At 72.4% G+C, this 56,681-nt stretch carries 54 protein-coding genes, 1 tRNA gene and 1 riboswitch (2 of these 56 cut by a window edge); of the genes, 32 read left to right on the top strand and 23 right to left on the bottom strand.

Annotation, left to right across the window (positions count from 1 at the left end; all coding sequences use genetic code 11):
• The 4 genes from DEJ22_RS14270 to DEJ22_RS14255 form a co-directional block, all read right to left on the bottom strand.
• A protein-coding gene (locus tag DEJ22_RS14270) for an oxygenase MpaB family protein (protein WP_181430972.1) crosses the window boundary here: on the bottom strand, positions 1 to 777 show its 5' portion. 30 nt of this gene lie to the left of the window's left edge; the window shows 777 of its 807 coding nt (coding positions 1-777); it begins with the start codon at positions 775 to 777; the stop codon falls past the left edge of the window.
• Positions 778 to 866: 89 nt separating this feature from the next.
• Positions 867 to 1,229 carry a hypothetical protein gene (locus DEJ22_RS14265; RefSeq protein ID WP_181430973.1) on the bottom strand — a complete coding sequence of 121 codons (363 nt, stop codon included), beginning with the start codon at positions 1,227 to 1,229 and terminating at the stop codon, positions 867 to 869.
• A 50-nt stretch (positions 1,230 to 1,279) separates the two neighbouring features.
• Positions 1,280 to 1,573: a hypothetical protein gene (locus tag DEJ22_RS14260; RefSeq protein WP_069712858.1), complete on the bottom strand. Its 294-nt coding sequence runs from the start codon at positions 1,571 to 1,573 to the stop codon at positions 1,280 to 1,282.
• A gap of 262 nt (positions 1,574 to 1,835) precedes the next feature.
• Positions 1,836 to 3,467: a RecQ family ATP-dependent DNA helicase gene (locus DEJ22_RS14255; RefSeq protein ID WP_111228204.1), complete on the bottom strand. Its 1,632-nt coding sequence runs from the start codon at positions 3,465 to 3,467 to the stop codon at positions 1,836 to 1,838.
• A gap of 260 nt (positions 3,468 to 3,727) precedes the next feature.
• Between DEJ22_RS14255 and sucC the strand changes: the two genes are divergently transcribed.
• From sucC to DEJ22_RS14215, 8 genes are all read left to right on the top strand, one after another.
• Positions 3,728 to 4,897 (top strand): ADP-forming succinate--CoA ligase subunit beta, encoded by a 1,170-nt coding sequence (gene sucC / locus DEJ22_RS14250; protein ID WP_111228205.1) that lies wholly within the window; start codon positions 3,728 to 3,730, stop codon positions 4,895 to 4,897.
• A 14-nt stretch (positions 4,898 to 4,911) separates the two neighbouring features.
• Positions 4,912 to 5,805, top strand: a complete 894-nt coding sequence (sucD, locus tag DEJ22_RS14245; RefSeq protein ID WP_111228206.1) for a succinate--CoA ligase subunit alpha — start codon at positions 4,912 to 4,914, stop codon at positions 5,803 to 5,805.
• 140 nt (positions 5,806 to 5,945) lie between these two features.
• On the top strand, positions 5,946 to 8,009 hold the full coding sequence (locus tag DEJ22_RS14240; protein ID WP_146241813.1) for a cell division protein PerM: 2,064 nt from the start codon (positions 5,946 to 5,948) through the stop codon (positions 8,007 to 8,009).
• 31 nt (positions 8,010 to 8,040) lie between these two features.
• Positions 8,041 to 8,634 carry a phosphoribosylglycinamide formyltransferase gene (gene purN / locus DEJ22_RS14235; RefSeq protein WP_111228208.1) on the top strand — a complete coding sequence of 198 codons (594 nt, stop codon included), beginning with the start codon at positions 8,041 to 8,043 and terminating at the stop codon, positions 8,632 to 8,634.
• Entirely contained in the window at positions 8,631 to 10,289 is a 1,659-nt protein-coding gene (purH, locus tag DEJ22_RS14230; protein ID WP_111228209.1) for a bifunctional phosphoribosylaminoimidazolecarboxamide formyltransferase/IMP cyclohydrolase, read from the top strand. Before purN ends, purH begins: the two co-directional genes overlap by 4 nt.
• Positions 10,290 to 10,852: 563 nt before the next feature.
• Positions 10,853 to 12,676 (top strand): ABC transporter ATP-binding protein, encoded by a 1,824-nt coding sequence (locus DEJ22_RS14225; RefSeq protein WP_111228210.1) that lies wholly within the window; start codon positions 10,853 to 10,855, stop codon positions 12,674 to 12,676.
• On the top strand, positions 12,673 to 14,595 hold the full coding sequence (locus DEJ22_RS14220; protein ID WP_258379724.1) for an ABC transporter ATP-binding protein: 1,923 nt from the start codon (positions 12,673 to 12,675) through the stop codon (positions 14,593 to 14,595). The genes DEJ22_RS14225 and DEJ22_RS14220 overlap by 4 nt, the downstream gene beginning before the upstream one ends.
• 32 nt (positions 14,596 to 14,627) lie before the next feature.
• Positions 14,628 to 15,050 carry a DUF805 domain-containing protein gene (locus DEJ22_RS14215; RefSeq protein ID WP_111228211.1) on the top strand — a complete coding sequence of 141 codons (423 nt, stop codon included), beginning with the start codon at positions 14,628 to 14,630 and terminating at the stop codon, positions 15,048 to 15,050.
• A 40-nt stretch (positions 15,051 to 15,090) separates the two neighbouring features.
• On the opposite strand, the gene DEJ22_RS14210 is transcribed toward DEJ22_RS14215, so the two are convergent.
• Together DEJ22_RS14210 and DEJ22_RS14205 are read right to left on the bottom strand one after the other, a co-directional pair.
• Positions 15,091 to 15,417: an MGMT family protein gene (locus tag DEJ22_RS14210; protein WP_111228212.1), complete on the bottom strand. Its 327-nt coding sequence runs from the start codon at positions 15,415 to 15,417 to the stop codon at positions 15,091 to 15,093.
• 8 nt (positions 15,418 to 15,425) lie between these two features.
• Positions 15,426 to 15,881 carry a GNAT family N-acetyltransferase gene (locus DEJ22_RS14205; protein ID WP_111228213.1) on the bottom strand — a complete coding sequence of 152 codons (456 nt, stop codon included), beginning with the start codon at positions 15,879 to 15,881 and terminating at the stop codon, positions 15,426 to 15,428.
• Between the two features lie 133 nt (positions 15,882 to 16,014).
• Between DEJ22_RS14205 and DEJ22_RS14200 the strand changes: the two genes are divergently transcribed.
• Entirely contained in the window at positions 16,015 to 17,265 is a 1,251-nt protein-coding gene (locus tag DEJ22_RS14200; RefSeq protein WP_111228214.1) for an ROK family transcriptional regulator, read from the top strand.
• A gap of 10 nt (positions 17,266 to 17,275) precedes the next feature.
• Here the strand turns inward: DEJ22_RS14200 and DEJ22_RS14195 are convergent, their stop codons facing one another.
• Positions 17,276 to 17,704: a hypothetical protein gene (locus DEJ22_RS14195; protein ID WP_111228215.1), complete on the bottom strand. Its 429-nt coding sequence runs from the start codon at positions 17,702 to 17,704 to the stop codon at positions 17,276 to 17,278.
• A 247-nt stretch (positions 17,705 to 17,951) separates the two neighbouring features.
• Between DEJ22_RS14195 and DEJ22_RS14190 the strand changes: the two genes are divergently transcribed.
• From DEJ22_RS14190 to DEJ22_RS14150, 9 genes are all read left to right on the top strand, one after another.
• Positions 17,952 to 20,396 carry a lamin tail domain-containing protein gene (locus tag DEJ22_RS14190; protein ID WP_111228216.1) on the top strand — a complete coding sequence of 815 codons (2,445 nt, stop codon included), beginning with the start codon at positions 17,952 to 17,954 and terminating at the stop codon, positions 20,394 to 20,396.
• A 77-nt stretch (positions 20,397 to 20,473) separates the two neighbouring features.
• Positions 20,474 to 21,316, top strand: coding sequence for a PhzF family phenazine biosynthesis protein (locus DEJ22_RS14185; RefSeq protein ID WP_111228217.1), 843 nt, complete (start codon positions 20,474 to 20,476; stop codon positions 21,314 to 21,316).
• Between the two features lie 589 nt (positions 21,317 to 21,905).
• Positions 21,906 to 23,267, top strand: a complete 1,362-nt coding sequence (locus tag DEJ22_RS14180) for an extracellular solute-binding protein (protein WP_111228218.1) — start codon at positions 21,906 to 21,908, stop codon at positions 23,265 to 23,267.
• Between the two features lie 174 nt (positions 23,268 to 23,441).
• Positions 23,442 to 24,392, top strand: coding sequence for a carbohydrate ABC transporter permease (locus DEJ22_RS14175; RefSeq protein ID WP_111228219.1), 951 nt, complete (start codon positions 23,442 to 23,444; stop codon positions 24,390 to 24,392).
• Between the two features lie 2 nt (positions 24,393 to 24,394).
• Entirely contained in the window at positions 24,395 to 25,294 is a 900-nt protein-coding gene (locus tag DEJ22_RS14170) for a carbohydrate ABC transporter permease (RefSeq protein WP_502861920.1), read from the top strand.
• Positions 25,295 to 25,355: 61 nt separating this feature from the next.
• Positions 25,356 to 28,478: an alpha-mannosidase gene (locus tag DEJ22_RS14165; RefSeq protein WP_111228220.1), complete on the top strand. Its 3,123-nt coding sequence runs from the start codon at positions 25,356 to 25,358 to the stop codon at positions 28,476 to 28,478.
• A gap of 567 nt (positions 28,479 to 29,045) precedes the next feature.
• Positions 29,046 to 29,801 (top strand): hypothetical protein, encoded by a 756-nt coding sequence (locus DEJ22_RS14160; RefSeq protein ID WP_181430974.1) that lies wholly within the window; start codon positions 29,046 to 29,048, stop codon positions 29,799 to 29,801.
• Positions 29,802 to 29,870: 69 nt separating this feature from the next.
• Positions 29,871 to 30,611: a histidine phosphatase family protein gene (locus DEJ22_RS14155; RefSeq protein ID WP_111228222.1), complete on the top strand. Its 741-nt coding sequence runs from the start codon at positions 29,871 to 29,873 to the stop codon at positions 30,609 to 30,611.
• On the top strand, positions 30,601 to 31,464 hold the full coding sequence (locus DEJ22_RS14150; protein WP_111228223.1) for an NAD(P)H-hydrate dehydratase: 864 nt from the start codon (positions 30,601 to 30,603) through the stop codon (positions 31,462 to 31,464). Before DEJ22_RS14155 ends, DEJ22_RS14150 begins: the two co-directional genes overlap by 11 nt.
• A 148-nt stretch (positions 31,465 to 31,612) precedes the next feature.
• On the opposite strand, the gene DEJ22_RS14145 is transcribed toward DEJ22_RS14150, so the two are convergent.
• Entirely contained in the window at positions 31,613 to 32,167 is a 555-nt protein-coding gene (locus tag DEJ22_RS14145) for a YdeI/OmpD-associated family protein (RefSeq protein ID WP_258379725.1), read from the bottom strand.
• Positions 32,168 to 32,323: 156 nt separating this feature from the next.
• On the opposite strand from DEJ22_RS14145, the gene DEJ22_RS14140 reads away from it, so the two are divergent.
• The 4 genes from DEJ22_RS14140 to DEJ22_RS14125 are packed head-to-tail and all read left to right on the top strand — an operon-like array spanning position 32,324 to position 36,403.
• The gene (locus tag DEJ22_RS14140; protein WP_111228293.1) at positions 32,324 to 33,463 is read left to right on the top strand and encodes an ABC transporter substrate-binding protein; all 1,140 of its coding nucleotides are present in this window, start codon (positions 32,324 to 32,326) and stop codon (positions 33,461 to 33,463) included.
• Positions 33,464 to 33,468: 5 nt separating this feature from the next.
• Entirely contained in the window at positions 33,469 to 34,464 is a 996-nt protein-coding gene (locus DEJ22_RS14135) for an ABC transporter permease (protein WP_111228294.1), read from the top strand.
• Between the two features lie 23 nt (positions 34,465 to 34,487).
• Complete coding sequence (locus DEJ22_RS14130) at positions 34,488 to 35,336, top strand: ABC transporter permease (protein ID WP_111228295.1); 849 nt, start codon at positions 34,488 to 34,490, stop codon at positions 35,334 to 35,336.
• Positions 35,333 to 36,403, top strand: coding sequence for an ABC transporter ATP-binding protein (locus DEJ22_RS14125; protein WP_111228224.1), 1,071 nt, complete (start codon positions 35,333 to 35,335; stop codon positions 36,401 to 36,403). Before DEJ22_RS14130 ends, DEJ22_RS14125 begins: the two co-directional genes overlap by 4 nt.
• Before the next feature lie 160 nt (positions 36,404 to 36,563).
• Here DEJ22_RS14125 and DEJ22_RS14120 read toward each other — a convergent pair whose 3' ends face one another.
• Complete coding sequence (locus DEJ22_RS14120) at positions 36,564 to 37,043, bottom strand: NUDIX hydrolase (protein WP_111228225.1); 480 nt, start codon at positions 37,041 to 37,043, stop codon at positions 36,564 to 36,566.
• Between the two features lie 58 nt (positions 37,044 to 37,101).
• Here DEJ22_RS14120 and nagB point away from each other — a divergent pair, with 58 nt between their 5' ends.
• Positions 37,102 to 37,887, top strand: a complete 786-nt coding sequence (gene nagB / locus DEJ22_RS14115) for a glucosamine-6-phosphate deaminase (RefSeq protein WP_111228226.1) — start codon at positions 37,102 to 37,104, stop codon at positions 37,885 to 37,887.
• Between the two features lie 13 nt (positions 37,888 to 37,900).
• Here nagB and DEJ22_RS14110 read toward each other — a convergent pair whose 3' ends face one another.
• The 7 genes from DEJ22_RS14110 to DEJ22_RS14080 form a co-directional block, all read right to left on the bottom strand.
• The gene (locus DEJ22_RS14110) at positions 37,901 to 39,070 is read right to left on the bottom strand and encodes a MalY/PatB family protein (protein WP_111228227.1); all 1,170 of its coding nucleotides are present in this window, start codon (positions 39,068 to 39,070) and stop codon (positions 37,901 to 37,903) included.
• An 89-nt stretch (positions 39,071 to 39,159) separates the two neighbouring features.
• Positions 39,160 to 40,320, bottom strand: coding sequence for an N-acetylglucosamine-6-phosphate deacetylase (gene nagA, locus DEJ22_RS14105; RefSeq protein ID WP_258379726.1), 1,161 nt, complete (start codon positions 40,318 to 40,320; stop codon positions 39,160 to 39,162).
• Positions 40,317 to 40,724, bottom strand: coding sequence for a YrdB family protein (locus tag DEJ22_RS14100; RefSeq protein ID WP_111228228.1), 408 nt, complete (start codon positions 40,722 to 40,724; stop codon positions 40,317 to 40,319). The genes nagA and DEJ22_RS14100 overlap by 4 nt, the downstream gene beginning before the upstream one ends.
• Positions 40,725 to 40,732: 8 nt before the next feature.
• Positions 40,733 to 41,593, bottom strand: coding sequence for a formyltetrahydrofolate deformylase (purU, locus tag DEJ22_RS14095; RefSeq protein WP_111228229.1), 861 nt, complete (start codon positions 41,591 to 41,593; stop codon positions 40,733 to 40,735).
• 101 nt (positions 41,594 to 41,694) lie between these two features.
• On the bottom strand, positions 41,695 to 43,023 hold the full coding sequence (locus DEJ22_RS14090; RefSeq protein ID WP_220033808.1) for an MFS transporter: 1,329 nt from the start codon (positions 43,021 to 43,023) through the stop codon (positions 41,695 to 41,697).
• Between the two features lie 107 nt (positions 43,024 to 43,130).
• Positions 43,131 to 43,550, bottom strand: coding sequence for a MarR family winged helix-turn-helix transcriptional regulator (locus tag DEJ22_RS14085; RefSeq protein ID WP_111228230.1), 420 nt, complete (start codon positions 43,548 to 43,550; stop codon positions 43,131 to 43,133).
• A 48-nt stretch (positions 43,551 to 43,598) separates the two neighbouring features.
• Complete coding sequence (locus DEJ22_RS14080; RefSeq protein WP_111228298.1) at positions 43,599 to 44,057, bottom strand: MarR family winged helix-turn-helix transcriptional regulator; 459 nt, start codon at positions 44,055 to 44,057, stop codon at positions 43,599 to 43,601.
• 61 nt (positions 44,058 to 44,118) lie between these two features.
• Between DEJ22_RS14080 and DEJ22_RS14075 the strand changes: the two genes are divergently transcribed.
• On the top strand, positions 44,119 to 44,997 hold the full coding sequence (locus DEJ22_RS14075; RefSeq protein WP_181430976.1) for an NmrA family NAD(P)-binding protein: 879 nt from the start codon (positions 44,119 to 44,121) through the stop codon (positions 44,995 to 44,997).
• Between the two features lie 35 nt (positions 44,998 to 45,032).
• Here the strand turns inward: DEJ22_RS14075 and DEJ22_RS14070 are convergent, their stop codons facing one another.
• A complete protein-coding gene (locus DEJ22_RS14070; protein ID WP_111228232.1) occupies positions 45,033 to 45,509 on the bottom strand; it encodes a DUF2017 family protein in 477 nt (158 codons plus the stop codon).
• Positions 45,506 to 45,805 carry an ATP-dependent Clp protease adapter ClpS gene (gene clpS / locus DEJ22_RS14065; protein ID WP_111228233.1) on the bottom strand — a complete coding sequence of 100 codons (300 nt, stop codon included), beginning with the start codon at positions 45,803 to 45,805 and terminating at the stop codon, positions 45,506 to 45,508. The genes DEJ22_RS14070 and clpS overlap by 4 nt, the downstream gene beginning before the upstream one ends.
• A gap of 63 nt (positions 45,806 to 45,868) precedes the next feature.
• Positions 45,869 to 45,954, top strand: a riboswitch (ZMP/ZTP riboswitch).
• A 56-nt stretch (positions 45,955 to 46,010) separates the two neighbouring features.
• On the opposite strand from clpS, the gene glyA reads away from it, so the two are divergent.
• The 3 genes from glyA to DEJ22_RS14050 all read left to right on the top strand — a co-directional run bounded on the left by glyA (position 46,011) and on the right by DEJ22_RS14050 (position 48,846).
• Positions 46,011 to 47,294, top strand: a complete 1,284-nt coding sequence (gene glyA, locus DEJ22_RS14060; protein ID WP_284174819.1) for a serine hydroxymethyltransferase — start codon at positions 46,011 to 46,013, stop codon at positions 47,292 to 47,294.
• Positions 47,291 to 48,214, top strand: coding sequence for a tetrahydrofolate dehydrogenase/cyclohydrolase catalytic domain-containing protein (locus DEJ22_RS14055; RefSeq protein WP_111228234.1), 924 nt, complete (start codon positions 47,291 to 47,293; stop codon positions 48,212 to 48,214). Before glyA ends, DEJ22_RS14055 begins: the two co-directional genes overlap by 4 nt.
• Before the next feature lie 182 nt (positions 48,215 to 48,396).
• The gene (locus tag DEJ22_RS14050; protein WP_111228235.1) at positions 48,397 to 48,846 is read left to right on the top strand and encodes a hypothetical protein; all 450 of its coding nucleotides are present in this window, start codon (positions 48,397 to 48,399) and stop codon (positions 48,844 to 48,846) included.
• A 126-nt stretch (positions 48,847 to 48,972) separates the two neighbouring features.
• Here DEJ22_RS14050 and galK read toward each other — a convergent pair whose 3' ends face one another.
• Both galK and galT read right to left on the bottom strand, forming a co-directional pair.
• Positions 48,973 to 50,109, bottom strand: a complete 1,137-nt coding sequence (galK, locus tag DEJ22_RS14045) for a galactokinase (RefSeq protein ID WP_111228236.1) — start codon at positions 50,107 to 50,109, stop codon at positions 48,973 to 48,975.
• Complete coding sequence (gene galT, locus DEJ22_RS14040) at positions 50,106 to 51,203, bottom strand: galactose-1-phosphate uridylyltransferase (RefSeq protein ID WP_111228237.1); 1,098 nt, start codon at positions 51,201 to 51,203, stop codon at positions 50,106 to 50,108. The genes galK and galT overlap by 4 nt, the downstream gene beginning before the upstream one ends.
• Before the next feature lie 64 nt (positions 51,204 to 51,267).
• Between galT and DEJ22_RS14035 the strand changes: the two genes are divergently transcribed.
• Positions 51,268 to 52,110, top strand: a complete 843-nt coding sequence (locus tag DEJ22_RS14035; protein WP_111228238.1) for a DeoR/GlpR family DNA-binding transcription regulator — start codon at positions 51,268 to 51,270, stop codon at positions 52,108 to 52,110.
• 5 nt (positions 52,111 to 52,115) lie between these two features.
• Positions 52,116 to 53,051: an aldose 1-epimerase family protein gene (locus DEJ22_RS14030; protein ID WP_111228239.1), complete on the top strand. Its 936-nt coding sequence runs from the start codon at positions 52,116 to 52,118 to the stop codon at positions 53,049 to 53,051.
• A gap of 104 nt (positions 53,052 to 53,155) precedes the next feature.
• Here DEJ22_RS14030 and DEJ22_RS14025 read toward each other — a convergent pair whose 3' ends face one another.
• The 3 genes from DEJ22_RS14025 to DEJ22_RS14015 form a co-directional block, all read right to left on the bottom strand.
• Positions 53,156 to 53,476, bottom strand: coding sequence for a hypothetical protein (locus DEJ22_RS14025; protein ID WP_111228240.1), 321 nt, complete (start codon positions 53,474 to 53,476; stop codon positions 53,156 to 53,158).
• A 236-nt stretch (positions 53,477 to 53,712) separates the two neighbouring features.
• Positions 53,713 to 53,788, bottom strand: a tRNA-Lys gene (locus DEJ22_RS14020).
• A gap of 53 nt (positions 53,789 to 53,841) precedes the next feature.
• Positions 53,842 to 54,003, bottom strand: a complete 162-nt coding sequence (locus DEJ22_RS14015; RefSeq protein ID WP_146240285.1) for a DUF2207 domain-containing protein — start codon at positions 54,001 to 54,003, stop codon at positions 53,842 to 53,844.
• A gap of 126 nt (positions 54,004 to 54,129) precedes the next feature.
• Between DEJ22_RS14015 and DEJ22_RS14010 the strand changes: the two genes are divergently transcribed.
• From DEJ22_RS14010 to DEJ22_RS14000, 3 genes are all read left to right on the top strand, one after another.
• Positions 54,130 to 54,759 (top strand): DNA-directed RNA polymerase subunit beta, encoded by a 630-nt coding sequence (locus tag DEJ22_RS14010; RefSeq protein WP_111228300.1) that lies wholly within the window; start codon positions 54,130 to 54,132, stop codon positions 54,757 to 54,759.
• Between the two features lie 628 nt (positions 54,760 to 55,387).
• Positions 55,388 to 55,987 (top strand): ECF RNA polymerase sigma factor SigK, encoded by a 600-nt coding sequence (gene sigK, locus DEJ22_RS14005; RefSeq protein WP_111228241.1) that lies wholly within the window; start codon positions 55,388 to 55,390, stop codon positions 55,985 to 55,987.
• On the top strand, positions 55,984 to 56,681 hold the 5' portion of the coding sequence (locus DEJ22_RS14000; protein ID WP_111228242.1) for an anti-sigma factor. 196 nt of this gene lie beyond the right edge of the window; 698 of the gene's 894 nt are visible here — the first part of the coding sequence; it begins with the start codon at positions 55,984 to 55,986; its stop codon lies beyond the right edge, outside the window. The genes sigK and DEJ22_RS14000 overlap by 4 nt, the downstream gene beginning before the upstream one ends.

The following is a 56,681-nucleotide window of genomic DNA, read 5'->3' as shown; positions in this document are numbered from 1 at the left end:
CATCGCCCGGAGCAACAGCGGTCCCGGCAGTCGGAGCGCCCACCCCGGTACGAGGCCGCGCACCCGCCGGACGAGCGCGACGGTGCGCCGGGAGCGCCGCTGCTCGCGCGGCCCCCAGGGGAAGCCGTACGCGGCCCGCAGCGCGTCCGGGAGCATGCCGACCGTGACGATCCTGACGAGCGGCATCGCGGCACGGACCCACAGGGGTGCGAAGCGCGGGTGCAGGAGGTCCCGCACGATGCTCCGCGCGTCGTCGGTGACGTGCAGGGTGGGCAGGGTCGCGTCCCAGTACGCGTCGAACGCGGCCACCGACTCGAACCAGCCGTCGGCCGGCACACGCAGCGAGGTCGCGATCGGTGCGTACGCCGCCAGGACCCGTCCGGCGTCGTCGTCGGAGAGCGGGTCGCCGAACAGCTCGTGCGCCTGCCGCGCGGAGTCGAACAGCGTCGCGGCCACCCACCGCTGCCGGTCGACCTCGTCGGCGCCGGCGACGGGTCGGTGTGACCGGTTGACGAACGCGGTCGCGACGGCGGCGTCGGCCTCGGTCCCGATCACCACGGCGTAGACGAACATCAGGGTGTGGGCCAGCCGCTGCTGCGGTCGGCGGGCGAAGTCCGAGTACCGCCGGACCCCGGCCGCGACGACCGGATCCGCGATCTGCAGCAGGATGGCGCGGCCGCCGGCCGCGACGGGCGTGCTGTCGGCGAGCCATCGGCGCAGGTCGCGCTCGCCGACGTGGCCACGCGACGGTCGGGAGGCACGCGGTCGGTCCGGCACGCGGCTCCCGTCCGCCGTCCGGGCACCGCGGCCGACGGGGCGGGGACGTCCCGCGCCTCCCGGCCGACCGGCCCGGCTTGTCTCGCCCTTCACGGCTGCGGTCCGGATCGTCGTGCGCGCCGGAGTGCTGCGGTGTCGAGGAGCAGGGCGGCCGCCAGTGCCACCGCACCGCCGACCAGCGCGCCGACCAGCCACCCGCCGCCCACGACCGTGCCGCTCGCGGCCGCCAGCAGCGTCACGACCAGCCAGATCGCCGGCAGGGGCCAGCGGTGCGCCGTCGCGCCGGTGACCAGGGCGAGCACGACACCGGCGACGAGCAGCGGGAGCCAGGCGATCCCGCCGGTCCGGGCGCCCGAGTGCGCTGCCGCAGCGACGAGCAGCAGGGACGCCAGCGAGAGGAGCCGGGCCAGCGCGGGCGTCGCACGGACACGGTCGCGGACGCCACGGAGCACGGCCCGATCGTACTGGGCCGTGCTCCGTGAGGGGCGTGCGGGGGAGGTGCTCAGAGCGGCTTCGTACCGAGGTCGCCGCCGAGGTCCGGACGGTCGGTGTCGTCGTCGTGCTCCCACAGGTCCGGCGAGCCCTCGCGGGGCGCACCACCCGTGGGGCCGTCGTCCGAACCGTCGCCCGGCTGGGGCTCGACGGTCTCGCCGGCGACCGCGTCGTTGGTCACCGTCTCGAGGGACTCCTCGGACTCGTCGACCTCGTAGGGGCCGACGTGCTCGCGGTCCACGTCGTCGTTGCGGCGCTCCTGGGCGTCGAAGTCGTCGACGGGGCTGATGCCGGGGTCGCTCATGCTGCAGTCCTTCCGTGGGAGGGTCGGGCTCCGGGCCGGTACCGGTCGCCGGAGCCGTCGGGCCTTCCTGTGTACGCCGCCCGCCTGACCGGTCGTCCGGTCGGCGCACCCCGCGCCCGGTTTCGCGTCCCGTTCACCTCGGCGTCACCTGCGGTCCACGATCGCGGGGCACACTCGCCGTGCTCGGGGGAGTGGAGCGCGGTCGCCGACGGGTGGTCGAGCGACCGCGCCTTCCCCGCTCCGAGTCCAGGACGCCGGCAGGTCAGACGCGCTCGAGCAGGTGCCGCTCCTCGACGTCGGCGAGGGCCAAGGTCTTGTAGCCGGCGGACTCGAAGAACACCGTCAGCCGGTCGTCCTCCGTGCTCATCACGGTGCCGCGGCCCCACTGGGCGTGCTCGACGGGTGACTCCGGCGGCCAGGCGTCGTCGTTCGCGCCGTCGGCACCGTGGGTCTCGTCGTCGTAGGCGGTGCCCGCGGTGCAGGTGTCGCAGTTGCCGCACGGTTCGGCGAGCTCGTCGCCGAAGTAGCCGAGCAGGAACTGCCGGCGGCACCCCGAGGTCTCGGCGAAGCGTCGCATCATCGCGATGCGGGACTCCTCGATCTCCTCGCGCTCCTTCGCCTGCGCCTTGGCGAGGTCGGCAGCGGCCTGCGCGTCGGTCGGTCCGCCGGCACGACGCCGGAGGCCGTCCTCGCCGTCGTCGAGCGCGCCGGCGTCGACCAGGGCGTTGGCGGCGCGGCCCGCGGTGCGCGCGGCGAGTCCCGATCGCTCGGCGAGCTCGGAACGCGCCACCGCCCCCTCGGCCGGGACGGCGTCGAACACGGCCCGGAGGGTCGCCGGTCGCGGCGACCCGGACGCGAAGAAGCGCCGGAGCCCGAGGTCCTCCGCGCGGTAGTGCATGGTGGCGAGCCCGACGTCGCCGTCCCGCCCGGCACGGCCGACCTCCTGGTAGTAGGCGTCGACCGACTCGGGGACGTCGGCGTGCACGACGAACCTGACGTCGGGCTTGTCGATGCCCATGCCGAACGCGCTCGTGGCGACGACGACGTCGAGGTCGCCCTCGAGGAACTCGTGGTGGACCTGCTCGCGGTCCCGGACCCGGAGACCCGCGTGGTACGCCTTCGCCCGGCGGCCGCGCTCGACGAGTTCGTCCGCGTACACCAGGGTCTCGGCACGGGTGGCGACGTAGACGATGCCGACCCCCTCGAGCCCGACGACCTGCTCCACGACGGCCTCGCGCTTCGACTCGTCGTCGGCGTGCCGGACGACCTCGAAGCGCAGGTTCGGGCGGTCGAAGCCGGTGGCGACGACGAACGGGTCGCGCATGCCGAGCCGCTCGACGATCTCCGCGCGGACCGGGGTCGACCCCGTGGCGGTCATCGCGAGCACCGGCGGGCGCCCGAGGCGCTCGATGACCTCACCGAGCACCAGGTAGTCCGGACGGAAGTCGTGGCCCCAGCTGGAGACGCAGTGCGCCTCGTCGACGGTGACCAGGGCGACGCCGGCCTCGCGGAGACGCTCGACGACCTCGTCCTTCGCGAGCTGCTCCGGTGCCAGGAACACGTACCGGGCCTCGCCGGAGGCCACCGCGTCCCAGGCGTCCTCGAGCTGTCGCGAACCGCGGGTGGCGTTGATCGTGACCGCCCGCGGGGCGTCCGGGTGGTCCTCGATGCCGACGACCTGGTCCTCCTGCAGGGCGACGAGCGGGGAGACGACGACGACCGGCCCCTCCAGGGCGAGCGCGGCGACCTGGTAGATCGCGGACTTCCCCGAACCGGTGGGCATCAGCGCGAGGGCGTCGCGACCGTCGAGGACGGCGTCGACGACCTGTTCCTGCTCGGGGTGGAGGTCCCAGCCGAAGACGTCGGCGGCGCGGGTACGGAGTTCCTTCTGCACCCGTCGACCGTGCCCCGAGCCGCCTGGCCGGCCACCCGGCGACTGCGTCCCCCGGCCACCCGGGGACGCGAGGGACGCGACCGGGGCGGGGCGTGCCTCCCAGGCGGCCGCCGGCGGTGCGGGGACCGGCGTGCCCCGCGTCCACCTCGCGGCGCTAGGGTGGTCGCGGCCGTTGTCTCGACATCGAGCGACCCTCGACGTTGAGTGCGCGACCCGATGACCGATGCCGATCGCACGAACCGTGCGGGAAGAAGAACAGCGTGGATCTTTTCGAGTACCAGGCCAGGGACCTCTTCGAGTCCTACGGCGTCCCTGTGCTGCAGGGCATCACCGCCGACACCCCGGAAGAGGCGAGGGCGGCCGCCGAGCGGATCGGCGGCGTGGTCGTCGTCAAGGCGCAGGTGAAGGTCGGCGGTCGCGGCAAGGCCGGCGGTGTCAAGGTCGCGAAGACCCCGGACGAGGCGTACGAGCACGCGAAGGCGATCCTCGGCCTCGACATCAAGGGCCACTCCGTCCAGCGCGTGATGGTCGCCCAGGGTGCCGACATCGCCGAGGAGTTCTACTTCTCCGTGCTGCTCGACCGGGCGAACCGCTCGTACCTGTCGCTCGTCAGCGTCGAGGGCGGCATGGAGATCGAGCAGCTCGCGGTCGAGAAGCCCGAGGCGCTCGCGCGCGTCGAGGTGAACCCGCTCACGGGCATCAACAAGGAGGCCGCGCTCGACATCGCGCGCCAGGCGGGCTTCCCGTCCGAGCTCCAGGACCAGGTCGCGGACGTCTTCGTGAAGCTCTACGACGTGTTCGCCGGCGAGGACGCCACCCTCGTCGAGGTGAACCCGCTCGTGCGCACCGGCGACGGGCAGATCCTGGCCCTCGACGGCAAGGTCTCGCTCGACGACAACGCGGACTTCCGCCACGAGGGCCACGCGCAGCTCGAGGACACCGCGAGCGAGGACCCGCTCGAGGCCAAGGCGAAGCAGCACGGCCTCAACTACGTGAAGCTCGACGGCGAGGTCGGCGTCATCGGCAACGGCGCGGGGCTCGTCATGTCGACGCTCGACGTCGTCGCCTACGCCGGTGAGCGCCACGGCGGCGTGAAGCCCGCGAACTTCCTCGACATCGGCGGCGGCGCCTCGGCCGAGGTCATGGCGAACGGCCTCGACGTCATCCTGGGCGACCCGCAGGTGAAGAGCGTCTTCGTGAACGTCTTCGGCGGCATCACCGCCTGCGACGCGGTCGCGAACGGCATCGTCGCCGCACTCGGCATCCTCGGCGACGCGGCCACCAAGCCGCTCGTCGTCCGCCTCGACGGCAACAACGTCGACGAGGGTCGGCGGATCCTGGCGGAAGCGGCACACCCGCTCGTCACCGTCGCCGAGACCATGGACGATGCGGCCGAGCAGGCCGCCGAGCTCGCCGCGGCCGCGGCGTAAGGAGCACCAGAGCAATGTCGATCTTCCTCAACAAGGACTCGAAGGTCATCGTCCAGGGCATCACCGGCGGCGAGGGCACCAAGCACACCGCACTCATGCTCAAGGCGGGCACGAACGTCGTCGGCGGCGTGAACGCCCGCAAGGCCGGCACGACCGTCACGCACGGCGACGTCGAACTCCCGGTGTTCGGCTCGGTGCGCGAGGCCATCGACACCACGGGTGCCGACGTCTCGATCGTCTTCGTGCCGCCGGCGTTCGCGAAGGACGCGGTCATGGAGGCCATCGACGCCGAGATCCCCCTCGTCGTCGTCATCACCGAGGGCATCCCGGTGCAGGACTCCGCCGCGTTCTGGGCGCACGCGAAGGCGCTCGGCGGGAAGACCCGGATCATCGGCCCGAACTGCCCCGGCATCATCACCCCCGGGGAGTCGCTCGTCGGCATCACCCCGGCGACGATCACCGGCAAGGGCCCGATCGGCCTGGTGTCGAAGTCGGGCACCCTGACCTACCAGATGATGTACGAGCTGCGTGACCTGGGCTTCTCGACCGCCATCGGCATCGGCGGCGACCCGGTCATCGGTACGACGCACATCGACGCGCTCGCCGCGTTCGAGGCCGACCCGGAGACCGAGGCGATCGTCATGATCGGCGAGATCGGTGGCGACGCCGAGGAACGTGCCGCCGACTACATCAAGGCGCACGTCACGAAGCCGGTCGTCGGCTACGTCGCGGGCTTCACCGCCCCCGAGGGCAAGACGATGGGCCACGCCGGCGCGATCGTGTCCGGCTCCGCCGGCACGGCCGAGGCGAAGAAGCAGGCGCTCGAGGCTGCGGGCGTCAAGGTCGGCAAGACGCCGTCCGAGACCGCCGCGCTGCTGCGCGAGGTGGTCGCCGCCGCGACGGCGTAGCGCCCCGGTCACCCTGACGGACGGGAGGCGCGGTGCCGGCTGGTACCGCGCCTCCCGTCCGTCTGTGGACGTCCGGTCAGTCTCCACAGGTGCCGCGCGGCTCGCTCGGCGACCGCGACGCGGCACGTACCCTGACCACGATGAACCGCCTGGGAACCGCACTGCTGGCCGCCGTCGAGGCGATCGTGACGGTCGGCGTCGGCGTCGGGATCGCCCTCGTGCCGCTCACGCTGCTCTGGGGGTTCGAGTACGGGCTGCAGATCGACTGGGACGTCTTCTGGAAGGCCGCGGGGAGCGTGTGGCTCGTCGGGCACGGCGTCGACGTCACGTTCCGGCTCGGTGCCGACGTGGCCGCGTCCTCCGGGGTCGACGGTGCGGGAGACCCGATCCACGTGACGCTCGCGGCCCTCGGGTTCGCGGTCGTGACGGCGTGGCTCGGTGGCCGTGCCGGCCGTCGCTTCGCCGAGACCGAGCACCGCACCACCGGTCTGCTGGTCGGTACCGCCGCGGTGGCACTCCTCGGACTCGCGATCGCACTCTCCTCGACCTCCGCTGCCACCGACCCCGTCGTCTGGCAGGCCGTGGTGCTGCCCGCGCTGTGGTTCGCGGTCCCAGCACTCGTCACGAGCGAGGTCTGCCGCCGGCGGCGCGGGCTGCCGGCCGACCCCCTGGCGCAGCGGGTGCTCGGTCAGGTCGACCGGATCCCCGCACCGTGGCGCACGGTGGCGGGCTTCGCGCTCCGCGCCGGGACGGCCGTCACCGCCGTGGTGGTGGCGGCTGCAGGCGTCGTCGTCGCCCTCTTGCTCTTCACGTCCTTCGCCGAGGTCATCGCGCTCTACGAGCGGTCGCACGCCGGGGTCGTCGGTGGCATCGCGCTCACCGTGGGACAGCTCGCCTTCCTGCCCGACTTCGTCGGCTGGGCGGTCGCATGGCTCGTCGGACCGGGCTTCGCCATCGGCACCGGGTCGAGCGTCTCGCCGATCGGCACCGCGCTCGGGCCGATCCCCGGCGTCCCGGTGTTCGGTGCGCTGCCCGCCTCCGGGCACACCTTCGGGCTGCTCGGCGTGCTCGTGCCGGTCGTCGCCGGGTTCGTGGTCGGCGGGCTCGTGCGGCCCGCGCTCGTCCGAGCGCTCGGGGACGACGACTCCCCGCTCCGCCGCGCGCTCGCCGGGGTCGCGTCCGGTGTCGTGGCCGGGGTGCTGACCGGGGTCGCCACGGGACTCACCTCGGGGTCGCTCGGACCGGGGCGGCTCGCCGACGCCGGGCCGAACGGGCTGGTCGTCGGGCTCCTGGCCGCACTCGAGGTCGGCCTGCCCGCGGCGATCGCGCTCGCGCTGGGCAGCGACCTCGTGCGACTGCCGGAGCGGTCGTGGGGCCGTGAGCGCTGGATCGACGCCGAGGACGACCCCGCTGCCCGGGCGGCTGCCGAGGACGCCCGCGCAGGCTCGCTCGTCGCCGCCCTGGACGAGGCCGGAGCCGGGCGTGCGAGCGGGACGCACCGGTTCACGGTCCACGAGGCGCAGGACTCCGTGACCCACGCGAACACGCCGTCGACGACCGCGTCGCACGCCGGGGACGACCAGCCGACGGAGTCGATCGTCGACGACGAGCCCGCCGCCGCGTCCCGGCCCGACCGCGCACCCTCGGCGGACCGCCGGGTCCTGCCGGAGGACCAGACCGCGCCGGAGCACGACCCCGCACCGGAGCGTGCGCACACAGCGCCGCCCGCCGCGCCGGCCCGCGCGCTCGTCGAGGAACCGGACGACGTCGCCCTGCCGGACTGGGCACGGACGGACGCCGTCGCCGCCGAACGGGTCGTGCCGACCACGACGGCACCGCCGGCCCGTGGCGGCATCAGCGGGCTGCGCGACCGGCTCCGCGGTGCCGCCGGCGACGTCCGGGCCCGTGCCGGGGACCTGCGTGACCGGGTCGGTGGCGCCGTGCACCACGGCGGGCAGCTGCCCGAGCGCGACGAGACGCTGCCGCACGCCCCCGGGACCGAACAGCAGCCGGCCTTCCCGTGGAGCACCGAGGAGTTCGTGGCCGGCCGCGACGACGTCGACGAGACCGCGGGCGACGGGGAGACGACCCCGAGCACGGGCCGGTCGACCGCCGCAGCGCAGGACGCGCCGCGGTGGGACCAGACCGACCAGATCGCGGAGGACGAGCTGCCCTGGTGGCGTCGTCCGAAGCACGACGCGTAGCGCTCGCCCTGCCGCCGCTAGGCTGGTCCCCGTGCTCGAACTGGTCGTCCTGATCTCCGGTACCGGCTCGAACCTCCGAGCCCTGCTCGAGGCGACGACCGACGCCGAGTACCCCGCCCGCGTGGTCGCGATCGGGGCCGACCGTGACGCCGAGGGCCTGGCGCTGGGCGAGGAGTTCTCGATCCCGACCTTCACGGTGCCGTTCTCCCGCTTCGCCACGCGCGAGGAGTGGGGCGCCGAACTCGCCGCGCAGATCCGCCCGTGGTCGCCCGACCTGCTCGTGCTCTCCGGCCTCATGCGCCTGCTGCCGCACGCCGTGGTCTCCGAGTTCGCCCCCGCGATCATCAACACGCACCCGGCGTACCTGCCGGAGTTCCCCGGGGCGCACGGCGTCCGTGACGCCCTGGCCGCCGGCGTCGAGCAGACCGGCGCGAGCGTCATCCAGGTCGACGACGGCGTGGACACCGGCCCGATCCTGGCGCAGGAGCGCGTCCCGGTGCTGCCGGGTGACACCGAGTCGACGTTGCACGACCGCATCAAGCCGGTCGAGCGCCGCCTGCTCATCCAGACCATCCTCGACATCGCCAACGGCACCACCGACCTGAAGGGCACCCCGAGCGCATGAGCGTGCACGCCGCCGACCCCAGCCTCTACCGCCACCGCGACGTCGTCCCCGTGCGGCGCGCGCTCATCTCGGTGAGTGACAAGTCCGGCCTGCTCGAGCTCGCCGGCGCCCTCGCCGACGCCGGCGTCGAGTTGGTGTCGACGGGCAGCACGGCGCAGACGATCCGCGTCGCCGGGTACGCCGTCACCGACGTGTCGAGCGTCACCGGGTTCCCCGAGTCGCTCGACGGCCGCGTGAAGACGCTGCACCCGGCGGTGCACGCGGGGCTCCTCGCCGACCTGCGGCTGGAGTCGCACGAGCAGCAGCTCGCCGACCTCGGCATCGCGCCGTTCGAGCTCGTCGTCGTGAACCTGTACCCGTTCGTCGAGACCGTCGCCTCGGGTGCTGATACCGCGACCGTGGTCGAGAACGTCGACATCGGTGGACCCGCCATGGTCCGCGCGTCGGCGAAGAACCACCCGAACGTGGCGATCGTCGTGTCGCCGTCCTCGTACGCCGAGGTCGTCGAGGCCGTCCGCGCCGGGGGCACCACGCTCGAGCTCCGGAAGCGCCTCGCCGCACAGGCCTTCGCGCACACCGCGTCCTACGACGCCGCCGTCGCGTCGTACTTCGCGACCGACGTCGTCGCGCCGGACACGGCCTCCGTCGCCGAGCAGGCCGCCGCACCGACCGTCGCCGGCGACCTCGAGACGCCGGGCGCCTTCGACGAGACGCTCCGCGTCGAGGCCGACCTGACGGCGACGCTCCGCTACGGCGAGAACGCGCACCAGGCCGCCGCGCTCTACACGACCGCCGGTGGGGCGGGCATCGCGCAGGCGACGCAGCTGCACGGCAAGGAGATGTCGTACAACAACTACGTCGACGCCGACGCCGCCGTCCGGGCCGCGTACGACTTCGACACCCCGGCCGTCGCGATCATCAAGCACGCCAACCCGTGCGGCATCGCCATCGCCCCGGCCGACGCGGTCGACCCGATCGCCTCGGCGCACGCCGCCGCGCACGCCTGCGACCCGTTGTCGGCCTTCGGCGGGGTCATCGCGGCGAACCGTCCGGTCACGAAGCAGATGGCCGAGACCGTCCGCGACATCTTCACCGAGGTCGTCGTGGCCCCGGCCTTCGACCCCGAAGCGCTCGAGATCCTCTCGCAGAAGAAGAACATCCGGCTCCTCACGCTGCCGGCGGACTTCGCGCTCGCGACGCGGGAGGTCAAGCAGGTCTCCGGCGGTTTCCTGGTGCAGGACGCGGACCGCTTCACCGCCTTCGACCAGTCCACCTGGACCCTGGTGTCCGGCGAGCCGGCGGACGACGCGACCCTCACCGACCTCGCGTTCGCGTGGAAGGCCAGCCGTGCCGTGAAGTCGAACGGCATCCTGCTCGCCGACCAGGGCGCGAGCGTCGGCGTCGGGATGGGTCAGGTCAACCGGGTGGACTCCTGCCACCTGGCGGTGGACCGCGCCGGGGAGCGGGCCGCAGGAGCCGTCGCAGCGAGTGACGCGTTCTTCCCGTTCGCCGACGGTCTGCAGGTCCTGCTCGACGCCGGGGTCCGTGCCGTCGCACAACCGGGCGGCAGCGTCCGCGACGACGAGGTCGTCGCCGCGGCGCAGGCGGCCGGCGTGACCATGTACTTCACGGGCGAGCGGCACTTCTTCCACTGAGACCTGCTCAGATCGACGGCGTCCAACAACGTCCGGGGCATTGCGCCGCTCCAGCGAGCGTGAATAGTCTGTAAGGCTCCGCACGGGTACGGACGACCACGACCGGACCGGCCGTGCCCGCGGACACAACGGTGACGAAGACGACGACTGGAGTGACGATGGACGCGACGACCGGAACAGTGGCGACGGCTGCCCGGACGGGTCTCGTGTCCCTCGTGGGGACCACTCCCGCTCCGCGGTCCCGGACCCGGACGGCACTGCCGCTCCGGTACCCGGGCGCGGCCGCCGTCTAGCCAGGCCCCTCCCACGGCCCCGCGTCCGACGACACCGTCGGCGAGCGCGGACCACCTGCTGAGAACCCGGGGACCCGTGTCCCCGGTGCCCTCCGGCCCGGTCGACGTCACGCGAGTGACGGCGACGGCGCGCGACCACGCGCCCGGCCGACGACCACCGCACTGCCACACCGCGCCTCCCGGCCGGACCGCCACCCGACGACGTGACCCGTCGACGGGACCGGCGACCCGACCGGGTGGATGCGGCACGACGCACGAGGACGCAACCGCATGTCCACACCGCCCGACCAGGCGCTCCCGTCCACCGACCGACCCTCGACCCTGCGCGCCATCGGCCGCATCTGGCCCTACGTCAAGCCGTACCGCTGGCGGCTGCTCGGCGGCATGGCCGCGGCGATGGGCGCCTCGCTCGTCGCCCTGGCGATCCCCTACGTGCTGCAGTGGCTCGTCGACGGCCCGCTGTCGTCGCGCGACGCAGCACTCATCTGGCCCGCGGGCCTCGGCGTGCTCGCACTCGGCGCCCTCGAGGCCTTCTTCATCGCGTCCCGCCGACGGCTCGTGATGCGCCCGTCGACGCGCATCGAGACGAGCATGCGCAACGCGCTGTACGCCAAGCTGCAGGACCTGCCCGTCGCGTTCCACGACCGTTGGGAGTCCGGGCAGCTGCTCTCCCGTTCGGTCTCCGACCTGTCGCTGATCCGCCGCTGGCTGGCGTTCGGCGTCGTGCTGCTGGTCGTGAACATCGTCACGATCGCCGTCGGCTTCGTCGTGCTCTTCACCTTCGGCTGGCTGCTCGGTCTGATCTTCCTGGTGGCGTCGATCCCGCTGTGGATCAACGGCTTGCTGTTCGAGCGGAAGTACTCCGTCGTCGCGCGCCGCAGCCAGGACCAGGTCGGTGACCTCGCCACGAGCGTCGAGCAGTCGGTGCACGGCATCCGCGTGCTCAAGGCGTTCGGCCGCGGCCGCTACAAGCTCGACGAGTTCAGCGAGCAGGCCGAGGCGCTCCGCGGCACCGAGATCGAGAAGGCGAAGGCCATCGCGAGCATCTGGCTGTGGCTGCTGCTCGTGCCGGACGTCGCGTTCGCGCTGTGCCTGCTCGCCGGCATCTGGCTGGCGTCGCAGGGCGAGCTGACGGTCGGCCAGCTGTTCGCGTTCTTCGCGACGGCGACCGTGCTGCGGTTCCCGATCGAGTCGATCGGGTTCTTCCTGTCGATGACGTTCGACACCCGCACCGCGGTCGACCGGTTCTTCGAGGTCATGGACTCCGAGAACACGATCCAGGACCCTGCCTCGCCGGGGACCATCGCCGAGCCGCACGGCGCGCTGTCCTTCAACGCCGTGCACTTCCGGTACCAGGACGCGACGGACGAGTACCCCGACCTGGTCGACGGCGTGGAGCTGGAGCTGCACCCGGGCGAGACCATGGCGCTCGTCGGCCTGACCGGCAGCGGCAAGACCACGCTGCTGTCGCTCGTGCCGCGGCTCTACGACGTCACCGGCGGGTCGATCACGATCGACGGTGTCGACGTCCGCGACCTGACGCGCGCGGAGCTCCGTCGGCACGTCGGCGTCGCGTTCGAGGACGCGACGCTGTTCTCGACCAGCGTCCGGGAGAACGTGCTGCTCGGCCGACCCGACCTCGAGGGCGCCGAGGCCGAGCGGATCATGCGCGAGGCGCTCGACATCGCACAGGCCTCGTTCGTCGACGACCTGCCCGAGGGCGTCGACACCCGCGTCGGCGAGGAAGGGCTGTCGCTCTCCGGTGGCCAGCGGCAGCGTCTGGCGCTCGCCCGCGCGATCGCCGCACGGCCGTCGGTCCTGGTGCTCGACGACCCGCTGTCGGCGCTCGACGTCGACACCGAGGCTCGGGTCGAGGCCGGGCTGCGCCGCGTCCTGGCGGACACCACGTCGCTCATCGTCGCCCACCGGCCCTCGACCGTGACGCTCGCCGACCGCGTGGCGCTCATGGAGGGCGGCCGGATCACCGCCGTCGGCACCCACTCGGAGCTGATGGCCACCAACGAGCACTACCGCTATGTCATCTCCTCGCTCGACGAGGACGACGCACCCGCCCGAGAGGAGGCGATGGCATGAGCCAGCAGGAGCAGGTACCGCCCGTCGACACGGCAGCCGGGCCGGGAGGCCCTGATCCCGTCCTCGGCGAGGCTGCGGAGACGAAGGTGGCCGGCCCGGCCACCGCCGCGGTCACCACCCTCGGTGTCCGCGGCGAGGAGCGCGAGGACTTCAGCAAGGCGGAGAGCAAGCGCCTGCGGCGCCGCTCCCTCGCCCTGCTCGGGTCGCTCGCGGCCCCGCTGAAGGCACGCCTGGTGCTGCTCGGCGTCGTCGTGGTGGTCTCCACCGCGGGCACCGTCGCCGGTCCGGCGCTCATCGCGTGGGGCATCGACAACGCCCTGCCCCGGGTGATGGACGAGAACGACTGGGTGCCGGCCTTCGGCGTCGTGGCGACGTACATCGTCGTCGCGGTGCTCGGCGCCGTGCTCACCGCCTGGTACACCGTCCTCGCGGCACGGATCAGCCAGGCGATCCTGTTCGACCTGCGGAAGCGCGTGTTCCTGCACACGCAGCGGCTGTCGCTCGAGTTCCACGAGACGTACACGTCCGGCCGGATCATCTCCCGCCAGACGAGCGACCTCGACTCGATCCGCGAGTTGCTCGACTCCGGGCTGAACCAGCTCATCCAGGGCGTGCTGTACATGGTGTTCACGGGCATCGCGCTCGTGGTGCTCGACCCGACGTCCGGCCTCGTGCTCGCGGTGTCGCTCGTGCCGCTGTGGTTCCTCATCCGCTGGTTCCAGACGAACTCGCAGACGCTGTTCCGGGCCACCCGCGTCACGTCGGCCCGGGTGATCGTGCACTTCGTCGAGACGATGACCGGCATCCGGGCGGTGCAGGCGTTCCGGAAGGAGTCCCGCAACCGCGACGAGTACGGCCGCTACGTCGAGGACTACCGGGTGGCGAACACGAAGGTGTTCAACCTGTTCGGGACCTTCGACCCGGTGCTCGTGCTCATCGGCAACGCCACGCTCGCGGCGGTCGTGATCGTCGGCGGCTTCCGGATCGTCGGGGGATCGCTCGAGGTCGGCGCGCTGCTCGCGGTCGCGCTCTACGCCAAGCGGTTCTTCGACCCGGCGCAGGAGCTCGCGATGTTCTACAACGGGTACCAGTCGGCCTCGGCGGCGATGGAGAAGATCTCCGGCGTCCTCGAGGAGCGCCCGTCGGTGCCGGACCCCGCGAAGCCCGTGCGGCTGCCCGAGGCCACCGGTGCGATGGACTTCGACGACGTCGAGTTCGCGTACAACGCCGACAAGGTCGTGCTCCCCGAGTTCGACCTGCACATCCCGGCGGGGCAGACGATCGCGCTCGTCGGGTCCACCGGTGCCGGCAAGTCGACGCTGGCGAAGCTCATGGCGCGGTTCTACGACCCGACCAAGGGCTCCGTCCGGCTCGACGGCGTGGACCTGCGGGACGTCGACCCCAAGGACATGCGCCGGGCGATCGTCATGGTCACGCAGGAGGCGTACCTGTTCTCCGGCTCGGTCGCGGACAACATCGCGCTCGGCAAGCCGGGAGCGACGCGCGACGAGATCGTCCGGGCGGCGAAGGCCGTCGGCGCGCACGCGTTCATCGAGGCCCTGCCCGACGGGTACGACACCGACGTGAACAAGCGCGGTGGCCGGGTGTCCGCGGGACAGCGGCAGCTGCTGTCCTTCGCCCGGGCGTTCATCGCCGACCCGAAGGTGCTCATCCTCGACGAGGCGACGGCGTCGCTCGACATCCCGTCCGAGCGGCTCGTGCAGGAGGGCCTCGAGACCCTCCTCGCGGACCGCACGGCCGTGATCATCGCGCACCGGCTGTCGACCGTCGCGATCGCCCACCGGGTGCTCGTGATGGAGTACGGCCGGATCGTCGAGGACGGCACCCCGGACGACCTGATCGCCGGTACCGGCCGCTTCGCCCAGCTCCACGCGGCCTGGCGGGACTCGCTCGTCTGACGCACCGGGCTGCACGTGGTTGGCTTGCTCCCATGAGCAACGACAGCGTGCAGCCCGGCGGCGTCGCCCTGCGCGACCCCTTCTACGGGGCACCCTTCGCCGAGGCGGTCCGACGGTTCTGGCGGAAGTACACCGTGTTCACCGGCCGGGCCTCGCGCTCCGAGTTCTGGTGGTGGTGGATCACGTCCTTCGTGATCGGGCTCGCACTGCAGCTCGTGCCGCAGGTGTTCACGCCGGACACCCCGGTGCTCGAGAACCCCGTCGGCTCGTACCTGTTCGTCCTGTGGGGACTCGTGACGCTCGTCGGCTCGCTCGCCCTCGGCGCGCGGCGGTTGCACGACGCGGACAGGTCCGGCTTCTGGCAGTTCCTGCACGTGCTCCCCGTGGTCGGCTCGCTCGTGCTCCTGGTGATGTTCCTGCTGCCGTCGAACCCGAAGGGCGCGCGCTTCGACTGAGCGCGCACGCGGGGCGCGACCAACCGGTCGTCGCGCCCGGTCAGAACGGGTCGTCGGCGTCCGTGGCGGGCGACCAGCGCGCACGACGCATGTCGACCCTCCAGGTCGAGGTGCCCTGTACGAGCGGCGTCCCCTCGACGCGGTAGTGCTCGAGTGCCCGGGCCTCGTGCCGGACGGGCGGCAGCCCGCCGGACCGGACCACGCGCCACCACGGCAGGGCGCGGCCCTCGTGGGCCATCACCTTGCCGACCGCGCGGGACGCCCGCGACCCGAGCGCCGCGGCGACGTCGCCGTACGTCATGACGTGACCCGGCGGGATGAGTCGGACCACCTCGGCGACGGCTGCGCCGAAGTCGGCTTCGTCCACCCGTCCGGCTACAGGGCGAGCACGGCGAAGTGGTCGCCGTACTGGGTCTCGCGGACCACCTCGAACCCGAGCGCGCGGAAGAACGCCTCGGGGCTGCCGTCACCACCGGGCTCGTAGACGACGGTCAGACGTTCGAAGCCGCGGCTCCGCGCCTCGTCCGCCAGGCCGTGCACCGCGAAGCGACCGACACCGCGGCCCTGCGCGTCGGCGGCGACGTTGACGCGCCAGATCGCGCTCCGGAGCTCTTCCTCGTTGTTGTCCTCGTCGAAGGTGCCGATGATCATCCCGACCACGCGGTCGCCGTCGAGCACCACGCGGGTCCACGCCGAGCTCGGCTTCACGTCGGACTCGGCGACACCGTACGTCGTCGGCTGCACGAACTGCTCCTGCCCGGGCTTGAGCGTCAGCGAGTTGGCCGCGGCGGCGGTCGACGCGGAGAGGGCTTCGAGGCGGAGGTCCGTCATGCCGCTCAGGCTAGCGGTGCTCCCCGTCCGGGTGCCAGGACGGCGGGCAGACCGTTGCCGCACCGTTGTGGACCGCGTGGCCCGGACATCCGCGCCGCGGTGCGGGGCCCGGTGACCGCGGTAGGGTCGCGACATGGCGGAGCATCGGCGCGGCGCGAACCTGCCGTCGATCGGCGGCTTCAACCGCACCGTCGTGCTCGACGCCGTCCGCCGTTCGCCCGACGGCCTGAGCCGCGTCGAGCTCGCCGCCCGCACCGGGCTGAGCGCGCAGACCGTCTCGAACGTGACCCGGTTCCTCATCGAGGCCGGCATGATCGCCGAGTCCGGCACCGTCGTCGCCGGCCGCGGCAAGCCCCGGACGATCCTGCGGCTCGAGGCCACCAGCCGCTACGCGGTCGGTGTGCACGTCGACCCCGCGGTGGTGACCTACGTGCTCCTCGACCTCGCGGGCACCGTGGTCGCCGAGACCACCACCTCGACCCCGTCGGCCGACGACCCGTCCGAGGTCGTGCGGACGATCGCGACCGCCGTCGACGGGCTCGTCGCCGACGCCGGGGTCGCCGTGGACAGCGTGCTCGGCGTCGGCATCGCCAGCCCCGGCCCCATCGACGTCGACGCGGGCGTGGTGCTCGACCCGCCGTTCCTGCCGCGGTGGCGTGACGTGCCGCTGCGGGACGCACTCGCCGAGGCCACGGGGTTCCCGGTGCTGCTCGAGAAGGACGTCACGGCGGCGGTCGTCGGCGAGATGTTCCTGGCGGGGGAGTCCTCCGCGCGGAACTTCGCCTTCGTCTACTTCGGCACGGGCTTCGGCGTCGGGCTCGTCGTCGACCACGAGCCGGTGCGCGGTGTCGGCTCGAACGCCGGCGACGCCGGGCACATCATGGTCGACCAGGGAGCGCTGGCCGGCACACCGGACGGCTCGGGTACGCGCGGCGAGGTCGGGGCCGCCGTGGCGCCGGCCCGGCTCGTGCAGGTCGCCCGATCGCGTGGGCTCCGGCTCGCCGAGGACGCCCCGGCCGACGACGTCACCGCCGTGCAGCGCGCATGGGAGGCCCTCGGCGCGGCGATCGACGACGGTGACGAGGTCGCGGTCGGACTCGCGGCCGAGGCCGGCGCCGTGATGGGGCAGGCGGTGGTCGTCATCGTCAACCTGCTCGACATCGACCGCGTCGTGTTCGGCGGTCCCTTCTGGTCGCGGATCGCGTCGGCGGCGCTGCCCGCGGCCAGGGGCGCCGTCGTCGACTCCCCGCTGCTCGTACCGAAGCACCCGATCGCGGTGGTCGACAGCGGTCGCGGTGCGGACGTCGCCGCGGTCGGTGCGGCGTGTCTCGTCCTCGACGCAGCACTGTCACCGCGGGCGAGCGCGCTGCTCATCCGGCGCTGACCGGCGAGGGTCAGCGGTCGCCGAGCACCTTCCGCCAGGTGGCCGTCAGCGTGGCGTACTCGTCGTCCGTGAGCAGGTCGCGCACGCCGGTCGCGAGGACCGCGGAGCGGACGGCCTCCTCGGCCCCGGCGCGGTCGCGGAGGTGCGCGTCGGAGTGCTTCACCGCGCGTCCGGCCTCCTGCGCGGCCTCGATCTCGTCGACGCGACCGGCCTCGCCGGCGGCGTCGAGCGCGTGCTGCCACGCGGCGAGCAGGTCGGCGTTCGTCACCATCCGGCCGTCGGCGCCGCCCTGGACCGCGAGCGACGCGCTCGAGACCGGCACCACGATCTGCTCGTCCGCCTTCCAGGCGACGTCGAGGGCCTCGGCCTCCTCGGCGGTGAGCCGCCCGGCACGCTCGATCATCGACTGCAGTGCGGTGTTCCTGGTGTCGTCCGTCACGGTTCCCTCTCCGACCCAACGCGCTCGCGTGGTCCCTCCCATCCTGTCGGCGTCCCCTGTGAGGAGTCGCGAGTCTCCGTCTGCGATCGGCGCCGTCGGCGGACGGGAGGCGCGGGACCGGCCGACACCGCGCCTCCCGTCCGCCGCCTGCTCACGACACCCGTCGTTCACCTGGCCGCCACCGGCCGGACGCCGGGATGCTGAACAGTCGTGCAGGTCTCCCTGACCTCCCCGAGAAGGACCCTGCATGCGCACCCCTGCCCTGCGGCTCGGCGCCGGCCTCGCGACGGGCATCGCCCTCGCCGCCGGTGTGCTGACCGCGACCCCCGCCGTCGCCGCGGTCGGTGACGACGACCCGACCGTCGGCGCCCGCATCACGACCGGCCCCGCCGCCGGACTCGCGATCAACGAGGTCGAGTCCAACGCCGACGACACCGACTGGGTCGAGCTGGTGAACACCTCGTCCGCCGCGATCGACCTGAGCGGATGGCGCTTCCTCGACTCCGACCCGTCGCACACCGCGTACACGCTGCCGCAGGGGACGACGATCGCCGCGGGCGGGTACCTCGTCGTCGACCAGGAGACCACCACCCGTCCGGGCTTCGACTTCGGGCTCGGCGGTGCCGACTCGGTCCGGCTGTACGACCCGTCCGGCGCACTGGCCCTGCGGTACGCGTGGAGCACGCATGCGGCCGTCACGTACGGCAGCTGCCCCGACGGCTCCGGTGTCCTGGTCGACACCACCGCGTCGACGAAGGGCGCGGCGAACGACTGCTCCTCGCCGGTGCGCATCAACGAGGTCGAGTCGCAGGGCGGCACCCCCGGTGACTGGGTCGAGCTGACGAACGTCGGGACGACCACGGTCGACCTCGGCGGGTCCGTGCTGCGGGACAGCGAGGACGACCACGCGTGGACGATCCCCGCCGGCACCACCGTCGCCCCGGGCGGCTTCACGGTGCTCGACGAAGCGCAGGCGGGTTCGGGCACGGGCTTCGGCTTCGGGCTCGGGAAGGCCGACAGCGTGCGGCTGTACGACCCCCGCGGGCTCCTGGTCGACGAGTACTCGTGGACCGCGCACGCGGCGACCACGTACGGGCGGAACCCCGACGGCACCGGCGACTTCGCCGAGACCGCGGAGCCGACGAAGGGTGCGGTGAACCGGTTCGCCGGCGTCGTCACCGCCGAGGCGTGGCCCGGCGGACCGGACGAGACCGTGCTGGACGCCGAGGACACCTTCAGCGGCGACCTGAGCGGCCTCGACTGGGCGCCGTCCGCCTCCTCGCGCGACGGGCAGCTCTGGGCCGTGCAGAACGGGGACGGGCTGCTGTACCACCTGGCCTCCGACGGCCGGGGCGGGTGGGCCCCGACGAACGAGGCGGGCGTCGACCTGCGGTACGCCGACGGCACCGGGACGCCCGACGCCGAGGGCGTCACCGTCACGGCGGACGACCCCGGCGCGGTCTACGTGTCGACCGAGCGCGACAACGACGTGTCGAAGGTCAGCCGCCCGTCGGTGCTGCGCATCGCCACCACCGACGGCTCCGAGGCGGTCCTGCGCGCCACGGACGAGTGGAACCTCGCCGCGGACTTCCCGGGCCTCGGTGCGAACGCCGGGCTCGAGGGCGTGACCTGGGTGCCGGACGCGTGGCTGACCTCGCACGGGTTCGTCGACCAGCACACCGGCGCGGCCTACGCGCCGGCCACGTACCCGGGACACGGCGACGGACTCTTCCTCGTCGGGGTCGAGGGCACCGCGAGCGTGTACGCCTACGCGCTGATGGACGACGGCTCCTCCCAGCGCGTCGCCACGATCGCGACGCCGTTCTCCCTCGTCGCCGAGGTGCAGTTCGACCCGACGCTCGACGCGCTCTGGGTCGTCTGCGACGAGGCGTGCTCCGGCCGCACGGCGCTGTTCGACGTGCGGGACGGGGCGTTCACGCTCGCGACGCTGTACGAGGCGCCGGCGAACGCCGACCGGACGCTCGCGAACGAGGGCTTCGCGATCTCGGGGCGCTGCGTGGACGGTGCTCGAGCGACCTTCACCGCCGACGACAACGACACGAACGGGTCCTCGCTGCGGACCGGCACGTACCCGTGCGACGCGACGGCGGAGCCGGGTGACGGGGAGACGCCCGCTCCGGGTGACGGCGAGACGCCCGCTCCGGGCGGGGACGGTGGCAGCACGCCGGCCCCGGCTCCGGGCACGGGTGGTGGCGCTGGCGGTGGTGGCACCCCGACCCCGACCCCGACGACCCCGAGCGCGACGGCGCCGGTCGTGCCCGACGCCTCGGCCCTCGTCGACGGGAACCGTGGTGTGGTGTCCGCGCCGTCGAGTGTCCGAGCGGGCAGCTCGGTGACGATCAACGTCGGGACGCAGTACGCCGGACAGCGCGTGGCGGTCTGGCTGTTCTCCGGTGCGCGACTCCTCGGGACGCCGGTCGTCGCCGCGGACGGCACCGTGACGGTCGTCGTCCCCGCCGACGTGTCGGTCGGTCAGCACCGTCTCGCCGTCACCGCACTCGACGGCACCGTGCTCGGGTGGACGGGCATCCGGGTCGACCCCGCGACCGGCGAGCTCGCCTTCACGGGTGCCGAGCTGACGGGCGGGATCGCAGCGGCGCTCCTGCTCGTGGCCGCCGGCGCCGGTGTCCTCGTCGCGCGTCGCCGTCGGTCGGCAGACTCGCGGGCCTGAACCCCGGGACGACCTCGCCGACGCCCCGTCGTCCCTCCGGACGGCGGGGCGTCGGCGTACCGCGGTAGCGTCGGAGGATGCGCACCGAGGTCCTCCGCTACACCGCGTTCGCCGCCGAGCCGGGTGGCGGTAACCCTGCGGGCATCGTGCTCGACGCCGAGGGGATGACCGACGCCGAGATGCTCGCCGTCGCCCAGCAGGTCGCGTACCCGGAGACCGCGTTCGTGGTCGGGCGGACCGACGGCGGCGCGTGGCTGCGGTACTTCTCGCCAGCAGCCGAGGTCCCCTTCTGCGGGCATGCCACCGTCGCGACCGCCGTCGTGCTCGCCGAGCGTGAGGGGACCGGCGCCCGGGTGTTCTCGACCGCCGCCGGGGACATCGCGGTGGACACCAGGACCGCGCCGGACGGCAGCGTGCAGGTCGCGATGACGAGCGTCGAGCCCGACACCCGTCCGATCGCCCCCGAGCGGTGGGAGCGGCTCGCCGCCGTGCTCGGGCTCGTCGACGGTGACGTCGCCGACGGCTTCCCGGTGCTCGAGTCCTTCGCGGGCAACTGGCACCCGGTGGTCGTGCTCGCGGACCCCGAGCTCTTCCACCAGTTCCGCTTCGACCCCGCCGCGCTCGCCGCCCTGAAGCGGGAGTACGGGTGGGCGGGCACCGTCACGGTCCTGCACCGGACGGCGCCGCTCGAGTTCGAGGCGCGCAACCTGTTCCCTGCCGGGCGCATCACCGAGGACCCGGCGACGGGGTCGGCCGCGGCGTCGACCGGTGCGTACCTGCGGGCGGTGGGTGCGGTGTCCGCCGGTGACCGCGTGGTGATCCGGCAGGGCCGACACGTCGGTCGTCCGAGCGTGCTGCTCGTCGACGTCCCCGGGTCCGGCGGCATCACGGTGACCGGCGGCGCGACGCCCATCGCCTGACCGGCGGCGCCCCCATCGTCCGATCGGCTGCGCGACCCCGCTGGCCCGACCCGCGACACGGCCCCGCTGGCCCGACCCGGGCGGCGCCACCTTGCTGGCCCGACCCGGGCGGCGCCACCCCGGTCGCGTGACCCGGGCGGGGCTGCCCGCACCCGACCGCCAGGTGCCCGTTCCTTCCCAGAACGCCCGCGATGGCTGGCGCTTCCGGGCGTACCTGGTCGTTCCGGCAGGCCAGGTACGCCCGTTCCCGCCTGGTACGCCCGATCTCGCCCGGCGCACGGGGTTGCTTCGTCGTGCCGCGTCTCCAGGTGACCGTTCCTTCCCAGAACGCCCGCGATGGCTGGCGCTTCCGGGCGTACCTGGTCGTTCCGGCAGGCCAGGTACGCCCGTTCCCGCCTGGTACGCCCGGGATCGTCAAGTGCGGGCGCCGTGCCTCGGGGGACCGCAGGCACCGACCCCCCGTCCCCCGCGCCCTCGGGACCGTTGCCGACCCGTGACGAAAAGTGCTTGACACGAATAAGTCCACACGCTGTACTAATCCTGCGCGCGGGTGACGGAGCCCGCGGACATCCCGTGCAAAGGAGCACCGATGAAACGCCGCACCCGAATCATCGCCGGTCTCGCATCCGTGGCAGTCGCCGCGGTCGGGCTGGCGGGTTGTTCCAGCTCGGGCTCTGCCTCGAGCGACACGATCAAGATCGCCTACCAGAAGTTCGGCGCCTTCCAGCAGCTCGACGCTCAGATGAAGGAAGTGAAGACCGAGTACGAGAAGGCCAACCCGGGCAAGAAGGTCGAGCTCGTGCCGATCCAGGCGCAGGAGGACGACTACGCCACCAAGCTCGCCCTCATGAACCGCGCGCCCGCGACCGCTCCGGACGTCATCTACGAGGACACCTTCCGCATCAAGGCGGACGCCGACGCCGGGTACCTGCTGCCGATCGACCAGTACACGGAGAAGTGGGACGAGTGGGACCAGTTCTACGACAACGCCAAGCAGGCCGGCGAGGGCGAGGACGGCAAGATCTACGGCGTCCCGATGGGCACCGACACCCGGGCGCTCTGGTACAACAAGGACATCTTCGAGAAGGTCGGCCTGCCGGTGCCGTGGAAGCCGAAGACCTGGGACGACGTGCTCGCCGCGGCGAAGACCATCAAGGAGCAGGACCCGGACGTCATCCCGTTCAACATCTACTCCGGGAAGGCACAGGGCGAGGCCTCGACCATGCAGGGCTTCGAGATGCTGCTCTACGGCGCGGACGGTGACGGCAACACGCTGTACCAGGACGGCAAGTGGGTCGTCGGGTCGAAGCAGTTCGAGGACTCGCTGCAGTTCATCGAGGACGTCTACCAGGGCGACCTCGGCCCGACCCCGCAGCAGGCGCTCGACACGAACATCGGCACGACGATCACGCAGACGTGGCTCCCGGAGGGAAAGCTCGCCATCGACCTGGACGGCTCGTGGCAGTCGGGCACGTGGCTCGAGACCGGTACCGCTCCGTGGAAGGAGTGGAACGACGTGATGGGCCAGGCACCGTTCCCGACCCAGAACGGCCAGGAGCCCGGGTACAACTCGATGTCCGGTGGATGGACGCTGTCGGTCGGTGCGAAGTCGAAGGACCCGCAGGCCGCCTTCGACTTCATCACGATGTTCCTCGACAAGGACGGCTCCATCAAGTACGACTCCGAGAACAGCCAGATCGCCGTCCGGAAGGACGTCGCCGAGGACCCGGAGTACACCGGCGCCAACCCCACCTTCGAGTTCTTCTCCGGCCTGGTGGAGCACACCAACTTCCGTCCGGCGACGAGCGAGTACGCGCAGGTGTCGAACGCCATCCAGGTCGCGATGGAGTCCGTCATGACCGGTCAGCAGTCGCCGTCCGAGGCCGCAGCCGTCTACGACAAGGCCGTCGAGGGCGTCGTCGGCAAGGAAAACACCGTCTCCGCCGGTTAGCGGCGTGACCGTCTGACGGACAGGAGGCGCGGGTCACCCCGTGCACCGCGCCTCTCCCAACCGCACGGCCGACGCGCCGCTCCGCAAGCTCCGCGGCGCGTCGGAACCGGCGGTCGGGGCCCAGTCCGTCCCCCACCCACCTTCGGAACCCCTCCGCACCCGGAAGGCATCCACGTGTCCAGCACCCCTCTCGCGCCGACGCTGTCGGCGCCCGGCGCGCCGAAGCGCACCGATCCACCCGTGCCGCGCAAGCGGCGCCCCCTGCGGAACGCGACGCGGGTCGTCCCGCTCCTGCCCGCCGTGGTCCTGCTCGTCATCTTCCTGCTCGGCCCGGTCATCTCGTCGTTCTACGGGTCCTTCACCAACGCCGCCCTGACCGGCGTCGACGCGGCGAACCAGCAGTTCGTCGGGTTCCAGAACTACGTCGAGCTCTTCCAGGACCCGGACTTCCCGAAGTCCGTCGTCCTGACGATCGTGTTCCTCATCGCCTCGGCGGTGGTCGGGCAGAACGTGCTCGGTCTCGGGCTCGCGCTCCTCATGCGCAGTGCGAACAAGGCCGTCCGCGCGGTCGTCGGCACGTTCGTGGTCGCCGCGTGGGTCCTGCCGGAGATCGTCGCCTCGTTCGCCGCGTACGCCTTCTTCCACGACGAGGGCACGCTCAACTCGTTCCTCGCCTCCATCGGGATCAGCGGGCCGAACTGGCTCTACACGTACCCGATGATCGCGGTCGTCTTGGCGAATGTCTGGCGCGGCACCGCGTTCTCGATGCTCGTGTACTCGGCGGCCGTGCAGGAGGTTCCCGAGGAGATCACCGAGTCCGCCGAGGTGGACGGTGCGACCGGCTGGCAGCGGCTCGTCTACATCACGCTGCCGGTCATCCGCCGGTCGATCTCGACGAACCTCATGCTCACGACGCTGCAGACGCTGTCGGTCTTCACCCTCATCTTCGTGATGACGGGCGGCGGGCCGGGCACGAACTCGTCGACCCTGCCGATCCTGGCGTACCAGGAGGCGTTCAAGTTCTCGCAGCTCGGCTTCGGGACCGCGATCGCGACGATCCTCCTGGTCGTCGGCGCGGTGTTCTCGATCATCTACATCCGGGCGCTCAAGCCGGAGGTGGACTGACCATGGCCCTCACCGCTGACCGTCCCGTGTCGAACGCGACCCGTTCCGTGACGGCTCCGGGTGCGATGCACATGACCTCGCCGCGTGGCCGCACCATGCGCTGGGTGTCGAACGTCGTCCTGCTCGTCATCGCCGTGTGCTTCGCGGTGCCGCTGCTCTGGCTCGTGCTCGCCTCGGTGGACACGCAGGCGTCACTGTCCGTGAAGATCCCGTCGCAGTTCACGCTCGACAACTTCACGCAGGTGCTCACCCCGGAGCTGTCGTTCATCCCGCTCGCGAACAGCCTGCTGCTCTCCGGCGGCACCGCCGTCGTCACGGTGGTGTTCGCCCTGCTCGCCGCGTACCCGCTGTCCCGGTACAAGATGCGGGTCAACAAGCCGTTCCTGTACAGCATCCTGTTCGGCACCGGCCTGCCCATCACCGCGATGATGGTGCCCGTCTACGCGCTGTTCGTGTCGCTCAACCTCATCGACAACGTGTGGGGCTGCGTGTTCTTCCTCGCCGCGACCAGCCTGCCGATGGCGATCTGGATGGCGAAGAACTTCATGGACTCGGTGCCGATCTCCCTCGAGGAAGCGGCCTGGACCGACGGCGCGTCGATGTTCACCACGCTGACGCGCATCGTCGTGCCGCTCATGCGCCCGGGGATCGCCGTCGTGTTCATCTTCGTGTTCATCCAGGCGTGGGGGAACTTCTTCGTGCCCTTCGTCCTGCTGCTCTCGCCCGACAAGGTGCCCGCCGCGGTGAGCATCTTCAACTTCTTCGGGCAGAACGGGGCCGTCGCCTACGGGCAGCTCGCCGCGTTCTCGATCGTGTACTCCGTGCCGGTCATCGCCCTCTACGTGCTCGTGTCCCGCGGCCTCGGTGGGGGCAACGCCCTCGCCGGCGGCATCAAGGGCTGACCGCCCCTCGTGCTCTCCGGGCACCGCGCCCGACCGCCCCTGCTGGAAAGGAACCACCTCCATGCACCACGACGAACCCCTCGTCGAAGCCCGGATCGCCCGTCTCGTCCGGGACCGCATCGACCCCGCCGTGCACCGTCGCTCGGCCCCGGTCACCGTCGACGCCTGGCAGGTGCCGGACGAACCGGTGCCGTTCACCGAGGCAGCCGCCGCCGAGTACACGCCCTTCCGTGTCGGTGACGCCTGGGGCGGTCGGCCCTGGGGGACCACCTGGTTCCGGGTGCGCGGCACCGTGCCGGACGACTTCGGGGTCGACCCGGGCACCACCGTCGAGCTCCGGGTCGACCTCGGGTTCTCGAAGCGGCAGCCCGGGTTCCAGGCCGAGGGGCTCGCCTGGCGCACCGACGGCTCGACGATCAAGGGCATCGAGCCGCGGAACGACACCGTGCCCGTCGAGGTCGGCCCCGGCGGCTCCTTCGAGGTCTACGTCGAGGCCGCCGCGAACCCGGACATCGGCGGCGACGACTTCCAGGGGGCCACTCCGCTCGGCTCGAAGGCCACCGCCGGCACCGAGCCGATCTACCGCCTCCGTACGCTCGAGCTGGTCGAGCGGGACGACACCGTGTGGGAGCTCCAGCAGGACGTCTGGGTGCTCCGCGGGCTCATGGCCGAGCTGCCCACCGACGGCACCCGCGGCGCGGACCTGCTGCGCGTGCTCGAGCGGGCCGCCGACGCCCTCGACCCCGACGACGTCGCCGGCACCGCGGCCGAGGCCCGCGCCGTGCTCGCCCCGGCGCTCGCCGTGCCCGCCAGCGCCGCCGCGCACCGGGCCGTCGCCGTCGGGCACGCCCACATCGACTCCGCCTGGCTCTGGCCGGTCCGCGAGACGATCCGGAAGTGCGCGCGCACGTTCTCGAACGTGCTCGACCTGATGGACCAGGACCCGGACTTCACGTTCGCGTGCTCCTCCGCGCAGCAGTACGCGTGGATCCGTGACGGCTACCCGTCGATCTGGGCGCGGATCAAGCAGCGCGTCGCCGAGGGCCGGTGGATCCCGGTCGGCGGCATGTGGGTCGAGTCCGACACGAACCTGCCCGGGGGTGAGGCGCTGGCGCGGCAGTTCGTCGCCGGCAAGCGGCTCTTCCTCGAGGAGTTCGGCGTCGACACCCCCGAGGCCTGGCTGCCCGACTCGTTCGGCTACACCGGAGCCCTGCCGCAGATCGTCCGCGCCGCCGGGTCGAAGTGGTTCGTCACGCAGAAGCCCTCGTGGAACGAGACGAACGTCATCCCGCACACGTCCTTCCACTGGGAGGGCATCGACGGTTCGCGCGTCCTGACGCACCTGCCCCCGGCCGACACGTACAACTCGGACGTCTCGGCGGCCGACCTGCACCGCGGCGAGCGCGGGAACAAGGAGCGCGGCGTCGCGAACACCTCGATGCTCCTGTACGGCTTCGGTGACGGCGGTGGCGGACCCACCCGCGAGATGGTCGCGGCCGCCCGGCGCCAGCACGACCTCGACGGCTCACCGCGGGTCGACCTCGGCACCCCGGCCGACGTCTTCGAGGAGCTCGAGCGGGTCCTGCCGGAGCCCGCGGTGTGGTCGGGGGAGATGTACCTCGAGTTCCACCGCGGCACGTACACGTCGCAGATCCGGACGAAGCAGGGCAACCGGCGCTCCGAGCACCTGCTCCGCGAGGCCGAGCTCTGGGCGGCCACCGCGGCCGTCCGACTCGGCACCGAGTACCCGTACGACGAGCTCGAGTCCGTCTGGCACACCGTGCTCCTGCAGCAGTTCCACGACATCCTGCCGGGGTCGTCGATCGCGTGGGTGTACGAGAACGCCGAGGCCGAGTACGCCCGGGTGGCGGAGGTCCTCGAGGGGCTCATCGGCGCCTCGACGTCCGCGCTCGCGAGCGGTGGGGCGCCGGTGCTCGCCGGGGTCGGGGCGTCCGCGACCGCGTTCGTCGGGGACGGTGGGGCCGTGCTCGATGCTCCCCGGGATCCCGGCACCGTCGGGACCGGCGGCAGCGCCGAGGTCGGGACGGTGGTGCGCTTCAACGCCTCGCCCGTGGCGGCGGGCGGGGTGACCGCCCTGGGCGGTTCCGCGGCGTCGGCGGAGGAGGCCGTGCCTCCCGTCCGGAGCGGTGACCGCTTCGTCTTCGACACCGGTGTCGTCACCGCGACCGTCGACGCGGAGGGCCACGTCGTGTCGTTCGTCGACCACGCGACCGGACGCGACGCGATCGCGCCCGGGGCTGCTGCCGCGCAGTACACGGTGTTCCGCGACACCCCGAACCAGTGGGAGGCGTGGGACATCGACCGCGCCTACCAGCGGAGCGGCACCGTGCTGTCGGCTGCGTCGGTCGACGTGGACGGCGACGCACTCGTCGTGATGCGGCCGTTCGGCACGTCGTCGGTGACCACCCGGTACACAGCCGTCGCGGGGCAGCCCGAGCTGCACGTCGAGACCGAGGTCGAGTGGCACGAGAAGCAGAAGCTCCTCAAGCTCGCGTTCCCGCTCGACGTCCGGGCGTCCGTCGCGTCGAGCGAGATCCAGTTCGGGCACATCGACCGGCCGACGCACCAGAACACCTCGTGGGACATGGCGCGCTTCGAGACCTCCGCGCACCGGTGGGTGCACGTCGCGGAGCCCGGGTTCGGGGTCGCGGTCGCGAACGACTCGACGTACGGACACGACATCACCCGGTCGACCCGGCCCGACGGTGGGACGACGACCCTGGTGCGGGAGTCGCTGCTGCGCGCGCCGACGTTCCCGGACCCGCACGCCGACCAGGGGCACCACGTGTTCCGGACGGTGCTGCGGACGGGAGCCTCGGTGCTCGACGCGGCGGACTCCGGGTACCGGCTCAACCTGCCGGTGCGCTCGGTGCCGGGCTCAGCCACGGTCGACCCGCTCGTCACCGTGTCCTCGCCCCAGGTGCTCGTCGAGGCCGTGAAGCTCGCCGAGGATCGCTCCGGGGACGTCGTCGTGCGGCTCTACGAGGCGTCGGGCGGTCGGGCGTCGGACGTCGGGATGTCGTTCGGGTTCGAGGTCGACGCTGTCGAGGCGGTGGACCTGCTGGAGCGGCCGCTCGGGTCGGGGTCGTGGGCGGCCGGGGAACCGGTCGTGCTCACGCTGCGCCCGTTCGAGATCGTCACGTTGCGGGTTCGGCGGGCCTGAGACACCGCCGACCCCGGGGCAGCGGGGTCGGCGGGGAACTGCGGCGCCGGGGGAGCACGGGTGCGTTCTCCCGGCGCCGCGTCGCGCGCGGCGGTGGTGGCTGGGCGGGGCCGGGGGCCGGGCCGGGTCGGGGCGGTCGGCGAGGCAGTTCCGCGCGCGGGAGGCCGTCTTGCGCGTGCGAGGTCGTTCCGCGCGTAGGAGGCGGTTCTTTCCTGCCCCGTATGCGCGGTTCTGCCTCGCATGCCAACTGTGATGGGCACGAAGAATCGTCCTGCACACCGTCGTCGGCCGGGAGGCGCGTCCACAGTTTCCGATGCCGGCCACCTGGCCGGGACCGACCGCAGCCACGGTGGAGAGATGGAAGTGCCCCTCGCGATCTACCGAGCCAACTGCACCCGTGACGCGGGACGTTCCGGTGCGACGCTTCGCCGCCGCGCGAACTCCGACGGCCCGGACCGCCTGGTGCGGGTGGGGCCCAACGCGTTCGTGAGGGGAGCCGACTGGGACGATGCAGGCCCTCGCCGCCGCTACGTGACCCGGGTCTTCGCGAGACTGGGGCGCCGGAGCGTGGCAGCTGTGGGCTCGCACGTCTCTGCCGCCGCGGTGCACGGGCTGCCCTGGCTCCGAGGGTGGCCGGACGACGTGCACCTGACCGTTCCGAAGACGCAGTACCGCAGTGGGACGAAGGGGCTCGTCCTTCACACCAGGCCCGTACAACCCGCTGACGTGGTCGCCCACGGGGGCTTGCGGTTCACGTCCGTCGCCAGGACGGTGGCTGACGTCGCACTGCAGGGAGACGTCCGCACGACCGTCGTGCTCGCGGATGCGGCACTCCGACAGGGGCTGGTGAAGCGTGACGTCCACCGGGCTCTCGGAGGGCTGCCGCACCACCGCGGGCGTGCTCTCGCAGCACGCTCGATCGAGTTCGCCGACCCTCGATCCGGGTCACCCGCGGAGTCGCTCGCCCGCGTGGTGTTCTGGGAGCTCGGGCTGCCTGCTCCCGTCCTGCAGCAGCGGTTCGACGTGGGAGGGCATCGCTACGAGGTGGACTTCTGGTTCCCGGAGCAAGGCGTGATCGTCGAGATCGACGGTCGCGCGAAGTACGCGCAAGAGCGGTACCGGAACGGACGGACCGCAGCGCAGGTCATCGTCGACGAGAAACGCCGCCACGAGCGGTTGAACTCGGTGCCGGCCGTCCGTGTGATCGTCCGTCTCGAGTGGCGGGACCTGTGGGACCTCGACGCGCTCTCGCTGCGGTTGCGGACCGCCGGGCTCCCCAGCCGAGCCCGTCCGGTGCGGAGCGCTCGCGACCTCACCACCTGACCAGGGCGTCCTCGACCGCGTGCAACCGGCCGGGAAGCGGCTCAGCGGGCCGTGGCTAGCGTCGGCGACATGGCAGTCACCGAGATCTGGCTCGTGCGGCACGGCGAGTCCACCGCGAACATCGCCGCGGCCCGAGCTGACGCCGCGGGAGCAGATGTCATCGAGGTCGACCACCGCGACGCGGACGTCCCACTCAGTCCGTTGGGCGAGGAACAGTCCCGAGCGCTGGGGCAGGAGCTCGCGGACCGCGGGGTCGACGACGTGGCCGTCGCGCTGTGGGTGTCCCCCTACCGGCGTGCGCAGCAGACGATCGGCATCGCGCTCGAGGCGGGCGGGCTGACCGAGCCGCCGAGGCGCGTCGATGAACGGCTGCGCGATCGTGAGCTCGGCGTCCTCGACCTCCTCACCCGGCAGGGCGTGCGGAACCGGTACCCGGACGAGGAACGCCGACGGCAGTGGCTCGGCAAGTACTACCACCGGCCCGCCGGCGGGGAGTCGTGGGCGGACGTGATGCTCCGGCTGCGCAGCGTGATGGCCGACGTCGACCGCCTCGAAGGAACCGACCGGCTGCTCATCGCCGCACATGACGCGGTCGTGATGCTCGCCGTCGCTGTCTGCCTCGACCTCGACGAGCACGCACTCATGGCCTTCGCCGAGGACCACACCGTCGCGAACGCGTCGCTCACACGCCTGCACCGCGACGAACCTGGTGCGTCGTGGACCCTCGAGGAGTTCTCCGCCGTGGGACACCTCGACGACGACGAGGTCACCGAGCACAGCGGCCGGAAGGACGACGTCCGTGTCGACTGAACAGCTCACCCCGAACTTCCTGCGTGACTGGCCGCTGCCCGAACCAGGTGCGGGCAAGTACGGACGCGGCGAGGTTCTCGTCGTCGGCGGCGCCGCTCGTACGCCGGGTGCTGCCATGCTGTCGGCGCTCGCCGCGCTTCGGGTCGGCGCGGGACGACTCACCCTCGCGGTCGCCGAGAGCGTCGCCACCGAGGTGGCGGTCGCCGTCCCCGAGTCAGGCGTGGCTCCGCTCGCCGAGGACGAGTCCGGACACATCGCGGTCGGCGCGATCGACGCGATCGCTGATGACGCCGGTGGCGCTGACGCAGTCCTGATCGGCCCCGGGCTCGATGAGCCCGACGGCACGCGAGCGCTCGTGGCGGGTATCGCCGACGTCGTCGGCGACGAGACCCTCGTGGTGCTCGACGCCTTCGCCCTGGGGGTGGCTGCCGACGTCCTCGACGAGCTGCAGCCGCTCCGAGGACGCCTCGTTATGACCCCCAACAGCGGTGAGGCCGAGCGTCTGCTCGGTCGGACGTGCGGCGACGACGACGCCGCCGATGCGCTCGCGATCGCCCAGCGCTTCGGCGCGGTCGTCGCCTTGTCCGACGTGATCGCAGCACCCGACGGCCGCACCTGGCTCAAGGGGACGGGTGCGGGCGGGCTCGGCACGAGCGGCAGTGGCGACGTGCTCTCAGGCGTGGTCGTCGGGCTGCTCGCACGCGGGGCCGAACCAGCACAGGCGGCAGCATGGGCATCCTCCGTGCACGCCACCGCGGGAGACCGGCTCGCGGTGCAGGTCGGACCACTCGGCTACCTGGCGAATGAGCTCCTCGCTGAGATTCCCAAGGTATTGGTCGAACTCGGTCGCTGATCCGGCGCCGTTCGAGCCCATCGCACGTGCCCTGGGAAGCTCGATCGCGCATGGGAAGCTGGAACTTCCTGCGCCCTATGCGCGGGACGACTGCCTATGCGCGGAACAGTCCCCTACGCGCGGAACGACTGCCTACGCGCAACAGCTCCTACCCCCGCAACGCCTCCACGGCCTTCTCGACCCGGCGCTGTCGCGTCTCCGGTGCCTTCGCCGCGAGCACCGGGTCCACGAGCGCCCGCTGCCGTGACGCCGACAGGGTCTCGTAGGCCGCGCTGACCCCGGCCGCCTCGAACGCCGACGCCAGGTCCGTCGGCAGCTCGACGGTCCGCGGCAGGGTGTCGACCTCGAGCGCGACCTCGACGGTGTCCCCGGCGGCGATGCCCGCGGCCGTCCGGTGCGCCTCGGACAGCGGAACCAGGAACTGTCCGCCCATCACCCCGACCGTGGACCGGTAGGAGTACCCGCCGTCGATCGTGACGACCACGGCGGGACGCTTCCCGGAGCCGAGCGCGTCGATGACGTCCTCCGGGACGGGCAGTCCGGTGGCCGTCTTCCTCGCCTGCAGGACCGTCGTCGTGAACTGCACCCGTGCCTCCCGGCTGTCCGCGGTCGTGACCGCCCCGCGCGGCCGACGCGACCCCGCGTCGTACCAGTCGAGCGCACCGCGCGAGCGGACGTCGAGCCCGCCGCGACCGACCCTCACCGGGGACGGTCCCCGGCAGCGAAACCGTACAGCCGCACCCGCTGTTCCGCCACCGTTCACCGCCGCAGCACGACCCCGAAACCGGGCGCGTCCACGATCGTGCCGAACCGGACCCCCGGACACCCGAACCCCCACAGCACCCGGAAGGCACACCCCGTGCAGCACACCCGCACCCTGGCCGGCATCGCCCTGGCCGCAGCAGCAGTCGTCACCCTGGCCGGTTGCTCGGCCACGAGCAGCGCGTCGACGTCGAGCGACGCCGACTGGAAGACCGCCACGAGCGCCGAGTCCGCCGGCGGCATGGACGCCCTCGTCGAGGCCGCGAAGGCCGAGGGACAGCTCAACGTGATCGCGCTGCCGCCGACCTGGGCGAACTACGGCAAGATCATCGACGGCTTCGAGCAGAAGTACGACATCAAGGTCAACTCGGCGAACCCGAACGGTTCGAGCGCCGACGAGGTCGCCGCGGTGAAGTCGCAGAAGGGCCAGTCGACGGCACCCGACGTGCTCGACCTCGGCAACGCGGTGATGCAGCAGAACCTCGACCTGCTCACCGACTACAAGGTGGCGAACTGGTCGGACATCCCGGAGACGCTGAAGGACAAGGACGGCAAGTGGACGCGTGACTACACGGGCCTCATGTCGATCGGGTACGACTCCTCGAAGATCACGGACGCCCCGAAGGACCTGGACGACCTGCTCGGCAGCGAGTACAAGGGCAAGGTCTCGATCGCGGGCGACCCGACGCAGGCGAACCAGGCCGCTTCGGCGGTGTACCTCGCCGCGCTCGAGAACGGCGGCTCGGCCGATGACATCAGCAAGGGCGTCGAGTACTTCGGCAAGCTCAAGCAGGCCGGCAACTTCCAGAACGTCCTGCCGTCGCAGGCGACGGTCGCCTCGGGGGAGACCCCGGTCGTGATCCAGTGGTCGTACAACAACCTCGCGTGGGGTCCGGCTGCCGGTGCGTCGGGGAACAAGAACTGGAAGACGGTCGTCCCCGAGGGACAGGCGCTCGGCTCGTACTACTCGCAGGCGATCAGCAAGGACGCCCCGCACCCCGCGGCGGCCCGCCTGTGGCAGGAGTACATCGCCAGCCCGGACGCGCAGAACCTCTACCTGCAGGCAGGCGCCTTCCCGTCGACCCTCGCCGCGCTCCAGCAGTCCGGCAAGGTCGACGAGGACGCGCTCGAGGCTGCGGGCGGGATGCCGAAGGACTACGTCGAGCTGACCGACGCGCAGGTGGCCGACGCCGCGAAGGTCCTCGCCGCGAAGTGGTCCGCCACGATGGGGTCCTGAGCAGCATGACGACCGCATCGGCGCCGGGCGGCAGCGCGTTCGCCCCGGGCGCGGGCACGGCGGCGCCGGTCGCCGCCGCCACCAGCGCGGCACCGGCCTCCGTCGAGCCGTCCGGCGCCGATGCAGCCACCCGTGGCGCCGGGACCCGTGCTCGCCGCCGCCCGGGTCTCGCCTGGCTCGGCCTCACCCCGTTCGCCGCCTACGTCCTGCTGTTCCTGGCCGTCCCGGCCGTGATCGCCGTCGGCAGCGGGTTCACCACCGGTGACGGTGCCGTCACCCTCGCGAACCTCGCGGCCTTCGGCGACCCGTCCGTCCTCCGCGCCTTCGGTGGCTCGTTCGGCCTCTCCGCGGTCTCGGCCGTGATCGGCGCCGTCGTCGGAGCCCTCGTCTGCTGGGCGCTCTCGGCGCTCCGGCCGGACGGACTCGTCCGTTCGATGATCGACTCGGCAGCCAGCGTCCTCGCGCAGTTCGGCGGCGTGATGCTCGCGTTCGCGTTCATCGCCACGATCGGCGTGCAGGGGCTCGTCACCACGTGGCTCGTCTCGACGTTCCACGTCGACCTCAACGCGGACGGCGCCTTCCTCTACACGGTGCCCGGCCTCGTCATCCCCTACGTCTACTTCCAGGTGCCGCTCATGGTCCTCACGTTCATGCCCGCCCTCGAGGGCGTCCGGTCCCAGTGGGGCGAGGCCGCCGCCACCCTCGGCGCCTCGCGCGCGACCTACTGGCGCCGCATCGCCCTGCCCGTGCTGGCACCGGCGTTCTGGGGGTCGCTGCTCCTGCTCTTCGCGAACGCGTTCTCGTCGTTCGCCACGGCGGCGGCCCTCATCTCGCAGGGCGGCATCGTCCCGCTGACGATCCGCGCGCAGCTCACGAGCGAGACGCTCATCGGGCTGCAGAACGTCGCCGGTGTCCTCGCCCTCGGCATGGTGGTCGTCATGGCGGCCGTGATGGGCGCCTACTCGCTGCTCCAGCGTCGTGCCGCGCGGTGGCAGCGGTGACCGCCGTCCCGTCGGTCCGCCCCGTGACCGCCACGCCCCGTCCTGGAGGCCCGACCCGCGTCGGCCGCTTCGGCGTCGCCCCGTCACGGGTCACCGCCGTCGTCGTGCTCGCCCTGGTCGGACTCGTCTTCGCCGTGCCACTGGTCGCCCTGGCCCAGTTCACGTTCCGGCAGGGCACTGACGGCGCGCTCACCCTCGACCACTACGCCGCGATCGTCGACCCGGCGAACGCGTTCACCTACCGACCGGTGTTCGACGGCCTCGGTGCGTCCCTGCTCATCGCCGTGATCACCGTCGCCATCGTGCTGCTCGTCCTCCTGCCCGCGCAGATCGTCACCGCGCTCCGCTACCCCCGCCTGCGCCGCGTGCTCGAGTTCGTCTGCCTGGTGCCGATCACCGTGCCCGTCGTGGTGCTCGTCGTCGGCTTCATCCCCGTGTACCAGGTGGTGGCGCAGGTCTTCGGGTCGGGCGCCTGGACCCTCGCCTTCGCGATCGGCATCGTCTCGCTGCCGTTCGCGTTCCGCCCGATCGCCGCGGCGCTGACCGCGATCGACGTCGCCGTGCTCGCCGAGGCCGCCCGCTCCCTCGGCGCGTCGTGGTGGACGGTCACGTGGCGGATCCTGCTGCCGAACCTCCGCCGCGGCATCACCGCCGCGTGCTTCCTGACCATCACGGTCGTCCTCGGCGAGTACACCCTCGCCTCGTTCCTGTCCCGCACGACGTTCCAGACCGCGCTGGTGCTCGTGCAGCAGACCGACCCCTACGTGGCTGCGATCTTCTCGCTCGCCGCGCTGCTGTTCGGGTTCCTGCTGCTCGTCGTCATCGGCCGGGTCGGGGCGTCCCGCCGGCGCACCACCAAGGAGTCCGCATGACCGTCACCGCCCCCGTCGCCCCGGCGTCGCTGTCCACCGAGGGCGCGGCCGTGGAGCTCGAGGCCGTCGAGAAGCACTACGGCTCCCACCGCGCGCTCGCCGGCCTGTCGCTCCGCATCGAACCGGGCGAGTTCGTCTCGCTGCTCGGGCCGTCGGGCTGCGGCAAGACCACCGCGCTCCGTGCCCTCGCCGGCCTCGAGGCGATCGACGGCGGCGCGATCCGCATCGACGGGACGGACGTCGCATCGGTGCCGGTCGAGAAGCGGGACATCGGCATGGTGTTCCAGCAGTACTCGCTGTTCCCGCACATGACCGTGCGGCAGAACGTCTCGTTCGGCCTCGAGATGCGGAAGGTCCCCGCGGCCGCCCGGCGCGAGCGCGTCATCGAGGCGCTCGACATGGTGCACCTCGCGGACTTCGCCGATCGGTTCCCGCACCAGCTCTCGGGAGGCCAGCAGCAGCGTGTCGCCCTCGCCCGCGCGCTCGTGACACGGCCCCGTGTGCTGCTGCTCGACGAGCCCCTCTCGGCGCTCGATGCGAAGGTGCGGGTGTCCCTGCGCGACGAGATCCGCCGGATCCAGAGCGACCTCGGCATCACGACCGTGTTCGTGACCCACGACCAGGAGGAAGCCCTCGCCGTCTCCGACCGCATCGCGGTGATGAACGCCGGCGACATCGAGCAGGTCGGCACGCCCGAGGAGCTCTACCGCCGCCCGGTCTCGGCCTTCACGGCGGACTTCGTCGGCCAGTCGAACCGTCTCCGCGGTGACCTGCGCGACGGTGACGTGTTCGTGTACGGCTTCCGCGTGCCCGCCCTCGACGCCGGGACGCCCGACGGCCCGGTGATCGCCCACGTCCGCCCGGAGGACGTTGCCTTCGCCGCGGAGGGCGTCACCGGTACCGTCGTGGCCTCGAGCTTCCTCGGGTCGATCCGCCGCACGACGGTCCGGCTCGACGACGACACGGTCGTGACGGTGCAGCACGAGGTCGGCGACCGCCGCACGGCGGGTGACGCCGTGGCCCTGCGGCTGCTCGGCGCCCCGGTCGCTGTCGCCCCGCTCGCGTAGCGGCGCGACTCCCGCTTTCCTCCCCGAAGAGGTCCGCGGAAGCGACAGCATGCCGGGAACCGTCGGCGGCGATCTGTCGCTTCCGCGGGAGTGACGGCGACCCGGTTCCGGACGGGAGGCGCGGGGCGGGCCCGCACCGTGCCTCCAGACCGGCGGCGGGTCAGCGCTCGAAGCGCGCGGCCGGCTCGTCGGACAGGCCCGCCCGGACCCGTGCCAGCATGTCGGCGGACATGTCCGGCAGGTCGTCGAGCCGCGCCCAGAACGCCTCGGTGTTCTCGCCGTCCGCGGGAGCAGGCGTGCCGGACACGTACCGGCAGGCGAACACGAGGTCGAGGTACTGCGCCCGGTCGCCGTTCGGGTACGTCATCTCGGGCAGGACGTGCACCCACGTCAGCCGTTCGGTGACCGCGACGACGTCGGCCTCCTCGAGCACCTCGCGCTCGGCGGCGACGGCGGGTTCCTCGCCCGGGTCGACGATGCCGGTCACCGGCGTCAGCGCACCGTTGTCGGCGCGACGGACGACGAGCAGCTCGCGGTCCGGGCCCTCGCCGCGGGTGACCACCGCGGTGATGCCCGTCATCCAGAGCGGGTCGGTCCCGACCTTCTCGCGGAGGGCCAGGACGAAGTCAGGGGTCGGCATGCACCAACGCTACCGACCGCCCCTGTCGGGGACTGGTCATGACCAGTATGGTGACAGGGTGGAGATCATCATCCTGCCGACGCCGGCCGAGGTCGGACGCGTCGCCGCCGCCAAGATCGCCTCGGTCGTCGCCGAGAAGCCGTCCGCCGTCGTGGGCCTCGCCACCGGCTCGAGCCCGCAGGGCATCTACGCCGACCTGCGCCGCCGGGTCGATGCGGGCGAGGTGTCGTTCGCCGCCGCCCGTGGATTCGCCCTCGACGAGTACGTCGGGATCCCGCTCGAGCACCCGGAGTCCTACGCCTCGGTCATCGCCCGCGACGTCGTCGAGCCGCTCGGCTTCGATCCGTCGCGTGTCCGTGTGCCGGACGGCCGAGCCGGGGACCTGGCGTTCGCGGCGAAGGAGTACGACGCCGCGATCCGGGCCGCCGGCGGGGTCGACGTGCAGATCCTCGGCATCGGGGCGAACGGGCACATCGGGTTCAACGAGCCGACGTCGTCGTTCGCGTCCCGCACGCGCATCAAGACGCTCGCGCCGTCCACGCGCGAGGCCAACGCCCGCTTCTTCGACTCGCTCGACGACGTGCCGACGCACTGCATGACGCAGGGGCTCGGCACGATCCTCGAGGCGCGCGAGCTCGTCCTCGTCGCGCAGGGCTCCGCGAAGGCCGATGCCGTGGCGGCCGCGGTCGAGGGGCCGCTGTCGTCCTTCGTGCCCGGGTCGGCGCTGCAGCTGCACGAGCACGCGACCGTCGTGGTGGACGAGGAGGCGGCCGCCGGGCTGCGCCTGGCCGACTACTACCGCTACACGTACGCGAACAAGCCGGAGTGGCAGCGCTTCGAGTGACCGCCGGACCGCGTCAGCGGGCTGACGCCAGGCGCGCCAGCCCCTCGCGCAGGGTCTCCTCGGAGCACCCGAAGTTGAGCCGTGCGTGGCCGATGCCCGGCCGCCCGAAGTCGCGCCCGTTCGTCAGCGCGACCTTCGCCGCGTCCACCAGCTGCAGGGCGGGGTCGTCGCCCCACGGCAGTGCGCGGAGGTCGAGCCAGGCCAGGTAGGAGGCCTGCGGCTGCCGGTACCCCGCGCCGGGCAGGGCCCTGCCGAGCTCCTCGGCGAGGACGCGGCGGTTGCCGGCCAGCTCGGCGAGCAGGGACGCGAGCCACGGCTCCCCGTCGCGGAAGGCGGCCACGCTCGCGGTGTAACCGAGGATCCCGGTGCGCTCGACGACCTCGACGGGCAGTCCGTCGAACCAGCCGCGTGCCCGCTCGGACGCGCCGACCATCAGGGCGCACTTCGTCCCCGCCAGGTTCCACGCCTTGCTCGCGCTCGTCAGGGCGACACCGTGCTCCACGGCCTCCGGCCCGCAGTCGAGGAACGGGGTGAACACCGCGTCGGCGTGCACGAGCGGCGCGTGGATCTCGTCCGACACGACGACGGCGTCCCACTCCGCGGCGAGCCGTGCGAGCGCCACGAGGTCCTCGCGGGCGTGCACGAGCCCGAGGGGGTTGTGCGGGTTGCAGAGCAGCACCGTTCGAGCGCCCTCGGCGAAGGCGCGCTCGATCCCGGCGAGGTCCATCCGCCACCCGGCGGTGGTGTCGAACGGGTCGGGCGCTCCGTCCGGGGTGAGCAGCGGGACCTCGGTGACGGCACCGCCGGCCTCGCGGACGTACTCCCAGAACGGTGGGTAGACGGGCGGCATGAGGACGACCTGGTCGCCGGGGTCGATGATGCGACGGAGCACCTCGACCGCCGCGACCGACACGTCGGTGGTGGTCCGGACGAGGTCGGGGTCGACGTCCCACCCCCACCGGCGGTCGGCGAAGTCGGCGAACACCTCGGGCAGCACGCGGGTGTGCCCGACGTACCCGGTGTCGCCGTTCCGGACCGCGCGCTCGAGGGCCTCGCGCACCGGCTCGGCGGGGACCGAGTCCATCTCGGCGACGAACATCGGCAGCACCTCGGACGGGTACGCCGTGTACTTCTCGCTCGTGCGGGTCCGTTGTGCATCGAAGACCGAGACCATGACGCTCATGCGCCCAGCCTGGCACTGCCGCGGCCGACGGTCACCTCACCGTCATGTCGAGCAGCTCCTCGGACAGCGCCCGGACGCGCGGGGCGAGCTCACTGCAGCGGGACGCCCGCGCCCCACACCCGCTGCACCTCGAGCGCGGGGGAGAGCGCCACGAGGTCGGCTGCGTACCCGGGCGCGATCCGACCCAGGCGGTCGCTGAGCCCCAGCGCCGCCGCGGGGACGCTCGTCAGCGCCGCGACCGCCTCGGGCAGCGTGGCCCCTGCGGCGGAGACCGCGAGCCGCAGCGCCGCGTCCTGCGTGAGCGTCGAGCCGGCGATGGTGTCCGTCCCCGCGACCCGGGCGACGCCGTCCACCACGTCCACCGCGAGCGACCCGAGCATGTAGGAGCCGTCCGGGGCCCCGGCGGCACCCATCGCGTCGGTGATGAGCGCGACGCGACCGGGAGCCGACCGGAGCAGCACCCGGGCGACGGCGGGGTGCACGTGCACGCCGTCGAGGATGAGCTCGAGCGTCACCCGGTCGTCCTCGAGGGCGGCGCCGAGGGGCCCCGGCGCCCGGTGGTGCAGCCCGGGCATGGCGTTGCACGCGTGGGTGAGCACCGTCGCCCCCGCGTCGAAGGCCGCGCGGGCCTGGTCGTACGAGCAGACGGTGTGGCCGACCGCGACCACGACCCCGGCGTCGACGAAGCGGCGCACGGCGTCGAGCGCTCCCGGCAGCTCGGGCGCGATGGTGACCTGCCGCAGGATCCCGGCGCCGGCACCGAGCAGGGCGTCCACGGTCGCGGGTGTCGGACCGATCAGGTGGGACTCCTCGTGCGCGCCCTTGTTGTGCGGCGAGAGGAACGGGCCCTCGAGGTGCGCCCCGAGCACGAGCGGATCGGTCGCGGCGATGGTGCGGATGCGGTCGAGCGACGCGGCGAGCGACGGCACGGGGTTCGCGACGAGGGACAGGACCGACCGGGTCGTCCCGTGCGCCCGGTGCACCGCGAGGGCGGCGTCGAAGGAGTCGTCCTCGTAGGCGGCACCGCCCCCGCCGTGTCCGTGCAGGTCGATGAAGCCGGGGGTCAGGACGGCGTCGCCGAGGTCGACGACCTCGGCGCCCGAAGCGGTGTCCGGCAGGCCGGCACCCGAGCCGACCGCCTCGATCACCCCACCCGAGAGCAGGACCCAGCCGTCGTCGACCACGCCGGCCGTGTCGACGAGGCGGCCGGCGCGGACCAGGGTGCGCCGCGCCTCCAGGCCGCTGCTCACACCGTCTCCCGCCGGAACGCGACCACCACGGAGAGCGCCGCGACCAGCACGAAGACCAACCCGACCACCGGGTGCCCGAGCGAGATCCAGGTGGCGCCGGCGGCGATGACGAGCGCGGTCTCGACGATGACCTTGCCGACGACGTCGGTGTCGATCGGCGACCGCGGCGAGCGGAAGAGGAACCACACGACCGCGGCGAACAGCGGTGCCCCGACCATGAACAGCACGCCCGGGAACGGGAACGGCCACGAGAGGTAGCCCCAGTACGCCAGCGACAGCAGGCCGAACGCGCACACGAACACGCGCAACACGGTCCACCCGGAGACGCGGCGACGGGCCGGAGCCGCATCCGAGGGCGGCGGCACGTCGTTCCAGTCGACGGGACTCTGCGGTGCGTTCGTCATGCGGCTGCCTACCTGAAGATGATGGTGCGGGCGCCGTCGAGCAGGACGCGGTCCTCCGCGATCCAGCGCACCGCCTGCGTCAGCGTCCGGGACTCCTCGTCCTGCCCGATCGAGACCAGCTCGGACGGCTCCTTCGTGTGGTCCACCCGGACGACGTTCTGCTCGATGATCGGGCCCTCGTCGAGGTCGCTCGTCACGAAGTGCGCGGTCGCTCCGATGAGCTTCACGCCGCGGGCGTGCGCCTGTCGGTAGGGGTTCGCGCCCTTGAAGCCGGGCAGGAACGAGTGGTGGATGTTGACCGCGCGGCCCTCGAGCGCGGTGCAGAGCTCCGGCGACAGGATCTGCATGTAGCGGGCGAGGACGACGAGCTCGATGTCGTGCTCCTCGACGGCCTCGAGGATGCGCTGCTCCATCGCCCGCTTCGAGTCCGCGTCGGTGACGGGGCGGTGCTCGAACGGCACGGAGTAGAACGAGGCCAGCCCGGACAGGTCGGCGTGGTTCGAGAGCACGAGCGGGACCTCGATGGGGAGCTGTCCGCCGCGCTGCCGGTACAGCAGGTCGTTGAGGCAGTGGCCCGCCTTCGACACGAGCACGAGGGTGCGCAGGGGGCGTCCGACGACGTCGAGCTGCACCCGGGCGTCGTAGCGCTCGACGACCGGGGCGAGTGCCTGTTCGAAGGTCGCGCGGTCGACGGGCGCCATCACCTGCAGGCGCATGAAGAAGGAGTTCGTGTCGGCGCTCGAGAACTGCTGCGACTCGGTGATGTTGCCCTGCGCAGCGACGACGGCTCCGGACACGGCGTGCACGATCCCGGGCTGGTCGTCGCAGACGAGCGTGAGGGTCCAGTGCGTGGGGGTCGGGTCGGTCACGGGTTCAGGGTACCGGGCCGGTCACGCGCGTTGCCGCGGGCCCAGGCCACCTGTGGAGAACCGGTCTGGAGGCGCGTGGTGCGCCGGTCAGGCGGCTCCCGTCAGCGCGCGTCCGCCCGGGCGAGCGCGCGGTCGGCGAGCGTCAAGACGGACAGGAGCACGCCGACCCCGAGCATCACCCACGCGAGCACGTGCAGGTCCGGCGTGGTCGGGGCCTGCCCGAACACCCCGCCGATCAACGAGGACGCCGCGATCGCGCCGATGTAGATGCTCGTCCGGGACAGCCCGGCCGCGGTGCCGATGTACTCCGCGGGCACCACCCTGTAGAGCGCCGCCTGGTTCGACACGGACGCCAGCGCCTGCGGCACCCCGAACAGCGCCGGCACGACGAGCAGGAGTGCGAGCGGCGACCCGGCGTGCAGCAGGAGCAGGAGCCCGGCACCGACCAGGGGGACGAGCGCTGCGACGACGAGCGGTCGACGGACGGCGGTGCGTCGGGCGACCAGGAACGACACCACCCCGGCGACGACGGCTGCCGGGAGCTGCAGGTACCCGGCGACGTCGCTCGGGTAGCCCGCGACGTCCTGCACCCACTGCGAGAACCCGTACGTCATCGTGTACGCGAGCAGGTAGGTCAGGAACAGCCGGGCGTAGGTGCGCGACAGGGCGCCGTTCCGGACGAGCAGCCGCACGTCGACGAAGGGCTTCGTCGCGCGCAGCTCCCACAGCACGAGCGCCACGAGCAGCACGACGGCGACCGCGAGCAGCCACCAGAGTCCGGCGCCGAGGTCGAGCAGGAACACCAGCAGCGCCGACACCGTGCCGGTCATGAGCACCATGCCGAGCGGGTCCAGGGCCGTGCGGACCGGCAGCTGCTCGGCGTCCCGCGGTCGGAGCCGGTCCGACGGCAGCCACATCGCGGCGACGACGATGCCGAACACAGCGAGCGGGACGTTCACCAGGAAGATCGCGTGCCACCCGAACGCCGCGATGAGCACGCCGCCGAGGGGAGGGCCTGCCGCGGCGGAGACGAGCGAGGTGATCGACAGCGCCCCGAGCACGAGCGGCGGGGTCGGCTTCCCGATCCGGGCGGAGTGCTGGCGGAGCGTCGTGAGGGCCGCCGGGTACGCCGACGACGTCCCGATCCCGATGAGCACCCGCGCGGCGACCGCACCGCCGAAGCCGGTCAGCACCTCGGGCACGACGCCCGCGATGCCGACGATCACCAGCCCGGTGAGGAAGACCTTCTTCGGCCCGAACCGGTCGGCGAGCTTGCCCATCGTCGGCTGTGCGACCGCGCTCGCCAGGTAGAGCGCGGCGACGAGCCAGATCGCCTGCGATGCACCGATGCCGAGGTCGCGGGAGATCGGCGCGAGGGCGACGGACACCATCGTCGTGTTGATCGGGTTGAGCAGCGGGCCGACGAGCACCGGGACGAGGAGCTTCGGGCCGAAGCCGCTGCCCGTGTCGGTGCCGGTCGGGGTCGCGGTCGGCGTGGGGGAGGTCGATGTGGACGTGGTGGCGCTTCTTCCGCGGGTCAGGCTTCGGTGAGGGGTGCGAGGATCGCGACGGCCCGCGCCACGGTCGCGCGGTCGGACTCGGGCAGGGTCGCGAGCCGGTCGGCGAGCACGCGCGTACGGGTGGTCCACGCGTCCTGGCGCGCGCGGGACCCTGCGTCGGTGGCGCGGACGAGTGTGCGGCGGCCGTCAGCGGGGTCCGGGCGGCGTTCGACGAGCCCGAGATCGACGAGCGCCTGCACGGTCGCCCCCATCGACTGCGGGCGGACGCCCTCGGCGCGCGCGAGATCGGCGACGGTGCTCTCGCCGTGTCGGAGGAGTCGACCGAGCGCGGCGGTCTGGGACGCGGTGACCTCGTCGGTCTTGCCGGCGAGCAGCGTGCGGCGGATGCGACCGTGCAGGGTCAGCAGGTCATCCGCGAGTGTGTCGATCGGTTCCACGGTGGAACAGTACGACTCAACAGGACACCTTGCAAGATCACCTTCTGATCAGACGACGCCGTCCACGGCGGCGTTGATGGAGCCGTCCGTCGTGAACGGTCGCAGTGCGGCCACGAGTCCGTCCACGTCGTCGCCGAACCAGGCGTTGCTCACCCGGACGCGCGGCCACGCATCGGCCAGCAGCTCCCGTCCGTCCCGCGTCAGGCGCAGCCGGGAGGCCCGTCCCCGCCCCGGTGCGGCGCCCCGCTCGACGAGCCCCCGCGTCTCGAGCCCGCCCATCAGTGCGGCCATGCTCTGCGGGCGGACGCCGACGGCTCTCGCGAGTTCGGCCTGGTTCCGCTCGCCGCCGGACGCGAGTTGCACGAGCGCCCCGAACTCGACGGGCGTGAGGTCGAGTGGCGCGAGCTCCTCGGCGAGGCGCCGGGCCAGTTCCCGTGCGGCGCGGATCACCGTCCATGCGGCGACGGAATCGACGTCGTCGCCGGTCACCGAGAAGTCGCTGGGCACGGCCCGATCCTACCGGCGTAACGTCAAGAAACAGGAAACTGATACCGAAGGAGGGGTCACCATGACCGACACGATCGCGATCACGGGCGTCACCGGCGACGTCGGTGGCAAGACGCTCGAGCTGCTGCACGACGCCGGCGCACCGGTGCGCGCCGTCGTCCGTCGTCCCGACCAGGCCGAGCGGCTCCGTGCTCGGGGCATCGACGCGCGGCTCGCGGACCTCGACGACCTCGATGCCCTGACCCGCGCCCTCGACGGCGTGGGCCGTTTCTTCCTCGTCACGCCGGTCAGCGAGCGGCAGGCGGAGCAGGGCGAGACCGGGGTCCGCGCCGCACAGCGAGCCGGTGTACCGCGGGTGGTGCACCTGTCCGGCGGGGACGCGGCGGAGCACTCGCCCATGCCGTGGGCCGCGGCGGCCTGGCGGACCGACCGGATCCTGCGGGAGAGCGGGCTCGCGTGGACGATCCTGCACCCGTCGGCGTTCATGACGAACCTGCTGCCCTCGGCTCCGGCGATCCGCCGCGGGTGGTTCCCGCACACCACCGGTCGTGGCCGAGCGGGCTGGATCGACACCGCCGACATCGCTCGGACCGCAGCCGCGGTGCTGACCGAGGACGGGCACGACGGCACCGAGCCCGTGCTCACCGGTCCGGACGCACTCGACGCCCGAGGGATCGCGGCCGGCCTCTCGTCGGGGCTCGGACGCCGCGTGCGGCCCGTGCACCTGCCGAGCCGGGTGTACCGGGCCGTCGTCCGCGCCGGCGGTGTCCCGGCGTGGCAGGCGGAGGGGCTCCGGCAGCAGTTCGGACGGGTGCTCCGCCGGGGACTCGACGACGTCGACGTCATGAGCGACGACGTGGCCCGGATCACCGGGCGGCCGCCGCGGTCCCTGGCGGACTGGGCACGCGACCACCGTGAGCAGCTGACGGGCCGGGGCTGACACGGCGGACTGCGCCGTGCCTCCCGGCCGTGCCGTCAGCCCGCCGTGGTGAGGGTCGTGACCAGGTGTTCCTGCACGTACCCGATCCAGTCGTAGACGTCGCGCAGGCCGAGGCCGGCGTCCCCGGCGGACGAGGCCTCCTCGGACGCGGCGTCGGTGATGCCGAGCCGCTCCGCGATGGTCAGGCGCAGGTCGGTCAGGCCCCGGAGCCACGCCTGCTCGTCCTGCGGGGTGAGGGCGCCGTCCCGCGCGCCCGTCAGCCAGCCGTGGACGACGTCGGCGTTCGCGGACTTCTGCGCGAGCAGGTCCGCCTGCGTGTAGCGGCGGAACTCCTCGCTCGCCTCGACGTCGGACGGGTACGCGTCCGGGAACATCCGCGCGGCGACGGGGTCGTCGGACAGGTCCCCGCCGAGCACCTGCTGCAGTTGTCCGGTGAGCGACGCGAGGACGGAACGCTCGCCCTCGGACATCGTGAGGTGGACGCCGTCGGGGCGGCGGACGAAGGGGATCACGCGTCCGGTCCGGCCGCGCGGTCGACCGTCGCCTGCAGGCCGTAGCCGTGCATGGCCTCGACGTGGCGCTCCATGGCCTCGCGGGCGCCGGTCGCGACGATCGCCCGACCGTCGTCGTGCACCTGGCGCATGAGCCGCTCGGCGCGGGCGTGCGAGAAGCCGAAGTAGCTCTGGAAGACGTAGGTCACGTAGGACATGAGGTTCACCGGGTCGTCCCAGACCACGGTGACCCACGGCACGTCGGGTCGGGCGCGCAGGTCGGTGCGCTCGTCGACGTCGGGGCTGATCAGTGTCATGCGTCGACGTGGCTGCTCGGGTGCATGCCCCCAGGGTGACACGAACGTGCCCGCTCGGTACGATCGAGGGGTCGCGACTGGCGTTGGATGGGTCACCATCGGGGAGCGACACCTGACACGGAGCGCGGCCGTACGCCTGGGCCGCGCCCACCCGTCCACCTCGTCGCGTCCGCGCGGCGATCAGACAACGAGGAGTCCCGTGTCCATCACCGATCTGCCCGCTGCGTCCACGCAGTCCAGCTTCAACGCCCCGCTCAGCGCGGTCGACCCCGAGATCGCGAAGGTCCTCGAGCAGGAGCTCGGCCGTCAGCGCGACACCCTCGAGATGATCGCGTCCGAGAACTTCGTCCCGCGTGCCGTGCTCGAGTCGCAGGGCTCGGTGCTCACGAACAAGTACGCCGAGGGCTACCCGGGCAAGCGCTACTACGGCGGCTGCGAGTTCGTCGACATCGCCGAGCAGCTCGCCATCGACCGCGCGAAGGCCCTCTTCGGTGCCGCGTACGCGAACGTGCAGCCGCACTCCGGCGCCAGCGCGAACGCCGCGGTCCTGCACGCCATCGCCTCCGCCGGGGACACCATCCTGGGCCTCGAGCTCGCCCACGGCGGTCACCTGACCCACGGCATGAAGCTCAACTTCTCCGGCCGCATCTACAACGCCGTGTCCTACGGCGTCGACCCGGAGACCTTCGAGGTCGACTACGACGACATCCGCGCGAAGGCGATCGAGCACCAGCCGAAGGTCCTCATCGCCGGGTGGTCGGCGTACCCCCGGCAGCTCGACTTCGCGAAGTTCCGCGAGATCGCCGACGAGGTCGGCGCGACGCTCTGGGTGGACATGGCGCACTTCGCCGGTCTCGTCGCCGCGGGCCTGCACCCGTCGCCCCTCCCGCACGCACACGTCGTCTCGTCGACGGTGCACAAGACGCTCGCAGGTCCCCGCTCGGGCATCATCCTGTCCAACGAGGAGTCGCTCTTCAAGAAGCTGAACTCCGCGGTGTTCCCGGGGCAGCAGGGCGGTCCCCTCATGCACGTGATCGCCGCGAAGGCGACCGCGTTCCTGCTCGCGAGCCAGCCTGAGTTCAAGGACCGCCAGGAGCGCACGCTCCGCGGTGCTCGTCTGCTGGCGGACCGGCTCACGCAGGACGACGCGAGGGCAGCGGGCATCGACGTCCTCACCGGCGGTACCGACGTGCACCTGGTGCTCGTCGACCTGCGCGAGTCCGAGGTCGACGGCAAGCAGGCAGAAGACCTGCTGCACGAGGTCGGCATCACCGTGAACCGCAACTCCGTGCCCTTCGACCCGCGCCCGCCGATGGTCACCTCGGGTGTCCGCATCGGCACCCCGGCGCTGGCGACCCGCGGCTTCGGCGACGCCGAGTTCACCGAGGTGGCGGACATCATCGCGCTGACCCTCATGCCGAACCCGGACATCGAAGCGCTCTCGGCGCGGGTGAAGGCCCTGACCGACGCGTTCCCGCTCTACGCGTGAGCGCCGCGCTCCCTCGTGAGCGTTGGGCGGGTGAGGGCAGTGCCGTCCGCATCGACGGCACCGCCCTCGCCGCGCGCACGCTCGACGACCTGAAGGTCCGCATCGACCGCCTGCACGACCACGGCTTCCGGCCCGGGCTGGGCACGATCATGGTCGGCCAGAACCCGGGTTCGGTGTCGTACGTCGCCGGCAAGCACAAGGACTCGGCGCAGATCGGGCTCGACTCGGTCCGCATCGACCTGCCGGAGTCGGCGTCCGCCGCCGACATCCGCGGAGCGATCCTGCAGATGAACGACGACCCTCGGGTCACCGCGTTCATCGTGCAGCTCCCGCTGCCGCAGGGAATCGACCCGATCCCGATGCTCGAGCTGATGAACCCGGCGAAGGACGCCGACGGCCTGCACCCGACCAACCTCGGTGAGCTCGTGCTCGCCGTCCCCGGCGGCGCCGGCGCGATCGACGCCCCGCTGCCGTGCACGCCGCGTGGCATCGTCGCGATGCTCGAGGCCTACGACGTCCCGATCCGCGGGCAGCACGTCACGATCATCGGCCAGGGTCTGACGGTCGGTCGTCCGCTCGGACTGCTGCTCACCCGGCTCGAGGCGACGGCGACGCTGACGCACTCCCTGACCGAGGACGTCGCCGCCGAGTGCCGGCGTGCCGACATCATCGTCGCCGCGGCCGGGGTCGCCGGGCTCGTGCAGCCGGACTGGGTCGAGCCCGGAGCCGCGGTCATCGACGTGGGCATCAGCCGGATCGTGGACGAGTCGACCGGCAAGGCGAGGCTCCGCGGAGACGTCGACCCCGCGGTCGCGTCGGTCGCAGGGTTCCTGTCGCCGACGCCGGGCGGTGTCGGCCCGATGACCCGCGCGATGCTCATGAAGAACGTCGTCGAGGCCGCCGAGCGCCACCTGCGCTGAGCGGGCGGTCGCTGCCGCGGGCTGCGCGGGCTGTGCCGGTCAGCGTTCCCTCCGCGAAAGCGACAGATCGCCGCGGTCCGTTCGCGGCGGTCTGTCGCTTTCGGGTTGTGGTCGCCACCAGCCCGGCCTGGAGGCGCGGATCACCCCCGCCACGCGCCTCCCCGCGGTGCTACGGTCACCGCATGGGGGATGCGGGAGAACTGACCGAACCGGTGCTGCGACCACGGCCGGAGCCGTCGCAGTTCACGAAGGACGCCCGCTGGCTGGTCGTCATCGTGGCGCTCTGCATCCTGGTCCAGCAGCCCGGCTCGACGTGGAGCACGACGTTCTTCCACGCCGGTCAGGAGTTCGACTTCCGGTCGTCACCGGCGCTCGGGACGACGCTCCTGACCGTGGCGGTCGCCGTCGGCGGGTTCCTCGTCGCGGTCGCCCGCCGGGGCGCGAGCCGGTTCGACGAGCACACCGTGATGGGGCTCGCCCTCGCCGGGGTGCTCGGCCTCACCGTGGTCGTCTGGCTGCTGATGCCCGTTCAGATGACGTGGGTGCAGTGGGCGGTCGAGCACGGTCAGGCGCACCCGTTCGTGCTCGGGAACGTCGTCGAGACGACGCGGTACGCCGACTCCATCGGCTGATCGGCCACCCGGTCGCTCCGACGCCCGCCTGCAGTCGTCGAACCAGGCGACCGACGTCGAATCAGCCGAGCGGGCTGGTTCGACGTCGGGAACGTGGTTTGCAGCGCGATGCGGGCGCGCAGCGCGTCAGTCGCGCCGAGCGCCCTGCGCGGCGTGCACCGTGAAGACCGTCGGCTCGCGGTACCCGGCGGCGGCGAAGGCGGACGTGACGGCGTCCGTGATCGCGCCACGGGCCTCCCGGTCGACCAGCGCGATCGCTGCACCACCGAAGCCGCCACCGGTCATGCGTGCGCCGACCGCGCCGTTCGCCATCGCCGTGTCGACCGCCAGGTCGAGCTCCGGCACCGAGATCTCGAAGTCGTCGCGCATCGACGCGTGCGATGCGACGAGCAGCTCACCGATCGCGCGCGGGCCCTGCTCGCGGAGCGTACGGACGGTGTCGAGGACGCGCTGGTCCTCGGTGACGATGTGCCGAACGCGCCGGAAGGTCTCGTCGTCGAGCAGTTCCTGCGCGCGGGGCAGGTCCTCGACGCTCACGTCGCGCAGCGCCTCGACGCCCATCGCCGCCGCGCCGCGCTCGCACGATTCACGACGGGCCTTGTAGCCGCCCGTCGCGTGGGCGTGCTCGACGCGGGTGTCGATGACCAGGACCTCGAGCCCGTTCGCCTCGAGCGCCAGGTCGACCACCGCGGTGTCGAGCGTGCGGCAGTCGAGGAACACGACGGCATCCTGCTCGCCGAGGAGCGACGCGGACTGGTCCATGATGCCGGTCGGTGCGCCGACGGCGTGGTTCTCGGAGTACTGACCGACGCGCGCCAGGGCCTTGCGGTCGAGGCCGAGCTCCCACAGGTCGGTGAAGGCGAGCGCGACGCCGCACTCGATCGCGGCGCTCGACGACAGGCCCGCGCCCACCGGTACGTCCGAGTCGATGAAGACGTCGAAGCCGGTCTTGTCGGACAGGTCGGCCCCGGCCTGCTCGCGGAGTGCCCAGGCGATGCCGAAGACGTACGCCGACCATCCGTCCATCTTCTCGGGCGACAGCTCGTCGAGCGAGAGCTCGTGCACGGCGTCCGGTTCGAAGGCCGATGCGACCCGGATCAACCGGTCGTCGCGCTGGGCGATGGACGCCACCGTGCGACGGTCGATCGCGAACGGCAGCACGTAGCCGTCGTTGTAGTCGGTGTGCTCACCGATGAGGTTGACGCGACCGGGAGCGGAGTACCGCACCGTCGGCTCGTACCCGTAGACCTGCTGGAACGTCATGCGCGTTCGATCCCTCCTCGGATGAACTCGGCCGCCTTCTCGGGGACGAGGTCCCCGATCCAGGCGCCCATGGCAGCCTCACTGCCGGCCAGGAACTTGAGCTTGTCCGCCGCGCGACGCGGGGACGTGATCTGCAGCATGAGCCGTACGGTGTCGCGCGCGGTGTGCACCGGCGCCTGGTGCCACGCGGCGATGTACGGCGTCGGGTCGCCGTAGAGCGCGTCGAGCCCGCGGGTGAGCCGCAGGTGCATGTGCGCGAGCTCGTCCTTCTCGGCCTCGGTCAGGCCGGCGAAGTCGGGCACGTGCCGGTGCGGCAGCATGTGGATCTCGATGGGCCAGCGCGCGGCGAACGGCACGAAGGCGGTGAAGTGCTCACCCTGCAGGACGACGCGCTCGGAGGCACGCTCGTTCGCGAGGTGCTGCTCGAACAGGTCCGGCCCGAAGCGCTCGATCGACGCGAGCAGCCGCTGCGTGCGGGGCGTGACGTACGGGTACGAGTAGATCTGCCCGTGCGGGTGGTGCAGCGTGACGCCGATCGCCTCGCCGCGGTTCTCGAACGGGAACACCTGCTGGATGCCGGGCATCGCGGACAGCGCGGCGGTGCGGTCCGCCCAGGCCTCGACCACGGTGCGGGCCCGCGACTCGCTGATCGACGCGAACGAGCCGCTCGTCTCGGGGGAGAAGCACACGACCTCGCAGCGCCCGACGCTCCGGAGCTGCCGGTTCAGCCCGACGTCGGAGAGCGACTCGAGCGACTCCGGGGCGTCGTCGGCCTCGAGCAGAGGGCCGAACGACGGCGACCGGTTCTCGAACACCGCGACGTCGTACCGGCTCGGGATCTCCGACGGGTTCGCGGCGGTCTGCGGCGCGAGCGGGTCCTGGTCGGCCGGCGGCAGGAACACGCGGTTCTGTCGGCTCGACGCGATGGACACCCACTCGCCGGTCAGGACGTCCTGCCGCATCCGTGCCGTCTCCGGCCGGGGGTCGAGGACACGCTGGTCGATGCTGCGCTCCGCGGGCAGCTGTGTGTCGGCGTCGTCGAAGTAGATGAGCTCGCGGCCGTCGGCGAGCGTCGTCACGCGCTTGGTGATCACCGCCCCACCCTACCGCGCTCGTGAAGCGTTGCGAAAGGCTGCGTAAGTGCGCGAAACTCGTGCCGTGAGCGACGACCTCTCCTTCCTCGCCGGGGCGCTGCCCGCGCCGCTGCGGCAGGACCGCATCGTCTCCATCGTCGAGGGCGCTCCCGGCCTCGTCCGGACCGCCGCCCTCGCGGCGGCGCTGGGGACGAGCGAGGTGACCGTCCGCCAGGACCTCGCCCTGCTCGACCAGGAGGCCCGCATCCGCCGGGTGCGCGGTGGTGCGGTCCGCCTCGGGGTCGGTTCCCCCGAGCGCCCCTTCGAGGAGACCGCCGTCGAGCACCAGGTGGCGAAGGCCGCCATCGGCCGCGCGGCGGCCGACCTGGTCCGGTCGGGCCAGTGCGTCGTGCTCGACGTCGGCACCACGCCCGCCGCCGTCGCGGAGGCCCTGGTCGCGCGGTCCGACCTGGTCGACGTCACCGTCGTGACGAACTCGCTCACCACCGCACTCGCGCTCGAGCGGGCGGTCCCGCGCTTCACCGTGGTCGTCACCGGCGGCACCCTCCGGCCGTTGCAGCACTCCCTCGTCGCACCGTTCATGGGCGCCGTGCTGCCGATGATCGCCGCCGACGTGGTGTTCCTCGGGGGCACCGGGCTCGACGTCGAGCACGGTCTGACGAACGTGAACCTGCCCGAGACCGAGGCGAAGCGCATGCTCGCCGCCGCGGCCCGGCGTACCGTCGTGGTGGCGGACGGCTCGAAGTTCGGTCGGGCCCACCTCGGCGTCGTCCGTCCGCTCGAGGACATCGACGTCGTCGTCACCGCCGAGGTCACGGTGGACGCAGTCGCCCCGATCCGGGCGGCGGGTGTCGATGTGGTCGTGGCGGACGAGGACGGCCGCGCAGCACCAGACGGAAGGAAGTAGCAGCCATGACCGCAGCAGCACCCACCGGAGGGCAGTACCACCTCCGTCACGCCGGCCCGGACGGGGTCGTCGAGGCCGTCGTCACCGAGGTCGCCGCCGGGATCCGGGAGCTCCGGGTCGCCGGGTTCGACCTCACCGAGCCGTTCCCCGTGACCTCGCTGCCGCCGGGCGCCGACGGCATCGTGCTCGTGCCGTGGCCGAACCGCGTCGCCGGCGCCGTCTGGGAGCTCGACGGGAAGCGACAGCAGCTGGACGTCTCCGAGCCCAAGTACGGCAACGCCTCGCACGGGCTGCTCCGGTTCTCGCCGTACCGCGTGGTGGCACAGACCGAGTCCGCGATCGAGCAGCAGGCCACGATCCACCCGCAGCACGGCTGGCCGTTCACGCTCGAGACGCGCGTGCACCACGAGCTGGTCGACGACGGGGTCCGGGTGACGCACACGATCACGAACCGCTCCGGCGTCCGGGCCCCGTTCGCCGTCGGTGCGCACCCGTACCTGCGTGCGGGTGACACCCCGGCCGCTGACCTCGTCGTCACGCTCGACGCCGCCACGGCGTTCACGGTCGACGAGCACAAGATCCCGAACGGCACGGTGTCCGTCGAGGGCACGCCCTACGACCTGCGATCAGGGCAGCGCGCCGGTGACGCCGACCTCGACACCGCCTACCGGGACATCACGCCGGACGAGCACGGCGTGCGGCGCACGACGCTCCACGGCCCGGAGGGCGACGGCGTCGAACTCTGGCAGGACGAGTCGTTCCCGTACGTGCAGGTCTTCACCTCCCGCGAGTTCCCGCGCGGCGACGGCACCGGGCTGGCCGTGGCGGTGGAACCGATGACGGCGCCCGCGAACGCCCTCAACTCCGGCGAGGGCCTGCGCTGGCTCGAGCCCGACGAGTCGTGGACGGGTACCTGGGGCATCCGCCGCGTCTGGTCCTGACCGATCTCGGCTGGCGAGGCTCGGGTTGTCCCGGCGCGACCGACACCCGAACACGACGAAGGCCGCCCGGACCGGGCGGCCTTCGTCGTGCGTGGTCGGGTGCGTCAGGCGCGACGCATGCGGAGCGCCTCGACCGCGAGGGACTCGGTACCGTAGCGGCCGATCTCCTGTGCCCACGCCGGGTCATCACCGCGCAGGGCGACGTACTCCTTGCCCTGTCGGCAGACGTAGCCGAGCACCGCGGTGGCGGTGGCGACCTCGATGAAGTCGGTGCGGATGTGCCGCGTGGTGACGCGGGCGTTCCGGCGGAGGGTGTCGAGGAGGAGCTGGTTGCTCATCGTGGTGTTCGTCGCTGCGGCGAGCTCGACGATGCGGCGCGCGTCACCGGTGGTGCTGGCCTGCGTGGCGTCGATGGGCTCGGTCACGGTGTACCCCGTTCGTTCTGTCGTGCTGCGGTGCTGGTCGATCCCTGGATCAGGACCGGGAACGACACTATCGGCGCTGGGCAGGCAAACCGCTGAACAGGGTCTGGACTGTGCACAAGACGCACCATGAACATCCTGTGTCCGAGTTGTACCCCGGTCTCGCTGCTGGGAGAAGTGGTGGGCCCCGTGGGGCTCGAACCCACGACCCTCGGATGAAGAGGCGGAGTTCAGGAAGCTGGTGGGCCCCGTGGGGCTCGAACCCACGACCCTCGGATTAAAAGTCCGGTGCTCTACCAACTGAGCTAGAGGCCCTCACCCGCAAGGCTAGCGGGTGAGGGCCTCCAGACGAGAACCAGTGCGGTCGGTCAGCTGCGGCGCCCGGTCAGGGTGCGCAGGAGCCACATGATCACCGCGATGACGAGCAGCACGATGCCGACCCACAGCAGGAACTTCAGACTCGCGGTGAAGCCACCGACGAACAACAGGATGACCGCGATGACGGCCAGGATGACGAGCAGGGCGTTCATGGAGTCTCCTCTTCTCAACGTCCGGGAGGAGTGCCTCCCTGTCCGAGCACGGTACGCCGGAGCACCCGGTTGCGTTCATGGCGAACGGGGGACGTGCGCGTCGGCGGCCGCGCCTACACTCGCCGGGTGCCTCGCGATCACCACCGTCCCGTCCACTTCACCGACCAGGAGTTCGCCGCGATCCAGGGCGGCGACGACCCGGCCCTGGTGAACCGCGTCGCGCACGAGACGGCGAACGCGTTGCTGCACCGTGTGCGGCAGGACCCGGACCCCGCGGTGGTCGAACGGCTGGTCACCTACACGGACGTGCACGGCATCGACGCGATCGCCGAACTGTGGGCCCGGGTGGGTGCGCACACGCTCCCCGGTGCGCTGTGGCGCATCTACCTCGTGCGGGTCGTCATCCGGCAGAACCCGGAGGAGGTCGCGTACTTCTTCGAGCGCGGCACGGAGCGCATCGGCACGATCGACGAGGCGGTCGCGGGCGCCGAGCAGCCGACGGGCCCGGCGGAGATCCTGACGCTGGCCGACAACATCCTGCACGGCCTGTACACGGGGGACCTCGCGGTGGCGCTCGACCGCGGAGCAGCGTTCTGCCGACTGACCGCGGCGGGCGCGACCTCGGTGGCGGACGACGCCGACCTGACCGCGGGGGAGCGCGCGAGCGAGCTGACGCGCCGGGCGCTGCGACTGACGGAGCTGGCGGCCGACCTGACCGAGGCGGCGGCGCTCTGGCGCCGCGACAGCCTCGACTGACGAGCCGCGCGACTGCCGGACCGAACGGGCCGCGAGACCCGCCGCGAGAGACCCAGCCGGCGAGCGGCGGGACGGACCCGCGCCGCCCCTCCGGACTCGAACGACGGCACACGACCCGCGCTGCGTCTCCTGGCCGGGCCTTCGAGAAGGGGCCCCCTGGAAATGAGGAGACCGGGCCGCAGAAGCGCCTCTCGGCGCGAGGCCGCTCGAAGCGGCGAATTTTGGAGCCCGGGGCTTGCTGCGGCCCGGCGAGATCCATTCTACGAGACACGTGCTGTGCAGGTGACCGTGTTCACTCTCGGTGGACACCAGGCGCGGTCGGGCGTGCCCCGGACAGGCCAGGCGCGACACCGCCCGGTGTCCCCTGTGGTTCCGGACGATCCCGTCCCGCCGCGATCCTGAGCAATCCACTCGGGCGACGGTGCCGAACAGAGGGTGTGACGCTCCTCGCGGACGTCACAGCGAGGGTCAGCGTGACCCGGTCCGGTACCCGCCGGTCAATTCCCTGCGGGTCGCGCTGCCCTCGCCCACCACCTCCACCGCCGCGAGGATCCGAACCACCCGTACCCGACCTGCGAAGTCATCGCACGTGCCGGACCCGATGCCACCGAGAGGGGGGAAACCTGCAATGCTTGCCATCGTGGAACGAGACACCGAGGCCTGGCGCTCCGACGAGCCCGTACCCGTGTCGCCCGACGATCTGCTCGCCCGTGTCGCCACCGGTGACCAGTCCGCCTTCTCCGACCTCTACGACGCCCTGTCCGGTCGTGTGCTCGGGCTCGTGACGCGGCTCCTCAAGGACCGCGCGCAGTCCGAGGAGGTCACGCAGGAGGTCTTCCTCGAGGTCTGGCAGCAGGCGACCCGCTTCGACCGGGCGCGCGGCACCGCCGCCAGCTGGGTCCTCACGATGGCCCACCGTCGCGCGGTGGACCGGGTCCGGGCATCGCAGGCGTCGCACGACCGGGACACCAGGATCGGCATCCGCGACCTGGAGGCCGGTTTCGACCAGGTGTCCGAGTCCGTGGAGATCCGGATCGAGCACGAACGCGTCAGCCGGGCGCTCGGCAAGCTCACCGAGTTCCAGCGCCAGGCGGTGCAGCTCGCGTACTACGGCGGCTACTCGCACAGCGAGATGGCCGAACGGCTCGGTGTCCCGATCGGCACCGTCAAGACCCGTCTGCGTGACGGGATGATCCGACTCCGAGACGAGATGGGGGTGACGTCATGACTGAACGGCACGACGACCCTGCCCTGCTCACCGGGTCGCACGCACTGGACGCCCTGTCGGACGACGAGCGCGCGTTCCTCGAGCACGTCCTGACGACGTCGCCGGAGCTGCAGGCCGAGACGGACTCGCTCCGCGAGACCGCGCTGCAGCTGGCGTACGCCGTCGAACCGGTCGAGCCGCCGGCGTCGCTGAAGGCGTCGCTGATGGCCCAGATCGCCCGGACGCCGCAGGCAGCACCGGACGAGCAGGTCGCCGGCGTCCCGTCGACGGCCACCGGCCTGGAGGCTCCACTCGCCCCCGCCACGGCGCTCGCCCCCGCCGCGTCGCCGGCTCCGGTCGCAGCACCGTCCGCGTCCTCGGCCCCCGTCGAGGGTCGCGCCGCCGCTGCGGCCCGCCGCCGCTGGTTCCAGCGGCCGGCCGCGGCCCTGTCCGCCGCCGCTGCGGTCGCCGTGGTGTTCCTCGGCGTCGGGCTCGGCGTCGGCACGAACTTCGGCCAGTCCGAGGGGACCGGCCCGGAGACCACGCAGGCCTCGGGCACACTCGACTCGATCTACGCTGCGTCGGACTTCCAACGGACGACCGCGAAGGTGCCCGGTGGCGGCTCCGCGACGGTCGTGTGGTCGCACGACGTCGGCAAGTCGGCGGTCATCCTCGACGGTGTCGAGCAGGCACCGGAGGGCAAGACGTACGAGCT

This window comes from Curtobacterium sp. MCSS17_007 (assembly GCF_003234175.2).
GTDB lineage: Bacteria > Actinomycetota > Actinomycetes > Actinomycetales > Microbacteriaceae > Curtobacterium.
The sequence above is the reverse complement of the archived record's forward strand: the minus strand, read 5'-3'. Positions and strand labels throughout refer to the sequence as shown.

Coding starts and splice junctions, on each gene's coding strand:
- DEJ22_RS14260 (WP_069712858.1), bottom strand. CDS start 1,573: ATGAGCGACCCCGGCATCAGCCCCGTCGACGACTTCGACGCCCAGGAG.
- sucD (WP_111228206.1), top strand. CDS start 4,912: ATGTCGATCTTCCTCAACAAGGACTCGAAGGTCATCGTCCAGGGCATC.
- DEJ22_RS14240 (WP_146241813.1), top strand. CDS start 5,946: ATGAACCGCCTGGGAACCGCACTGCTGGCCGCCGTCGAGGCGATCGTG.
- purH (WP_111228209.1), top strand. CDS start 8,631: ATGAGCGTGCACGCCGCCGACCCCAGCCTCTACCGCCACCGCGACGTC.
- DEJ22_RS14225 (WP_111228210.1), top strand. CDS start 10,853: ATGTCCACACCGCCCGACCAGGCGCTCCCGTCCACCGACCGACCCTCG.
- DEJ22_RS14220 (WP_258379724.1), top strand. CDS start 12,673: ATGAGCCAGCAGGAGCAGGTACCGCCCGTCGACACGGCAGCCGGGCCG.
- DEJ22_RS14215 (WP_111228211.1), top strand. CDS start 14,628: ATGAGCAACGACAGCGTGCAGCCCGGCGGCGTCGCCCTGCGCGACCCC.
- DEJ22_RS14205 (WP_111228213.1), bottom strand. CDS start 15,881: ATGACGGACCTCCGCCTCGAAGCCCTCTCCGCGTCGACCGCCGCCGCG.
- DEJ22_RS14200 (WP_111228214.1), top strand. CDS start 16,015: ATGGCGGAGCATCGGCGCGGCGCGAACCTGCCGTCGATCGGCGGCTTC.
- DEJ22_RS14190 (WP_111228216.1), top strand. CDS start 17,952: ATGCGCACCCCTGCCCTGCGGCTCGGCGCCGGCCTCGCGACGGGCATC.
- DEJ22_RS14185 (WP_111228217.1), top strand. CDS start 20,474: ATGCGCACCGAGGTCCTCCGCTACACCGCGTTCGCCGCCGAGCCGGGT.
- DEJ22_RS14180 (WP_111228218.1), top strand. CDS start 21,906: ATGAAACGCCGCACCCGAATCATCGCCGGTCTCGCATCCGTGGCAGTC.
- DEJ22_RS14170 (WP_502861920.1), top strand. CDS start 24,395: ATGGCCCTCACCGCTGACCGTCCCGTGTCGAACGCGACCCGTTCCGTG.
- DEJ22_RS14165 (WP_111228220.1), top strand. CDS start 25,356: ATGCACCACGACGAACCCCTCGTCGAAGCCCGGATCGCCCGTCTCGTC.
- DEJ22_RS14155 (WP_111228222.1), top strand. CDS start 29,871: ATGGCAGTCACCGAGATCTGGCTCGTGCGGCACGGCGAGTCCACCGCG.
- DEJ22_RS14135 (WP_111228294.1), top strand. CDS start 33,469: ATGACGACCGCATCGGCGCCGGGCGGCAGCGCGTTCGCCCCGGGCGCG.
- DEJ22_RS14125 (WP_111228224.1), top strand. CDS start 35,333: ATGACCGTCACCGCCCCCGTCGCCCCGGCGTCGCTGTCCACCGAGGGC.
- DEJ22_RS14120 (WP_111228225.1), bottom strand. CDS start 37,043: ATGCCGACCCCTGACTTCGTCCTGGCCCTCCGCGAGAAGGTCGGGACC.
- DEJ22_RS14110 (WP_111228227.1), bottom strand. CDS start 39,070: ATGAGCGTCATGGTCTCGGTCTTCGATGCACAACGGACCCGCACGAGC.
- DEJ22_RS14100 (WP_111228228.1), bottom strand. CDS start 40,724: ATGACGAACGCACCGCAGAGTCCCGTCGACTGGAACGACGTGCCGCCG.
- DEJ22_RS14075 (WP_181430976.1), top strand. CDS start 44,119: ATGACCGACACGATCGCGATCACGGGCGTCACCGGCGACGTCGGTGGC.
- clpS (WP_111228233.1), bottom strand. CDS start 45,805: ATGACACTGATCAGCCCCGACGTCGACGAGCGCACCGACCTGCGCGCC.
- DEJ22_RS14050 (WP_111228235.1), top strand. CDS start 48,397: ATGGGGGATGCGGGAGAACTGACCGAACCGGTGCTGCGACCACGGCCG.
- galK (WP_111228236.1), bottom strand. CDS start 50,109: ATGACGTTCCAGCAGGTCTACGGGTACGAGCCGACGGTGCGGTACTCC.
- DEJ22_RS14030 (WP_111228239.1), top strand. CDS start 52,116: ATGACCGCAGCAGCACCCACCGGAGGGCAGTACCACCTCCGTCACGCC.
- DEJ22_RS14015 (WP_146240285.1), bottom strand. CDS start 54,003: ATGAACGCCCTGCTCGTCATCCTGGCCGTCATCGCGGTCATCCTGTTG.
- sigK (WP_111228241.1), top strand. CDS start 55,388: ATGCTTGCCATCGTGGAACGAGACACCGAGGCCTGGCGCTCCGACGAG.